The organism is Hyphomicrobium sp., from assembly GCF_047600905.1.
Taxonomy (GTDB): domain Bacteria; phylum Pseudomonadota; class Alphaproteobacteria; order Rhizobiales; family Hyphomicrobiaceae; genus Hyphomicrobium_B.
Genome location: NZ_JASGKD010000001.1, coordinates 3,419,686 through 3,477,356 on the forward strand (window position 1 = coordinate 3,419,686; position 57,671 = coordinate 3,477,356).

Sequence of the window (57,671 nt, forward strand, 5' to 3'; positions counted from 1 at the left end):
CGGAACTTGAGAAGCGCGGACAAAGCAAGGAAACCGGCACCGGCGGTTTGGTCCTCGGTCTTGTGATTACGGACGCCCTACGTAAATGCGCAAATAGCTGCGCTAGTCCGTCCGATTTTGCGGCGGCACTCGAAAAGGTGGACGTTGATACCAACGGACTGACAGGCGTGCCCATTCGTTTGACGCCGCAAGACCATTACGGAGAGAGCGCGTATCGGCTTACAAAGCTCGATAACGTCACGCGCCATTTCACCCCCGTAGGTGATTGGCTGAAGGTCGCAACTGACGGCAAAATTTCGAAATAGTCCGATGAACTTTGCGTCGTTCGCAGTCAACACACTCAGTACAACGATGGTCTATGCTTTATTTGCTATGGCCGTCGTCTTCGCTTATCGCACCGGCCGTATCCTATTTTTCTGTGTTGGCGAAATTGGCACAGTGTCGGCTTACGTAATGGCAGAGGTGTGGAGTTGGTCGGGGCAGACTGTAGCTGGATTGCCGTTCGCAGTTTTGGCCACGTTGGGAGTCGATGTTGCAGGAGGGGTGGTTCTCTTTTTCATTCTCAGCCAGGAAAAGCAGGACGATCCTTTCGTTGGAACGGCAATCACCATCGCGCTCGCCATCATCCTCGTCGGTGTGATGTCCGTCATATGGGGTAGCTCTGTCGAGCAACTCCCCCTTGTCAAAGGGTTTGTGACGATTGGAGGCGCAACGCTTCCACTTGTAGGCCTCGTCGCGATCGCTGTGGGGGCTCTGACAGTGCTGACCGTGTTGCCCCTGTTTTATTGGACGCCGATAGGTGTCGAGTTGCAGGCTGTAGCCGAAAACCGCCAACTCGCGATGCTCAACGGCATTCCTGTCGAACGGCGAATGTTGATGACGTGGATTGGGGCATGCATTCTGTGCGGCATCGGCGCCGTCCTTGCGGGTGCTGTTTCGGCGATATCGGTGGAGGGATCAGCCATTGGCTTTTCTGGCATCGTCGCCGCGATCATCGGCGGCTTAACGAGCCCGGGAGGGGCGCTTGCAGGAGCGCTCATATTGGCCACCGGCGAGAATCTAATCTCGCTGTTCTTTGACGTCCGCTACAGCACGGTCGTCCCAGTCGCATTTCTTCTCATTCTTCTAATGGTCCGTCCTTGGGGGTTGAGTTCTCGTGTTGAACGCATATTCCGGACGTGACGTGGGCAGCGAGCTATCAACGGACAGTATCGATAAGTCTGCACGACTTCGATTTGCCGGTGTCTTCGTTATCTTCGCCGCCATAGCTGCTGCGCCGTTCGCGCTTGGCAATCTCGCGCTGCATCTTGCGGTGAGCGGAGGTTTGTTGGCGCTCGCAGCGATGCCGCTTACGGTGCTCGTGGGATCAGCAGGACTGCCATCGCTTGGGACCGCTGCCTTCCTTTGCATTGGAGCGTTCACCGCCGGCATTTTGTCGAACAGCCTTGGGCTCGGGCTGCTCCCTGCCGTTGCGGTTAGTGCGGTGCTTGGGCTTCTGAGCGGCACAATAGTGGCTGCGACCACGCTTCGAGTGTCAGGTCTTTATCTCGCGGTCGGAACCTTGGCGCTTCAACGAGCCATCGGAGTTGTCGCTACGGACCTCGATTTGAAGTTGACCTATGCCGCCGGCTTCATGCTCGACGATCCGATCCTGTTTGGCATCCACATCAATTCCCTTCAACGCTGGTGGACGTTAATTGCGCCGCTGATGTGCGTGGTTTACGTCGCCTTCCGCTATCTGCAGCTAAGCCACGTTGGCCGCGAATGGGCATTGCTACGCACGCATCCGGCTGCCGCTGCAGCTTTGGGAATCTCGATTACAAAAAGCCGGATTCAGGTCTTTGCTCTGACTTCCACAATCATAGCAATAATTGGCGTGATCAGCGCCTATCATCTGAGCAATGTCCAGGCGGGAATTCTATACGCTCGAATTGGCAATCGTCTATCTGACGATTTGCGCATTGGGCAAGCCGGGAAATCTAATGGGTGCCATTATGGCTTCCTATCTGATCGTCCTGTTGCCCCAAATAATCCAATCCCTGTTGAAGTTATTTTCCATCGATGCCACCTCGCGCGCCGCGGGTTTGGAAAGTATCGCAATCGGAACCATCCTGATTTTAGCGCTCCTGCGCGTTCCCCAACGTACGCTTGCAAAACTTCGAAAGTGGAGATTGCATCGTGGCTAGTTCTGAGGAAGATTTGCTGTCGCTAAAAGACGTGAGCATCGCGTACGATAGAAAATTCGCGTTGAATAAGGTGTCGTTGAAAGTCCAACGTGGCGAGAGCCTTGCTTTGGTCGGCAGCAATGGTGCGGGCAAGACGTCCCTTCTTGGTGCTATCGCGGGATTTTTGCACAAAGGCCAAAGTATTGATGGGCAGGCACTCTTCGATGGTGACGATCTGCCATGGGGTAACATCAACAGACGGCGACGTATCGGAATTGGTCTGGTGCCGGAAAAGGATAAGGTGTTCCGGCTGCTGACGGTCGACGAGAATCTTGAAATTGGGGGGCGCGCTCGGCACAGCAGAAAGAAAGCCGATGCATTTGATTGGTTTCCCCGCTTGGCGGAACGGCGAAAGATCCAAGCAGGAAATTTATCGGGCGGTGAGCAGCAAATGTTGGCTCTTGCGATGGCGCTCCTTGCGTCACCCCAGCTCTTGTTGCTTGATGAGCCGAGTCTCGGGCTGGCTACGCCGATCGTGGAGTTCCTTTGTCAAAGCTTGGGCCGTCTGAGGCAAGAGCTTTCGCTTACAATTCTCGTCGCCGAATCTGACACGCAATGGATCCCACACTTTGCCGACCGCGTTCTTGTACTTGACCGGGGTTGGCCGATTGCAACATTCGATCGGATTGATTCCTCCAATCTCGAAACGATCCACGGCATGCTCTTGGGTTTGGTCAGCCCCTTTCCTGTGAGCGCTTGAATGTTATTGCACCGAGCCGAACAGCCCGCCATCTTCGATGTTCAAAACGTCAGCTTGTCTTTCGGCGGCATGGTCGTTCTGGATAACATCAACCTGTCGGTCCGGGAGTCGGAAGTCGTGGCGTTGATAGGTCCGAACGGTGCCGGCAAGTCAGCGTTTCTGAACTGCATTAGCGGCGTCTATCCCGTACAACGAAACGCTTGCATCACTCTTGATAGTGTGCGGCTGGATCGTCTTCCGGCGCACCGCAGGGCGCGGGCAGGAGTAAGCCGGACGTTTCAGGGATTGAATCTGATATCCAGCCATTCGGTGCTCGATAATGTTCTTCTCGGGTGGACTACTCACTTCGCGCAAAATGTGTTTGGAATGCTGGCGCAGCCGTGGGCGGCACTCAGGGCTGAAAGGCTCGCACGCGAAGAAGCATTTGAAATACTCGATTTGTGCGGTCTCAAAAAAATCTGGGGGGAGCGTTGTAGCGAACTACCGTTTGGCATTCTTCGGCGCGTCGACCTCGCGCGTGCACTAATTGGTAGGCCCAAACTTCTTCTGCTCGATGAACCGGCTTCGGGGCTGAGCCATGATGAGCGTCCTCTTATCGGTCAGATGGTCCGGTTGGCCCTCACGCGCAAAAAACTCGCGGTGCTCTGGATTGAACATGATCTGGATTTGGTATTTTCGGAGGCGCGTAGGGCCATCGTTCTGCATCATGGAGAGCAGATAGACGAAGGAAATCCAAGTGATGCCAATCAGCGTACGCGTCTGATAGAGTTCTTACAAAAGCGGGCGCCTAGGCGAACAAAAGGGAATGTGGCGATCTCTCTCGTCATCGGCGGCAAGTGCCGCCGCATCCGAACCTTAACGCAGGTCAGGCCGAAGATCCCCAGGCTTGGATGAGATGAATAGAAAGAACGGGATTGGGTGTCAGCTGAACGCGGGTGAACAGTCATGAAATCGCATCGTTCCGTGAGCATCTGACCTTTCACGGCGACGTCTGCTATCTCGGCAAAGCAGCTCTCGGCTTAGAAGCGGCCCGCAAAACCGCCCGCTTGAAATTTGTACGAAACCTGCGAGGCAACTTCTAAGTCAGTTTTGCCGAGATTGCGGACATCGGCCGTCCCCAAGAAGTGAAAGTGGACCGAGGTCTTGTGAAGGTTTGCCATGCTTCGGATAGCGGACCTAACTTTGTGGACCGCAGTCAAGCCCTGTTCCAAGCGGTCTTGAAAGCTCTGGTTCGTGGGGTTGTTGAGACGTAGGGCTTGATCCAGGATCCGCCCAAGCTGGTGCCGTAGCGCGTCCCAGCCGCTTCCAATCGGAGCAGTTCTCGTCGTTTCATGCGGCTTAAAGCAGACAAAACGAGGAACTCAAATCCAGGAAGTACAGGCACGCATTTGCGCTAATTTCTTCGGGCTCTTCGCGGCACAGTTTAGAGGAATGCCAAGCACTCCGGCGGGCGAGTGACCCCAAATTCCTTCACCCTAGAGTTAATCATCGTAAGGATCGATATTGCCGAGCTTGAAGAAATAGTGCTCGAATGCCCCCCCCAACTACGCAAGACCACCCAAAAATCAATTGTTATCCTCCACCGTACAGTTGAATTCTCGCTCGAACCTCCACGTCTGCACACGCGCTACTTCTTACAATCCAAATAAGCGCTCAGAAACGAGCGGAGCTCACGGATCGACTGAACCGGTTTGAAGTCCTTGAGGATCAGCGCTCGTGCGAATACGCCGTCGAGGTAGGTTGAGATAAAACTGGCCGTCTCATCGACATTAACTTTGCGGAATTCCCCGCTCTTAATTCCATCGGCCAAAGCCGCCCGTAGTACGTCGCGCTCGTCTTCATAGAAGCGCCGGATCGCGTCATCGATCCGCACGTTGCGCTTTGACGTCTTGGCATAGTCGATAGAGATCTTGATGAGCTTGGCTATCGTCTCATACTCTTTGATGTGGTTATCGAGCCATCCATTGATGATGGCACGTGGATCCTTCAGCCCCTGGCGAGCGATCCGGAACTGCTGGAATGCGCGCTCGACGGCGAGCGTTACCGCTTTCCGAAATAGCTCCTCCTTGCTTCCGAAGTAGTAGTAGATAAGAGCCGGATTGAAGCCCGTGGCGTCGGCAATGTCCTTTGTCGTGACCGCTGAAAATCCGCGCTCCGCAAAGAGGTCGAGAGCGGCTTCGCGAATATGGGTTTCGGCGTCCAGGGAATCGACATCAAGCTTCGGACGACCGACACGCGCACTTCGCCCACCCCTAGCCTTCTCTGCACGTCGCCGCGGCAAACGAACGGCAGCCGGCGATCTGGTTTGATTTCCCAAGCTTCTATCTCCCGAATCTCTTTGTCTTGCGGACCTTAATAGCAAATCCAGAGTGCCTGCCGGTATCCATCGCGCCTCGAATTTGTGCGGGTTGGTGGAAAGAATGTTCAAAAATTCCGCAGTTTCAGGGAAGCAACCGCTTGCGCTCCATAATTAATTAATCGTTTAATTATGATCTACGCAAGTGTCCATAGGCTTTCTCAAGTGAGGAAGCCCCCGGCCAACACGACGAGCGCTTCGATATGCGGACAGCTCTAATGAACGCTTCGACTGGTGACGTCTCGACCAAGACCGCGTTGCCGGTTGCGCCGGAGATCTCTGCGCGTGGGCGCCAATGGCAGATCCGTGGAGCGCTTAGCCGACGACAGTTTGCGCTTTACGCTGTGGCAGGCGTTTTCACTCCTATTCTTCTCTGGGCGTTCCTCAACGAGGCGGCGGTCGTCCCGAAAATTTTTCTGCCCGGGCCTCTGGACGTCGTCAAACGCTTCTGGACGTGGGTCCTCAATGAGGGGTTCACAGGCGATCTCCTCATCAGCGTCGAACGCGTGAGCATCGGATTCCTCGCGTCCCTAATCGTCGCCCTTCCGCTCGGATTGCTCGCGGGCACATTCAAACCCGCCGAAGCCTTTCTCGAACCGGCGATGGATTTCATCCGCTACATGCCTGCTGTCGCGTTCGTCCCATTGATGATGCTGTGGTGCGGCGTCGGTGAACTTTCAAAAATCTCGATCATTTTTATCGGCACCTTCTTTCAGATGGTCCTGATGTTCGCCGACGACGTCAGAAAAGTGCCGATGCAGCAGATCGAAGCCGCTCAGACGATGGGTGGGACGCGGCGCGAGATACTCTACAAGGTGATCTTTCCGTCGGCGGCGCCCGCGCTCTTAACGACGTGCCGGATCACGCTTGGTTGGGCGTGGACATACCTTGTCGTCGCAGAAATCGTCGCCGCGAATTCTGGGCTTGGATATGCCGTCCTGAAAGCTCAGCATTTCCTCCAGACAGACAAAATTTTCGCGGGCCTCATCGTCATCGGATTTCTCGGCCTCTTGCAGGACCAACTTCTCCGCGCCCTGCACCGCGTCCTCTTCCCGTATTTGAGGAGGCAATAGTCGATGACGAAGTCAATCGAGCTAAGTCGACTCTTCAAGAGCTTTGCCAACAATAAAGGCGGCACGCTCGTTCTGGACAACATATCGCTCTCGATCGCTGCGGGCGAGTTTCTGACCATCGTGGGCGCATCCGGCTGCGGAAAATCAACGCTTCTCCGGATCATTGCCGGCCTCGAAGCAGCGGACAGCGGTGTGGTTCTCGTTGGAGGCCAATCGATCGACGGTCCCGGCGTCGATCGCGCGATGGTCTTTCAGGATTACAGTTTGTTTCCGTGGCTGACCGTCAGGCAAAATGTTCTGTTCAGCCGTCGTCTCGCTGCTAACACTCACGACAATCTGGCTCTCGAGCGGGGCGCGGAGAATGAGCGAGCTCTGAGGCTTATCTCGCTCGTCGGCCTTGGTGCCGCACAAGACGCGTACCCATCACAGCTTTCCGGTGGAATGCGTCAGCGCGTTGCAATCGCCCGCGCGCTCATGTCGAAGCCATCCATCATCCTCATGGACGAACCATTCGGCGCACTCGACGCGCAAACGCGCGAAGTGATGCAGGATCTCGTCTTGAGCGTCGTCGCGCAGGAAGGCACGACGATCGTGTTCGTTACACACGACGTCGAGGAAGCGCTCTATCTCGGCTCGCGCGTCGTACTGATGTCCCCGCATCCCGGTCGCATCGACACCGTCTACGACGTGCCGTTGCCGAGGGAGCGCAACGTCATGATGCGGATCGATCCACAGTTTCTCACTCTTAAGCGGACGGTGATGGAACGCGTCCGCCAAACCGTTGGCCTGTCGCTCGACAGGTCTGTCTTGGGAAGCATCGGAGCCGAAGCATCCGCTCGGCAACATTCTTGAAGGAGTACCCATGATGCGACAGTTTTGGACTAAACTCCGGAATATCGGATTGGCTTGCGCGGTTGCGCTCGCGGGCGCCAGCTCGCTTCAACCGGGCAGCGCACACGCAGAAGAGCAGGTGACGCTCGCGACAGTCGCGTGGATCGGATACGCGCCGTTCTACATCGCCGTCGAAAAGAACCTGTTCCAGAAATACGGCGTCAAAGTCGCACTGAAGGACTTCGAGGATCCGGCCCTCATCCCAGCGGCTTTGCAAAGCGGCGGCATCCAGGGCGCCATGTACACCTACGACCAGGTGATCAATCTCACCGCAAACGGCAACGCCTTTCGCGTCGTCATGCCCATCGACTACTCGAACGGAGCCGATGCGGTCGTCGCCCTGAAGTCGATCAGTTCGATGGCCGACCTCAAAGGCAAAAAAGTCGCTTATCCCTTCGCAACCTGTGACAACCTTCTCGTTTCCTACGGACTGCAGAAAGCGGGCCTCGCGGAGCCTGACGTCGAAGGTCTCGACACAACGCCGGAAAACGTTGCGGCCGCGCTGGTCGGAGGCGCTGCCGCCGGCGCGACCTACGAACCGAATGTCAGCAAAATTCTGAAACTCGACGTCAATGGCGGATACCACACGATCTTCACCTCAGCGTCCGCACCGGGTCTCATCACCGATATCCTCTATTTCTCGACCGACTATATCAGCAAGAACCCGAAGACGGTTGACGCCGTCATCAAGGGTTACATCGACGGCATGGCCTTCATGAAGGAGCATCCCGACGAGGCCTATGCGATCGTCGCTAAGTACTTCTCGACGACGGTCGACGATGTGAAAGAGCAGGCCAAGGGCGCCTACAACATTCCGGTCTCCGAAATGGCCGGATATTTCACGCCCCATGAGGACGCAAAGTCTCTCTTCACCTCTGGAAAGCTGATTGCGGATGTCTTGATTAAGCGCGGGCAGATCAAGGCGGCTCCGAAAATCGAGGATACTTTCGACGCGGCATTCGTTAGCGCGCTCGTCGCTTCGAAGTAATCGCAGAACAGAAAACGGCGAAGCGCAATGGCTGCTTCGCCGCCAACCGGCCCCGTGACTTTGACAGACTGAGACCAATAACGGAGTAAAAACGAAAAATGGATGCCATCGTGAACAAAGGGCCGACAGAGCTCGAAAACAAGCTTGCTGGCGAGGGAGTGAAGTATTTGCTTGCAAGCTACGTCGACATGCACGGCGTCTCAAAGGGCAAGACCGTACCTATTGCGCATATGGACCGCATGATGGCGGGCTCCGAGCTTTGCACCGGCGCAGCTCTCGATGGCATCCCGCAGGATGTCAGCGACGAAGAGGTGGCGGCACATCCGGATGCCTCGTCCTGCGCTGTTCTTCCGTGGAACAAGGATGTCGCCTGGTTCGCGAGCGATCTCTGGTGCCAAGGCAAACCGTTCGAGGCTTGCAGCCGAAACATTCTGAAGCGTTCGCTGGCAAAAGCGGAAGCTCTGGGCTACGGCCTCAACCTGGGCATGGAAGCCGAGTTCTTCGTGCTTCAGGACGATCCGGTCCTGGGCATCAAGCCGCTGTCGGACCGCAAGAACCTCGAGAAGCCAGCGTATGACGTTGCCAGAACGCTCGACAACCTCGGCTGGATCGGCGAGCTCATCGATTCGATGAACAGCCTAGGCTGGGATGTCTACAGCTTCGATCACGAGGACGGCATCGGCCAGTTCGAAATCGATTTCCGCTATTTCGACGCGCTGTCGATGGCCGACAAATACGTATTTTTCCGGATGATGGCGCACGAGATCGCCCGCAAGCACGGCGGCTTCGCGACCTTCATGCCGAAGCCTTATGACGATCGCGCCGGTAGCGGCGCTCATTTCAACATGTCGCTCTTTGACAAGAAGACAGGAAAAAATTTATTCGCCGACGCATCAGATGTGCGCGGGTGCGGGCTCTCGAAACTCGGCTATCAATTCCTTGCCGGCATTCTGAAGCATCTGCCCGCAATCTGCGCCGTCGTCGCGCCGACCGTGAACAGCTACAAGCGTCTCGTTCTCAAAGGCTCGATGTCGGGATTTACGTGGGCGCCGGTCTGGGCCTGCTACGGCAACAACAACCGCACGAACACGCTGCGCATTCCGCTGGGCGGCGGTCGCGTGGAATTGCGGGCAGCCGATAGCTCGTGCAACCCGTACCTCGGTGCTGCGCTGGTGCTTGCCGCCGGTCTTGAAGGCATCACTCAAGAACTTGATCCGGGCGATCCCCACACCGAGAACATGTACCTGAAAAGCGAAGAAGAGCTCAAAAGATTGGGCGTGTTCCATCTTCCGCGCACGCTCGAAGAGGCGGTCAACGCCTTTGACGCCGACCCGCTAAGCGAGGAAATTTTTGGCTCTGCGATGAAGAAATCCTGGGTCGACTTCAAGCGGGACGAATGGTTGAGCTACATCAATCACGTCTCCGACTGGGAACGCGCGCGCTATCTCAAGTTCTATTGATGGCTCTGCGATGAAGTGGGCGGTAAGAACCTGGAGCGAATTGCCTCGCGATTTGGCGAAAGCCTGTCGCGCGGCGATACTCCCTGTCGGTGCCACCGAGCAGCACGGGCCACATCTCGGTACCGGCATGGACTTCGTCATAGCGGAAAAGCTGTGCAGCGAAGTTGCGAAGCGAACGGGCGTACCAATGCTCCCAACGCTTCCCTACGGATGCTCCCTTGGGCACAGCCGGCGGTGGCCGGGAACGATCGCCTTGCAGCCGATCACCCTTATTACGGTCGTCAAGGAAATCGGCGATTGGGCGTACCACAGCGGAGTGCGCCGACTATTCATCGTCAATAGCCACGTGACGAACGCAGCCCCGCTGCGTTGCGCGCTCGAGATGCTCCGCGCCGAGCACGACGACATGATGGTCGCGGTAATCAATACGGCGACCATCAGCGAAAGGGTGCGGACGGAGCACTTTTCCGACGCACAAGACTGGCATGCCAACGCTGCAGAGACGGCACTTATGCTGGCAGAAGCGCCGGAAATCGCCCGAAGCGATCTTATACCGACATCGGATGATCCCGATCGCACGGAGGGACTTGTCTTCGCGCATCCCGTCAACAGAACCAGCAAGAATGGCGTCACGGGAGCGCCGAGCCGTGCTCGCATCGAGGATGGTCGCGAGCTTTTCGCTTGGATGGTCGAAGACCTTTCGGCGCTCATCGAAAAGGGGAAGCTTGAGCGCCCCGCGCTCGAGCAGTCTTATTTCGATCCCGTTGAGCAATGACGAGAGAAAGCACGATTAATTTACGATGACGAAGCTGCGGTATCTCGGTTGGGAAGGTTACGCTGACGGTAATTTTGCCGACGCGCTTCGTCGCGATACGGGCTTAGAGATCGAGGGCGAAAATCATCTATCGGATGATCTCGCGAGCAGGACCGTGCAAGCGGCACCCGCTGCATGGGACATCGTCAACATCAATACGCCGTTCGTGCGCGATGTCTTGCATACGCGCGGCATCGTCCGCCCGCTTCCGGATAAATTTGAGCCGAAGATTAGGGAGCTCGTTGGTGTATTTTCGCGCTTCAAAGCCGCCGCGGAGGGCCCCAATGGAGAAATTCTCGGCATTCCCCAACGCTGTGGCCCATTCAACCTCGTCATCAATCGGAATCGCCTCTCACCTGCGCTCGCCAGGGAGCATGGTTTTAGCCTCGCGTTGAATCGGGATTTTTACCAGCGCTTCGGAATTCTCGCTTACGAGGATTTCAACGCCATGCACATCGCAATCGCGGCTGGCCTCAATCCGTTCGAGCCACTTGATGATCCGGCTATTGCAATGTTTTCCGATGCGGCTCGATCGATTTTCCGATCGGCACGAACAGTTACGCCGGATCATAATCTCTTGAACCAAGCCTTGGTCGATGGCGATATCGATTTCTACATCAGCGGCGGAACGTACACGGCATCGCCGGCACGGCTCTCCGGCAGGGTGGAAGTCCGCGCCATTACGCCGGAGAACGGGCCGATTTCGGGAAAAGGCGGCGTTGCCTTTGTCGAAATCAACGCGCTCATCAATCACGCCGCGCTGCCGTTTGAAGCCGGTGAGATTTTCCTCGACTATATCGCGAGCGAAAGCGGTGCTGTCGCTGCGTCTCTAGCGGCCGGTGCCTGTAATCCCGTCGCGCAAATGCATCGCGCCTCGGTATTCAATCGCTTCGACCGCGCTCATCTTGACGCAATGCAATGGGACGATTTCGAGGAGGATATGTCGCGCTGCGCGGATTACGCGATCATGCCCAATTATCCCGAACTTCTACAAATCGTTAAATCCTCTTCCCAATACGATTAGGTGCGCCGCCAGTCGGCTTGCCACGAAAAGCCGATCAGATCCTCCAGTTGAGGTGCATGTGGATCATGACGTTGAACCTGCCGATTTCCCTCGTTGCATCCAAGTCGGGAAGGATAATGGACCTGACCATGATGCCGTCGAGAAATGTCGAAATGAGCGCCGCGATTTGGTCAGCATCGACAACGTCACATGAACCCCTTTTGATGCCGGCTTCGATTGCCGATGTCAGAACGCTCCGTTCTGTATCGTAAAAAAGCAAGATTGCGGCATCGATGTCGTCCGACCTCGTTCCGCTGCTTCGATAATTGAGGGTCATCTTCACGAATTTTCGGATGATCTCAAATTGACGGATGTGCGTTTCAAGCCATCCCGAGATGATATCGCGGGGCGACTTCGCGTTTTCCTGCAGATCCCGAAAGTGCTGCAATGCCTGTTGGACAGTCGTCTCCACGACACTCCGAAACAGCTCCTCCTTGCTTTCAAAATAATAATACAGCATCGCCGGGTTCATCCTGGCCGCGGCCGCAATCTCTTTCGTCGACACATCGGCGTAATGGCGGCTCTCAAAGAGGTGTGCGCGTTCTAGCCTACGCTGCGGCTTTATCCCTTGTAGGCGTGTCGATCGCGATGAACCTCCAAGCCGGGCTTGCGAAATCCGAATTCCTCACGGGTCAAATTACGTGGGCAGCAGCAAGCGTCGCCTCTGACGTCCTCAAAGCCCTAACGCCGCTTCTCATTGTCTGGGCAATAGCTCGACGCGATGTGCTGCGGACCATAGCGGGCGTCGTTGTTCTGACTGTGACGGCGAGCTATTCGCTGACATCAGCGCTCTCTTACAGCCACGCGAGCAGCGAGAACGCTACAAATTCGAGGACGGCTGCGAACGACGTCTACGAACGCGCAAAGGTTGCTTACCGTGAAGCCGACGAGGCGCTGAAAGCATTAGCTCCGAGCCGGTCGGTCGATGAGCTTGACGCGAAAATTTCCGCTCTGCTAGTCGATCCACTTGCAGGGGATTGTCACACCATAGACGGGCCGGTGTCTCGGCGTGTTTGCCCGAGCGTCGCAGAGCTTCGAACCGAGCGCGCAATTGCCGTTGAGCGAGCGCGGCTTCAAGGTGAGTTAAAAGCTGCGCAGGGAAAGCTCGATCGGTTGCCCCCTCCGAAAGTCGCTGATCCTACGACCGAAGCTATCGCCGGGGTCTGGGCGCGCGTCGCAACACCTCCGTCGCCCGATACGATATCAACCTGGTTGGGATTGTCTGGCGTTCTTCTAATCGAGGTCGGAAGTATATTTGGATTGCTTGTAGCTTCCGGTGTCGACACCGCAATGGCGAAAGAAATAGAAGCCGCGGCGCCGAGCACGCCGCCGCCGACAACGATCGGGGGGCCTGAGGCTGTCGCGCCAATTATAGACGCGGCGTGTGTCGTCCATACTGAAACGCTCCCGCCGTGCGTGCCGGTAGCGGTCAAGCGGAAGCGCGGACGGCCGAGCCTTATTGCCGATGACTCCCTCGAAAAGCTTAAAGCGATTGCGCGCGACGGTAAGGTAACAGCTACTCACGCAGCAATTGCCGGTGCGCTAGGCGTGTCGAAACCAACTGCCAAAAAGCAACTCCGAAGCCTTGAAAAGAGCGGTGCCGTTCGAATGAAAACCGGGCCGCGGGGCGCGTCAATAAGATTGATGTGAAATCAACGCTTGCGACAAGTGTGGGCGCTACGTCAACGCTCGACAATTGGGCTGAGACGTAGCGCCTAATCTCTTTGCGCCCACGCCCGGATCATTTTTGCAAGAGTGTCGATTATCTCGACCGCTTGAACAAACAGCCAATACGCGAGGACAAGAGCGCCGACCGTCAATGCAACTTCTAAAACGACTTCGATCACAAAATATATGAACCGGCCCACGAAGCTGAATGCGCTGCTATATTCTAAATGGGATGCCGAGCCCCCTGAGGTTGGTTCCACTCCACTTTGATTACCGCTCGGCTCATCAAAAATACTCATTCTGACCCCCGACCAACAATGCGGGCTTCTCCCTCGGCGTCGCGTAAAATTTTCTCTCGGATTAGCCGGGGAGCGCAATGCCACTAGTTTAGCGGCTGTTTTGTGTAGCGTGATCGTGGGAAATCGCAGCATCCACACGAAAATGACTGCCCGATGCGCATCACCTCGCACAGATCACGGCCACGTAATGGCAGGCAATTCTCCGATCAATCCCGAAACGGTAGGCTGATTTCGCTCTTGTGCCTGGACTGCTGCAAGCTGTGAATAAACGTAACTCCACACCGCGTCCCGCCAAGCGATAAACGCGCTTGCTTCCGCCGCCCAATTTGGAACGGTGCTGTCTTTGTACGATGCGAGCGACACGCCGTCCGCATAGTTGTGCGATTGCGCCATAGTGTCGATGACGCCTTGAATGGCGCGGCTGTAGTCCGCTTCCGTAAGAACGGGGAGGCTCGCTAACGCGGCTTCCCTCACGACGGCGACCGCTTCGGGGGTCCAAAGTTCGGCGGCTAGCGTTTGCGCTTCGGGTGGATAGGTACTCAAATCCGTATCGGCCCATGCGCCGTTTTGAACATGGCCGGGCGTCAATACCGACCGATGAATGTTACCGTCTTCGGCCGTGTCGATAACGGCAATATTGATCGACGAACCGTCCCGCAAATATGTGTTGTTTGTCATCGTCATGCGATCCTGTAAACGCCTTCGAAGTAAATTGTTGTGCCTGCGTTTGTGTTTGCGTCGGTCACGTCTGTAACGCCAGTCGTTGTTCCGCAGCGGACCCAACACTTAGTGTCGTTCGTCGCCACCATCACGATCAGGCCGCCACCTATGGACGTGAATAACGCGCCTAATGAAGCGGGTAGCACACCAGCATCGGTGTTTGCGTCGTTGGCAGACGTGAAAGGCAGCCCCGTGATTTGCAAGCTTCCTGCGACGGTGCCTTTTGCGCTCGTCGTTATGCGGCCCTTGATAAAACAGAGTTTGCCGATGCGAACGTAATATCCGGCCTGTGTGGCGTAAGTGATGCCCGACGCGGAAGTCGAATATGTAAAAGCTGGCGTCCAGGTTCCTGACTGAAAGTCTGCTTTCTCGCTGTCCAACTCTGCGAGAGCCGATTGAACGTCTGTTGCTGCGATGTTGCCCGTGGGGCTAAACGACACCGCACCCGCCGACGTCCCGCCGACGTTCGTCCACGCAGAGCCGGTCCAGATGCGAAGCACGTTGCTTGTCGTGTTCCAATAAAGGGCGCCGACAAGCAGAGCGTTGCCGTCGTTATCGAGCGTCGGGTTGCTCGACTTTGCGCCGAGGTATCTATCGTCAAAGCTGTCGTAAGAATTTGCGGCTGCCGTAGCCGATGCGGAAGCCACTGACGCTGACGAAGCGGCGGCGTCCGCAGAGTTAGACGCGTTCGTTGCTTGGTCGGTCGCGGTGTTCGCTGCCGTCACCGCTGAAACGACCGCATCTTGGAACCCGGCTATGTTTCCCTCGTAGGCGTCCATACGTCCGTCAAGCTGCTGATCCCGCATAGCGGCACGATCTAGCGCTTTCTCCACAACGGCGGCGTTAAAACGCTGATTGAAAATCAAGTCGACGTCCTGCGAGAACGGCAGCACGCGGCGAAGTTCGATGTTCTTACCAGATGCTAGTGCGGCAAATGCCGGTTGCGGCGTCACGGTTGCATAAGTGAAATCGTTGGCGACGACGATTGTGTAGTCGACGCCGACCACACGAAGGCTTTTGGCACCCGTCGCCGACGTGAGCCACACTTGCATTTCTTCCGGCGCATCTAGTCGGTATGGAAAAGTGAGTGGAGCGGTCGTTCCGCCGCCAACAAAGGAAATGGTATTTGGATTTTCTGCTAGCATGGCGAGCCCCCGTGGCCGCTGGTTCGATTTTCAATCTGCTGCGACTGTCGTTGCTGCTACTCTGACGGCCCAACTTTCGATCGCGAAATTCCTTACTGATGAGACTTGCAGGGCAATAATCGCCTCAAAGCTTCAATGCATCCGCCCCAACATGTGTCTCTCCATTTTGCAAGACGTCTTGCTGTCGGCCGATCGTTAAATTTCGGTTCGAAGAGGCTGCCGCGTTGCAGCTTTCAAGCTGTTCGCGAATGGCAAAGCCGGATGTGCAGCCGTTTTCAGTAGACGCCACGCCTTCACCGGTGGTCCGTGTTGACGTCACGTCTACACTCGACGCGGACGTCGACGGATTGCGGGGCGGTGGTGAGGACGCTACGTCAACACTTCGTGGGGTTGCGGGCGTCGCGTCTACAATCGGTTCAAGCGAGCGGTGCCGATGACGAGGACAATAAATTTCGCCCTTTGCGGTTTTGTCGCCGCAACAGCCAAAGCCCGGCAAGAGTGGATCGCCGATCGGCCACCCACACTGTCCCGGCTCGCGATCAAGAAATGAGACGCGCACGACATCGTCAGCATAGACAACTTCGGGCGTCGGCGGCAGCGGCGAATAAAACCCCTCGCCTTTAAATCCGCGAAACGGCGTGCGGGGCGCATGACGCTTTCGTTTGTACGCTCTGATGCCTCGACGGCGGGATTTTAAATTCAGTCGCCGCGCTTTGCAGACGACCATGCTTTTCGTGACGGGCTGGCCGGCGAGCGCTGTCAACTCCCGGGCAATATCCGGCGCAGCGAGCCCTTCGCCGTCCCATTTATCGCGCAGAATTTGCTCCATAGCGGCGTTCCACATGTCTTCGGCTCCAAGCGGATAAGGCCGGGCAGACACGCGGTTGTGCGCGCTCTAAGGCGTTGCGGTCGGCCCGATTTAAATTTGGGGAACGACGAGGGCATGAGGGGCTAACCGGCTAGCGGGGCTTTGGCCTCGTCAGACGGCTAAATACCTGATTTGCTTATTTGACGTCCAGATTCTTGGGGAAGGGGCTTTGGGGCTTATCGGGCGGGTTTGGCATCACGAATTATAATTTATTTGATTTTGCGGGCTGATTTCCAACGCGTAGGCCAAAACTTGCTGCTTATTTAACATCATCCGGCATTGAATTATTTAGCGAAAAATCGCCCGTGGGGCCGCGGTCCGCCACGGACGGTTATTCGGAATTTTAAATTATCGACGAGGTGCGCACAATATTTATGCGTACCGAAATCAAAATTCGCAGGTTAAATAATCTGGACATTTTTACCTCCTTTCTGCCGCGCTTTTTTTTTGCGGTGAGGGAAATGTGCCTGCGGTAGCGTTCTCGCGCAAATCGTGTAACCGCGATCGCAAACTGTTAGGTGCAATTTAATCTTGGCGTCTGTAACCGACGCTCCGCAAAGTCTCAAACCCGAGAGCCGTGAAGGCGAGCAGTCCATGCCGCCTCGAAGCCTCGGCGCGCCATTACTGCGCCGTGGGCGCCCATTGACGGCTCAACGCTTCAGCACCGGCCGACTGTTTCACCGTTCGAGGCCGCTTCGCAACGTCGTACAGGCTTTCCACAGTATCGCTGCCGAACTGCGCGTCAGGCAGCGTGCGTGCAATAAATTTTGATCTATGAAGCAGCCTCGGGTTTTGCCGCGGGGTCATCAAATGGATTTAAGAACATACGTTTCGGAGGGCGCAATGCTCTATGCCGATTTTGCGAAAGCGGTTTCGCAGATAATAGTGGCGGCTCTCGATGAGGCCAAGCGAACGGGTGCGTTCAAATCCACGGCACCGCAAATCCAAACCCGCGCAAAGGGTGAGGCCAGCCTAGCGAAGAGGTTGCGCGAAAAGGGCCTAACTGACAGTGATGAGATCGAGCTTCACAGAAAAGATTTAGCTGGCTGCCGACTTATCTTTTACAGCAACGGCGCGTTCAATGAATTCCTCTCCACTCGCGTACTATTTGACAATTTCGAAATTGATGAGAGTACTAAATTTCATCACCCTGTCTTGGACGACGAAAACGCTTCGCAGTTTCGGAGCTATAACTTTGTTGTGCGGCTGAAGTCCGACAGAGCGGCGCTCCCGGAATACAAACGCTTCGCGGGTCTAAGATGCGAAGTTCAGGTCCAAACAATTCTAAATCATGCATGGTCAGAGGCTACCCACGATATTGGGTACAAGCGCGGCGATAGTCTTGAGTTTGGGACACAGAAACTCCGAGAAATCGACGAGCGCTTAACCGACATAATGCTAAAATATCTTGCGCCCGCAGGTCATGAGTTCGAGAAAGCTCAACAAGACTACGACAGTGTAATGAAAGGTCTAGCGATATCGGAACGCGGGCCTTTGAAAAATCTGCTTGATGCAAAAGACAATAACGAGCGTTGGAACGTACTCGATCTCATAATGGATCACTACTTGCCCAATCTCGATGCTGGCACCCCAGCAATACTTAGCGAGCTTCTAACCACCGTCGAGCAAGCCATAGCTATAAGCAGAGGCACCCCGAGGTCTACTTGGATGGTGGGCGACTTTAGTGTCGATGGCTTCGACGGTGCGCAGGTCATACGAAAAGCGGTCGAGTTGTTTGAAGACATAATGCGCGGAGACCCCGAGGCATCACTGCAACTCCTTATGAGACTGCACGGCGCCGCTGAATCGACCAAAGAGCGTGAGCTTTATCTTAAAGCGGCCGATCATCTGGCCGACATCCCTTATGATCTTTTTCAACGATACGGCGGCGCAGTTCATCTAGCGCTTATACGTCCGATGAAAGAACTTAGCGCCGATGACAGGCGAGCGCAAAGGGCTTTGATTCTTGGGGTTGGAAAAAATTTGCTAAAGCCGTCACTGACTTCAGTGAAGGGCTCGTATCGAACATTCAGTTTCGCTTCAGTGTCAATATCGCCGGGCAAAGACATCGGCGCAGCGCGTACGTCAGTTGTAGAATTGCTAAAGTTTCTCTACACCGACGCCTCGACAGATAACGAACGGCACGAAGTAATAAATGCACTCTTGCAAGTCGCAAGCCCACCGACGCAAGGCCAATATTCTGACGAACTCCTCGTTTGCATTTTGCAAGATACACTCGAAGTGCTGCGATTTTTGAAGGCCGAGATGACGGCCGCTTCGTTCGAGGTTAAGAATGAAATCGAATACAGCGCTTGGAACATTCATCGGATGTTCTGTACCGGGCCTCTTCCTCAGCTAGAAGCCATTTCTCAGCTTAGAACCGAGATATCGGAAGAGTGCCGTGCCATTCGCGATGCGCTCTCCTCCGACTCTGAATTCAATATTTTCAAGACCCTGGCGAGTTTTAATTCGGTTTATGCTGCAGATTGGGAGGACGGATCCAGGTTCTACAAGCGTTCCCAAAATATCCGTGACGGCGAAATCGAAACTTTTATGCAATCTCTCGATGGGAATGAGGACGCTTGGTGGCAGCGCTTAGAGCGATGCGCCGCACCGCAATTCTCGAACGGAATGTCGAGAACAGGCCTTCAGAAATTTTTGGTCCGGATTTGCAGTGAGAAGCCAAAGTTCATTGTCGATCGGCTGCCGGGTATTCGGGGAAACCTTGCTCGGTTTCTACCGACGATTTTGAACTCGCTAGCTGAAAGTGGGCATGAAAATTTGTGTGTGCCGATCGTTCGCGAATGGATAGAGAAGGGCGTTTATCTTGGCGAAGTTGCAAGCGCTACGCATTTTCTCCCGAGATTTTCTGCGGAAATTTTGCCTTCGCTGTATGAATCTGCGACCGCATCGGGCGACACGCGCGTAGTGAATGAAACGACGGCCGCAATTATTGCGAATTACGATCCCTCCAGCGGCGAGCACAAGGCGCTATTGCTGAAGGCCTTTAAATGGCTGGGCGACCGAGGAAACGCCGACATTGTTTATCACGTTTGGCATTTGGACGGCCTCAAGTCAGTGTGCGGAAGTTTAAGCGATGATGAGGTGCGGATAATTCTCAAATCCGTTATGCCGTTTTCACAAGCCGATCACCAACTGGAATCTTTCCTACAGCCAATCTCGGAGACGAACCCGCGGGCCGTTATAAGCTTCTTCAGCGACCGCATCGCATATTCGGAACAGACGATCGCGCCTACCGGCTATGACGCAATTCCTTTCGCGTCTCCTGACTTGTCGGAACTCCGTAACGAGGTGGATTTTTTACTCGAAACGGCTGCTGCGTTGTGGCGAGACAACCCCGCGAGAGAGACTGAGATTGGCGGCTTGATAAAATGCATACATCCCTCGATCACAGAGCCTTTGCGGTCGCCGCTGATAGAATTTGGTCGGAGTTCGGACAGAGCAAAACAGCGAGTATTTATTGGCGCACTCGAAAGGTATGAGGGCGCGCCCGAAGTGTTCGAGGTATTGAAAGAAGTCGTTGCATCCTCGTCAGAAATGGACTCCACGTTCGAGCGCGATTTGCACTACGTTCTGGACAGCTTAGGAGTAGTGAACGGTTCTTTCGGATTTGTCGAAGCTTATAACCACAAGAAGAAACTTATCGAGCCGTGGAATGACGGTCAGACACCGATGCTAGCCAAGTTCGCGAAGGGGTATATTGCGCATTTGGACCGACAGAGGGCGAGCGAACAAAACCGCGCAGAGCAGAGCGTGGCCCTTGAAAAACTGAAATGGGGGGAACCCATCGCCGACGTAAAACCGTCGAAAAAGGAAAGTGATTCGTAAGGCTGCCGTGGTCGGGCGATACGGTCACGCACCGCTTACGATGTTAAGTTGGACCAAAAAACGATTTCGGAATAAATCAAGCTCGCAAGTGAATGATTGAAAAAATGAGGCATTCTTGATCCTGTGAGTAGTTGGGAGCGATGCTTTATTGCCCCTTCAAATAATTCAGGTGTCATTCCTAACGAGCGCTTTTTTCGCGCTTTCTCTGCTTCATTCAAGTCTATGTATGTTGCAGCTAGCGAGACGAGCGGCTCTTCCTCATATGGAAAGTCAACGTCTTGGCAGCTCTTTTCGGCCCAGTCCAGGAACGCTTTGTCAGGATACTTGTGAGTGCAAAATCTTCTGCACTCGTCGGGCAGAACGTGGTGTCCGATGGCGAAAATAGGCAAAAAAACCGCAAAACAGGGAATTTTTCTGTTTGAAGAACGCAATGCAGCGTTGATATCGACGAATATTTGCTCCTGTTCCCGTAAAGTTAGATCGCACTTCTCGGCAATCGAGGCAAAAGTCGCTGACAAAACCTTTGCGCCGTTGTCGAAGTAGTCCATGCTCACTAGGACACCATCGGCTACCAAGTTGAAACGCTCCACTAGGTAGTTCGCGTAGCGCCTGAAGTCTGGCGATGGCAGCCGTATCCACCAATCAAAGAACTTCCGCAAATAGCCGTCGGCGTCGAATTCGCTCCCATAGCGCGCTTTCACGGTGCTTTTGAGCTGGGCGCGATCCGTCGCAACGACAAAAACGACGCCTTCGACGGAGAAAAAGTGTTTGATGTGTTCGAGTAATTCGATGGCGTAGCTCGGGCGGCATCGATCGAGTTCGTCAACGAAGACAACCAACCCTGGACCCCGTGAATTTTTTCGAAGCTCCGAGGCGATTTCCGCGAGGGAGGTTTTAAAACCTTCAACTGATTTTTCAGTCTCGCGTTGAGCCCGAATGCGTTTCGTCGCCAGCCCTTTAAGCGTCTCTGAGATTTGATCACCGTCTGTCCCGATTTCGTCTAGCCACTCCTTCACGCCCTCTTCTCCGAGCGCCTTTCTTGCGACAGCCTTTATCATGAGCGGTGCGGCCGCACGCGCGAGGTCTTTAACCCGCTTCTTGATCTCCGACTTGGCACCGACTCTCGTCAATTGCTGGTCTAACGCGGAAATGAAAGCAGCCATCGGATCGCCGGAAAAGTCGCTTGACCAAGCGTCCAGGTAGACGACGGTGGTGTTTGGCAGATCGTATTGTAAGCGAGTGAGCAAAAATGTTTTTCCGCTTCCGTATTCGCCATCGATACCTAGGGTGAAACTCTGGTTCGCAGATTCGATAATCTGCTTAAGGTGGGGGGCTAGCAGTTTTCTTTCGAGCTTGTCGCCAGCCCAAACGTTGTTTGGATCAACGGCTACGGCGGGCAGCTTAAGCACCAGTGGTTTTTCTGTTTTGGTTTCAGCCGACATCAGTATGCCACCGTCGATTGTGCGTTTGCGGACGAACGCTACTAGGTCACGAAACATAATCCCTAGACAAATTTTTTGAAATTTTAGTCCGCCACCATGCGCGAAAGACGCGCGAACGCATTCGGCCCCCCGCCCCCGTCACGCGCGGAAAAGCTGGTTGTGGATGAAACTGAATCTATTCCGCCAGAAATGCCCCAGCCGTGTCGACGAACGACCGGACTAGCTTGGTATTCGATTGCGGGTGCAGGGCGTGGTGGAGGGCGAGTACCGTCGACGGTCTGCGTCCATGCGCCTCGGAATGTTCCCGGCCATTATCCGGTGTGCATGCGGTCGGGCGGCGGGCGCTGCCCTTATCATCCAACGGGAACGATCGCCGCAAAGCCTCAACACTCAGCGGCCGTTGCGCCGTCTCGGCGCCGCATGCGGTCCGCCGTAACGCCGCTCTTTATCCCGATCGACACAGGCGATGAGCGCAGGCTGATCAGTCCCGAATTTTCTTCGGCGCTGTTGCTAATTGGTTGCTAGCGGAAAACGACCACTTGCCAGAAATGAGCTAAGTCATTGATTTAGCTGGCGCGCCGGGAAGGATTCGAACCCACGACCCCCAAATTCGTAGTCTGGTGCTCTATCCAACTGAGCTACCGGCGCTTTTTTCGTTGCGGTCAGGCCGAAAGGCCATCCGGCGGCGTGGCCGGGCGACGAAGGCACCCTCTCTAGTGGGTCGCGGTGCGAAGCGCAAGACCCCCTCTTACACGCGGCCGGAGACGTCTCGCCGCGCTTCGAACGGTGGGCGACGACACCCCTGCCGCTTCGGAACAACCTCAATCGACGGGACGGTCGGGAAGTTCGATGCGGAAATCGGCGCCTTTGGTGCTATCGACGAGGGTCAAGGTGCCGCCGTGGGCCTGCACAAGTTCCGCGGCGATGACGAGGCCGAGGCCGGTGCCGCCCTTTTTTGTCGAAGCCTGAAACGCCTTGAAGAGGTTCTCGCGCGCTTTTTTCGGAACTCCGGCGCCATTGTCCATCACGTCGATGACGACCTTGCGGCCTTCACGATGCGCCGCGACGCGGACCTCGCCGTCGGTCTTGCCGTCGATGCTCTCGATCGCCTGAACGGCATTGCGGATGAGGTTGGAGAGGGCACGAAAGAGATGCTCGTGATCGGCGTCGACGAGAAGTGCCGGGTCGACATCGGCAACGAACATAACGGAGCCTTCGCGCGGTAGTCCCTGGCTGTCGGCCACCTCGTCGATGAGGGGCTTCAGCAGCATCAGTTCGCGTCGCGGTGCAGCTTCGGAAACGCCGCCGAACTGCAATGACGAATTGCAGAATTGAATGGCGCGATCGAGCGAGGCGATGAGCTTGGGGACGAAGCGCTGGACGGTCGGATCGGGGATGGCGACAAGGCGATCGGAGATCAGCTGGGCATTCGCGAGCATGTTGCGGAGATCGTGATTGATCTTGGAGACGGCCATGCCGAGTTGTGCGAGGCGATTTTTCTGAGCGAGCGAGTTCGAGAGCTGGCGCTGCATGCTGGCGAGTTCGCGCTCGGCGACGCCGATTTCATCGCGGCGGCCGGTGTCAGGCATAATGCGGCTTTGATCTTCGGGGTTCTCGGCGAAGTGCAGCATGTTGGTGGTGATCTGGGTCAACGGTTTCACGAACAGCCGGCTCAGCGCGAAATAAACAACGGCGGCCGTCAGCAGCGAAAGAATGATCGACAGCCAAAGGATGTTCATGCCGTAACGGATCATGGCGGCTTTCAGCGGCTCTTCCGGGATGACGATCTCGATCAGGCTGTTGTTGTCGGGACCGCTATGACCGATGACGCGAATTGTGCGATTGCTCGACAGAAGAGTCGTGACGGCATCCTTGGCCTGCTCGAAGCGCGTCGACAGGCTATCCCAGAAGGACGTCGGCTCGGGCGGAAGATAGTAGACGTAATCAATGGTGAGATCGCCGTCGGGCGGGAACACCAGGCGGCGTTCGCCGGCACTTCTGGATGCAATGGCCTTGACCTGTGCCGTGCGCAGAAGATCGGCGCGGAGAGCGGAGGGGATCTGGCCGCCCGGGAACGCGTCGGACGTCAGCGCCGCAAGCTGCGCTCCCGTCAAGCGTTCCTGCAGCCAAGTCACGCGATAGCTTGAAATCGACGGCAGGAAGATGAGTGCTTCGGCAACGAGGACGAAGATCGCCGTCAGCAGGATGAGTTTGACCGGCAGACCGCGGTTGGCCCAAAAGCGGGCAACGGCACGCCACGGCGCCCGGATGATGGAGACCATTCCCGTGGCGTTCTTGTTATCGTTATCGTTGCCGTTGAAAATCGCGCGCTGCACTGGACTGAGCATCTCCTCGGCGGAGATCATTAACCGAGCTTTGCGAGCAACGCGATGACTTTGCGCAAAACGGGGTTACTCGGGAGTGTTGCAAAGTAACGGATCGCGGCCCTTTTGTTGATCTCGGAAAATGTCGGATAGGGCGAGACCCATTGCGTCATCGCCTTGACGTTGAGGCGGTGGGAAATGGCCAGCGACCACATCTGGATCAGTTCGCCTGCTTCGGCGCCGACGATGGCAGCACCGAGGATACGGCCGCGCTTGGTCGTGACGACCTTGATATGTCCTTCGATCTTGCGTTCGATCTGCGCGCGATCATTCTCATGATAAGGCCAGCGCAGCACTTTGATGTGGCTGTAGGCAGCTTGCGCTTCCGTTTCGCTGAGGCCGACGCTCGCCAGCGCGGGTTCCGTAAAGATCACGCGTGGGACTGCGGCGCCTGCCGATCTGGCCGGGATACGGAAGAGCGAGCGGCGCAGCACGACGTCGGCCTGCTCCGCCGCAGCGTGGGCAAAGCGCGGACCACCCGCGGCGTCGCCGATGGCATAGACGCGCTTGTTGGTGGTCTTCAGGGCGGCATTAACTTTGATGATGTTGCCGGTGATTTTCACCCCGGCGGAGTCCAAGCCGAGGTCGGCGACATTGGCCTTGCGTCCGGCGGCGATAAGGATGGTGGTGCCTTCGAGGGTTTCGGCGCCAGCTATACCTTCGACATCGACGGCGATCTTGCCGATGGTGCCGGAGACTCGCTTGATGCGGGTGTTTTCGCGAAACACGATGCCTTCGGCAGCAAGCTGCGCGAGCACGACAACCGCAAGCTCGGGATCTTCATCTGCGAGAGCGCGGCCGGCGTCGATGATGGTGACCTTGGAGCCGAGGCGACGATGTGCTTGCGCAAGCTCGAGCGCGGTCGCGCCGCCGCCGATCACGATCAGATGTGCGATCGGTTTGTCGTTGTCGAAGATCGTCTCGTTGGTGAAGTAGGGAATGTCGGCAAGTCCGGGGATCGGCGGAATGATCGGCGATGAGCCGGTCGCGATCACGAAGCGGCGCGCGGAGATGCGATATTCGCCGGCGACGACAGTTGTCGGGTTTAGAAATTTGGCGGCCGCCGAAATCACTTGAATGCCCATGCCGCCGAAACGCTCGACCGTTGCATTGGGCGCGATACGAGCTATCACGCCCGCCATGTAGCGGTTGACTGCAGCATGATTGATCTGCGGTTCAACGCTCTCAATGCCGAAAGGCGATGCGGTGCGCATGTCCTGGGCGCGACGGGCTGCTGCGAGGAGCGCATTGGCGGGCACGCTGCCGTAATTGAGGCCGTCGCCTCCCATCTTGTGTTTTTCGATGAGGACGACGCGCTGGCCGAAAGCGGCTGCGGTGGTCGCGAGCGCAATGCCGCCGGAGCCTGCGCCGATGACGCAGAAGTCGGCGTCTAGTGTCTGCGGCGCTGGGGCCGGGCCGGCCATATCCTTGGGCATGCAAAATATCCGGAAATCGCGAACCGTTCGGATTAGATTAATGATGGCGCGGCGACTTTTCACTCCGCAGATCGGTCCTATCCCCTGCTGGAAAGGGATCGAGAGCGCATGTGATGCGGTTGCCGGCCCGGTTTTGACTGGATTCGGCGCCAGCGGCTCGTTGACTTGCCCTCGGGGGCCCACTATAAGGGCGCGAATTCCGGATACATGCGCAATCGGCTGGGGTTTTCGCCCAGGCGATGTGTTTTTGTAACACACGGAAAAATCAATGTAATTTGGCCGCCTTGCCGTCAACGGTTGGTGGCTTCAAGAGACCTGGACGGAGACTTCCGTGAAGCGCACATATCAACCGAGCCGCCTTGTTCGCAAGCGCCGCCACGGATTTCGCAAACGCATGCTGACGGCTGGTGGTCAGAAGGTTTTGGCGCGCCGTCGCGCGAAGGGTCGCAAGCGTCTTTCGGCCTAATCGGGTCTAACGCCTAGGCCCCGCTGTCCGCTTTGTGCGGCTCTGGAGGCTGTCATTCCTATTTTGCCCACTCTCAAGGCGCGATCCGAGTTTCTTGCTGTCCGTGGCGGCCGGCGGCAATCGACGCCGGCATTTCTGATCGAAATGCGCGAACGGCCCGCTGCAGCAGCGGTGCGCCGAGGCTCTCCGAGCGACGGGGGGCCGCGTTTTGGCTTCACAATCACAAAGAAAATCGGAAACGCCGTCACGCGGAATCGGATCCGGCGGCGCCTCAAAGAGGCATTCGCGGCCGAAACCCGGGATGCAAAGCTCGGCTCGTGCGACTATGTCATTGTCGCGCGGCAGGCGGCGCTCGAACGGCCGTTCGAGCTGCTTCGCCGCGACATTCATCGGGCGCTCGCCGCCTTGCAGGGCGGTTCGCCACCGCGGGCCGACAGAAAAGGGTCAGCGTGACCGGGTGTCCCCTTCCCTTTATCGCCAGTTTTCTCCATCCCTTCCGGGCAATAACAGGCCCCAAAAAGCCGACTTCGACTCGAGGATTTGATGAGCTCTCCTAGCGATCCAAAAGACCAGAATAACCTGATCATCGCCGTGGTGCTGTCGATCCTGGTGCTGATGGGCTGGCAATATTTCTTTGCCGCTCCGCAGATCAAGCAGCAGCAGGCCCGGCAGGAGTTCAACAAGCAACTCGACGCGCAGAACACCGGCAAGGCAACTTCCGAAAGTCCGCCGAACGTTGCAAACGCGCCGATCGCGACGCCGTCGGCTGCTGTGCCTGCAGCCGGTCAGCAGATTTCGACCGAGCCGCCGAAGTCGCGCGAAGAAATTCTGAAGATGACGCCGCGGGTCACGATCGACACGCCATCGCTCGAGGGTTCGATCGACCTCAAGACGGGACGCATCGACGATCTCATTTTAAGAAAATATCGGGAGACGGTCGATCCGAACAGCCCGATGGTGACGCTGCTGTCGCCGGCGGGATCGTTCGATCCCTATTTCGCGGAATTCGGTTGGGTGCCGCAGGTCGGTTCATCGATCAAGGTTCCCGACCGCGATACGGTCTGGCAGGTCGAAGGCGGCGCGAAGCTGACGCCCGAGACGCCGGTCACGCTCAATTGGGACAACGGCCAGGGCGTGATCTTCCATCGCACGATTTCGATCGACGACGACTACATGTTCAAGATCGTCGACGAGGTCGAGAACAAGACCAGCGGCGAGATCTCGCTGCTTCCTTACGCGCGCGTTCATCGCAGCGGGCATCCGCCATCGCACGTTTATTCAGTTTTGCATGAAGGTCTGGTCGGCGTTTCCGGCGATCACGGCCTGGTGGAAGATACCTACGCCGCGGCCGTCAAGGCGGGCGTGCCGAAGACGTTCGAGAATGTGGTCGGCGGCTGGCTCGGCATCACCGACAAATACTGGGCGACCGCTCTCGTTCCGAACCAGACGGCGCCTTATCGCGCGATGTATTCGGCGCTGCCTGCGCGCGATCCATCGGGCAGGGATGCGTTTCAGACCGATTATCTGCTCGGCGCGCTCGCCATTCCCGCGGGCGAACGCAAGGGCGTCGAAGGACATCTTTTTGCAGGCGCCAAGCAGGCGTCTTTGATCGACGGCTACGAGAAGGCGCTCAACATTCTGCGCTTCGACCGTCTGATCGACTGGGGCTGGTTCTACTTCATCACGCGCCCGCTGTTCCGCTTGATGGAGCTGATCAATGGCGTCGTGCACAACTTCGGCATCACCATTCTCATTCTGACCGTGATCGTGAAAGCGGCATTCTATCCGCTCGCGAACAAGCAGTACGAGAGCATGGCGCGCATGAAGAAGATGCAGCCGGAGATGGCGCGCATCAAAGAGCAGTACAAAGACGACCCACAGCGCCAGCAGAAGGAGATCTTCGAGCTTTACCGCAAAGAGAAGATCAATCCGCTGGCAGGCTGCTGGCCGATCCTGCTGCAAATCCCGGTGTTCTTCGCGCTCTATAAGGTGCTGTTCGTCACCATCGACATGCGTCACGCGCCGTTCTTCGGATGGATTCACGACCTGTCGGCGCCCGATCCGACGTCGATCTTCAACCTGTTCGGCTTGCTGCCGTTCCAGGCGCCGGACGTCTTTGGAATTCACCTCGGCGTCTGGCCGCTGATCATGGGCATGACGATGTGGATCCAGATGCAACTCAATCCGCCGCAGCCGGATCCGATCCAGCAGCAGATCTTTCAGTGGATGCCGGTGATGTTCACGTTCCTGCTCGGGAGCTTCCCGGCCGGCCTCGTGATCTATTGGGCATGGAGCAACACGCTCTCGATCTGCCAGCAGCTTTGGATCAACAAGAAGAACGGGGCCGAGATCCATCTTTTCGGCAATCTCAAGCGCGCGTTTGCGCCGCTGTTCCGATTATTCGGTGCGAGCGGCGGTTCCGAGAAATAGGCTTGGCCAAAGGCCCGGGTGAATTCCCGGGCTTTTGCATTGGATCGATCCATGGCGGATGAGGACATCTTTTCGGCCGACGCGATCGAGAAAGGCCGGCGGCTTTTTACGCGTGCCTGGACTTTTTCGCGCGGTACGCCCGATCTCGATCATCTTCCGCCCGATGACAGGCCCGAGATCGCATTCGCGGGGCGGTCGAACGTCGGCAAGTCGAGCCTGATCAATGCTCTGGTTGGGCAGCTGAGGCTGGCGCGCGCGTCGAACACACCGGGGCGGACGCAAGAACTCAATTTCTTCACCGACCCCAACGACGAACTCTATCTCGTCGACATGCCGGGCTACGGCTTTGCGGAAGCGCCGAAGGACAAAGTCGCGGCGTGGAACAAAGTGTTGCGCACGTATCTTGCCGGACGGCGGACGCTGCTGCGCGTTTTTCTGCTGATCGACGCGCGCCATGGGCTGAAACCGGTCGACGATGAAATCATGGCGCTACTCGACGGCGCGGCGGTGTCCTATCAGGTCGTGCTGACCAAGGTCGACAAGATCAGCAAGACCGATCTGGAAAAGGTCAGCGAAAACACGCGCAAGGTGCTCGCGAAGCATCCGGCGGCATTTCCGCAAATCCTGCTGACGTCGTCGGAGAAGGCATTGGGTTTCGAAGACCTGCGCGCGACCATCGCACAGCTTCTCGAGGCGCACGGCAGCTGACGCTAATGCCCGAACTTTTGCAGTAGCGTTTTTGCGATCGTCATGCCGGATTCGCCGAAGGTCGCGAGTGCGCCGCCGACGACGGCGGCAATCGTCCAGCCGATCAGGCGCATGATGGCGCGGCCGAGGTTGGCGCGAACCTTTACTTCCACGATCTGGTCGGGAAGCGCCGTTTCTGCGGCTACGCCATCAGCTCCGATGGTTCGCGCCGAAACGATGATCTGCAGATCGGACCAGCCGCGCGATTGCGGCGTGATCAGGAAGCGCCAGCTGGCGAAATCATCGCTTGAATAGCCGAGGTTGCTTTCGATCCATTGCGTTTCGGGCGAAGCGGACTCGATGAAGAAGCCGCCGTCGGGGGCGCGCAGGCGGACCGACATCGCACGCGTTATGGCGATCGGGTGCTGCCAAACCTGTCCGCCGCCGTCCATGCCTTCGGTCATCGATTTGATCGAGGCTTTGGCGATGCGGACCTCGGCACGCACGGTCTTGCCGACGCGCATCGCGCGCGGAATATTTTCGGCAAGCTGACCGGCTTCGACGTTTACCGACTTGGCGCGTTTGGGCGCTCGCCGCTGAAGCTGCGGTTGTGGCGGTTGCTGCTGGGTGGCGGGCGCGTTGACGGGCGCGCCGGGGCGGAAGCTCGGGTCCTGGCCGAGGTTGGGGCGTGGGGCCTGAATGCCTGCCGATGAAGGCGCGGCGATCGGGCCGGGCACAGAAAGGCTCGGGCCATGCGGTCCGAATTGCGGTTGCGCGCCCGGTGGAGGCGAAGGGGACGCAGGCGAAGGGCCTGTCTGCCGAGGCTGTACGCTCGCGGGACCGCCAAGTCCCGGCGCGGGCGGGATCGGGGGCGGCTGAATGCGTGACGGCTGCGGGCGCGGCGGCAGATCGAACATCTCGCGCGGAGGCGCTGGCGGAGGAGGAGCCGCATTCGCTCCCGTGCTCGGGCCGGAGGGGTGTGGTGCTCCCGGGAACGGCAGCGGGTAAGCGCCGGGATCCGGCCGCGCGCCGCCGGGCGGAGCGTACTGCGCCGGGCGCGGTGGCAACGGTAGCGTCGGCTCCTGAGGGAAGGCCGTTCGTTCCGGAGCCGGCGATGGATGCGGTACGATGGGCGATCTCGGTTCGGCCGGTGCCGAGGGAGCCGGATACGGCTGCTGCGCGCTGGGTTCCGCTACCGGCGCCGCTGGTCGTGGCGGTTCGCTTCGCGGCGGCTCGGTTTTGGGCGCGGGTGATGGTTCGACCGGCGCATGTTCGGGCGGAGCCGCACTTGGAAGAGCTGCATCATTATTCGACCCACCGCGAGAGATGTCGGCGTCGAAGGGAATTTGCGGAAACGATGGGTCCGGGACATGTGCCTCGGGCATCGGCACATGAGGCGGCGGGGCCGCAGGCATCGGCGGTTCCGGCGGTACCGGCCGCGGCATGTCCTTCATGATCTCGCGCAGCGATGGGGCGGAGCGGGACTGGACGCGCTCGCGGGCCCGCGCCAGGACTTCGTCGGCGACTGGAGGCTGCGGTTGCGGTGCCTCACGGGGCGGTGCGAGCGCCGCCTGCAAGGCGCGAATGGCATTCTCGAACGTCAATCCGTGGGCTTCGAGGATCTGGGCCGCGACGCTGCGGGCGTCTCCGACGATGGCGGCAAGCACGATGGCGCCATTGATGTCGCGACGGCGGCTTCCTCTCGCGGCGGCGGCCGCTGCCTCAAGGATACGCCGGACTTCGACCGATACGCCGAGGGAATCTCCGACTGCGGGCATCGGCCCGGCATTTTGCGTCAGGCGGGCGATGACGTCGTCTTTGATCCGCTCGCGGTTGATATGGCTGGCGTCGAGGACAGCCAGCGCGTCGGGATCGTCGCAGAGGGCGGCGAGCAAATGCTCGAGCGTGACCTCGCCGGCGCCGGTCTCGCCCGCAAGCTCGGCGCCGCGCGCGAGCGTCGCCGCGAGCTCCGACGACATCGGGATCTGCGCAATCTCTGGTGCCGTCACGCCCACGACATCTCCTGAAACGAAGGCCAAGACGGGCAGGACTGGCCAGGACTTATTTATTACAGCGTGGCGAAAACACAGCCGTATGGCAAGGTTATAGCAGCGAGTCGGCCGTTGGCAGGGCGAGAATGGTTTTCGTCCCCAGACGCCGGGCGTTTGCCTGCGTCAGGACCGCCCCGAAGGGCTCCCGGCCGGGGAAATCCGTTGAGGCCCGCTGCCGAGAAGCTATAAGACCGCGACAAGCTGCCCGGCGCCCCGCCGGGGCGACCCATATTGGTGATAAGGGGAAACTCGTGACGTCAGCGAAAAGCCTGTCTGAAAAAGCCGCAGTGACTCAGCCCTCCGCCCCGGCCGAGGCGCCGCTGACCGCGCACCAGCAGGCGCGCATCCTGGCGGAGGCTATTCCTCACCTTATCGATTATGACGAAAAGACCGTCGTCATCAAATTCGGCGGCAACGCCATGGGCGACGATGCGCTGTTCAAGGCGTTCGCCCAGGATATCGTCTATCTGAAGCAATCGGGCATCAATCCGATCGTGGTTCACGGTGGCGGGCCGCAGATCGGCAGCATGCTGCAGAAGCTCGCCATCAAGTCGGACTTCGTGCATGGCCTGCGCGTCACCGATAAGCCGACGGTCGAAGTGGTCGAGATGGTGCTTTCCGGAAAGATCAACAAGGAGATCGTGTCGGCGATCAACCAGCAGGGCGGCAAGGCAGTCGGCATCTCGGGCAAGGACGCCAACCTGATGATCGCGAAGAAGATCACGGAAATGCCGGACCCGCAGTCGAACATCATGAAGAATGTCGACATCGGGTATGTCGGCGATCCGCTGGAGATCAATCCGCACATCGTCGAGGTGATTTCGAAGTCCGATCTCATTCCCGTCATTGCGCCGGTTGCGATCAGCCGCGAAGGCGAGACGCTCAACGTCAACGCCGATACATTTGCTTCGGCGCTGGCGGCGCGCATGCAAGCCAAGCGCCTGCTGCTGCTGACCGACGTCAGCGGCGTCCTGGATGAAAACAAGACCCTCGTTCCGAGCCTTTCGATCGACGAAGCGCGGGCGATGATCAAGAGCGGCGCCATCTCGGGCGGCATGATCCCGAAGATCGAGGGCTGCATCGAGGTCGTCGAAGCGGGCGTCGAGGGCGTCGTCGTGATCGACGGGCGGGTGCCGCACTGCGTGCTGCTCGAACTCTTCACCGAGCACGGCGTCGGCACGCTGGTGAAGCGCGCCGAACGCAAGAAGGGCAAGGCCTGATGGCGGAAATCGCGGGAGCGACGGACGTGCCGCGCACGACTGCCGCCCGGCGTGGCTTCGATCATATCGAAGCGTGGATATTCGATCTCGACAATACGCTTTATCCGGCGTCCTGCGATCTCTTCGCGCAAGTCGATCGGCGCATGAGCGGCTATATCGCCAAGACGCTCGGGGTTCCGCGGGAACACGCGCGGCACTTGCAAAAAGCCTATTACCGGCAATTCGGCACCACGCTTGCGGGGTTGATGAAGGTGCACAAGCTGCCGCCGGGGCCGTTTCTCGAATACGTTCACGACATCGACATTTCGGTGGTGCCGGAGCTGCCGGATCTGGCAGCGGCGATCGCGGCGCTGCCGGGGCGGCGGCTGATCTTCACCAACGGTTCGCGGCGGCACGCGGAGAACGTAGCGCGCAAGCTCGGCGTGCTGCATCTTTTCGAAGACATCTGCGATATCGCCGCGCTCGACTACGTGCCGAAGCCCGATCCGCAAGCCTTCGACAAGATGCTGGAGCTGCATGGCTTACCGGCGGCAAGAGCGGCGATGTTCGAAGATATGCCGCACAATCTCGAACCGGCATCGACGCTCGGAATGACGACCGTGCTCGTCCATTCCGATTACATCGATCATCCGGCGCAGCTCAAGGTCCGCGAATGGCGGGAATTACCGGAGCACATCCACTATCTCACGCGCGATTTGACGGGATTTCTCTCGACGGAAGTGACGGCGAAGTCGTCACAGTCCCTCTGACGTCATCCCGGCGAAGGCCGGGATGACGGCGGGTTTGGCTTACCCGCGCCCGATGAACGGCATCGTCGTTGCCATCAGCGTCATCGACTGAACGTTGGCGTCGAGCGGCAAGTTGGCGATGTAGAGGACCGCGTCCGCCACGTGGGAGACATCGAAGCGCGGTTCGACCATGCTCGTGCCGTTGGCTTGCAGAATGCCGCTGCCCATTTTCGCCGTCAGGTCGGTCGCGGCGTTGCCGATGTCGATCTGGGAACAGGCGATGTTGTCGGCGCGGCCGTCGAGCGACAGCGATTTGGTCAGGCCAGTGATGGCGTGTTTCGTCGCCGTGTATGCGACCGAAAAGGGTCTCGGCACCTGAGCAGAGATCGAGCCGTTGTTGATGATGCGGCCACCCTTGGGGGTTTGCGCTTTCATCATGCACACGGCTTCGCGGGCGCACAGAAAGCATCCTGTCAGATTGACGTCGACGACGCGCTGCCACTCGGCAAGCGAAAGCTCGTCGATCGGCACGCCCTGGGTAAACGTGCCAGCATTGTTGAAAAGAAGATCGAGGCGGCCGAACGCTTCGCCCGTTGATTTGAAAGCGGCCGTGACCGCCGATTCGTCCGCGACATTGGCGGGGGCGACAAGGAATTTTCCGCCTTCGGGCGACCCGGCGCTGGCGGTTTTTTGCAACTCTTCGGCGCGCCGGCCGACGAGCGTGACGTCGAAGCCATTGGCCTGAAGTTTCAATGCCACTGCGCGTCCGATACCGGAACCCGCACCCGTCACCAGCGCGACGCGCTTCGTTTGAACCATGTTTCAATTCCGCATCGGTTTTTCCGTGGAAAGGCTGCATATCGTGGAACGTCCGAACACGCCAGTTTCTGCCGTCATTTGCGCGTGGTAGAAGGGCCGATCGGAGCGGCGCATTCGGGGGTTCGCGGCCATGACCGAAGCAGGTTTGGGATCGGGAGCAAATGCCGGGACGGCGGCCGCGCGATTCTGCTCGAATTGCGGGACGGCGCTGGAGGGGAAATTCTGCATCGCTTGCGGGGCCCCGGCGGCAGAGGTGTCGCCTTCGCCGCAGCGCGTCTCGGAAGGTTGGGGCGGACTGACCTCGGAGTTTATGAATTCACGCGGGCGAAACGGCGTGCTGGCGGTCGCGCTGTCGTTTCTGCGCCATCCGATCGATACGATCATCCGCTTGACCGACGATCCGAGCTATCGGGGGCAGTGGGGTTTCCTGACGGCAACGGTCGGCACGCAGTTGACGCTGACATTCGTCATCCTGCCGCGCCTTTATGCGATCCTGCTCAATTTACAGAGTACGGCCGATAGTTCCGAGGTCGTGCGCAACGAGATCGTGCAGTACGTCGGCATGGCGATCCTGACGCCGATCCAATACTATATTTGCCGTGCGCTCGGAACGCAGCGGCGGTCGCCGATGTCTTACGTCAAGCTGTGCGTGCTGAGCGTCAGCTATGGGGCGCTGCTTTGGATCAGCGTTTCTCTGATCTTTTTCGCGGTGACGATCGGTCTTCTCAAAAACCAGATCTTTTTCGACTTCCAAGCGTTGTGGGAATCGCTGTCGGTTTTGGCGCTGCTCGGAATTTTAATTTTCGTGACCGCGGCTCACAAGCGGTTCTGGGGGATGTCGTGGCCGATCGCAATCGGCGTCACGCTTTTCATTGCGGCGATGTCGTGGTTCGTCGTTTACCCGGGCCTCGGCGCGCTCATTACGCACGGCGGTGTCGCGGGGGTTATGAGCAGCTTGACGGGCGGCTGAAGACTTATCGGGTCGGAACCGGCTTCTCGCCGCGATAATCGTAGAAGCCGCGCTTGGTTTTGCGGCCGAGCCAGCCGGCCTCAACGTATTTCACCAGAAGCGGACACGGGCGGTATTTCGAATCCGAAAGCCCTTCGTAAAGCACCTGCATGACGCTCAGACAGGTATCGAGGCCGATGAAATCGGCGAGTTCGAGCGGTCCCATCGGATGGTGGGCGCCGAGCTTCATCGCCTTGTCGATGGCTTCGACGGTGCCGACGCCTTCATAAAGCGTGTAGACGGCCTCGTTGATCATCGGCAGCAGGATGCGATTGACGATGAAGGCCGGGAAGTCCTCCGATACCGCCGTCGTCTTGCCGAGGCTTTCGACGAACACCTTCGCGGTCGAGAAAGTCTCATCTTCGGTGGCAATGCCGCGGATCAATTCGACAAGCTCCATGACCGGCACCGGGTTCATGAAGTGCATGCCGATGAAATCTTCCGGTCGATCGGTGTTCGACGCGAGCCGCGTGATCGAGATTGACGACGTATTGGATGCGAGCAGCGCGGTCGGTTTCAGGTGCGGACAAAGCGCGGAGAAGATTTTGTTCTTCAGCGCTTCGTCTTCGGTCGCCGCCTCAATGACGAGATCGCAGTCCCCGAATGCTTCCATCGTCGGCGCGAACGTGATGCGCTCGAGCGCCTGGTCGCGCTTTTCCTCGGTGATGACGCCTTTTGAGACCTGGCGCGCCAGGTTCTTGGTGACGGCTTCGATGCCCTTGTCGAAGGATTCCTTTTTCAGGTCGTTGAGGGCCACCGAGTAACCCGAAAGCGCGGCGACGTGGGCGATGCCGCTGCCCATCTGGCCGGCGCCTATGACACCGACTTTGCTGATCGTCCGGGCAGGCTGGACGCCGACCTTGCCTTTTTCCATCAGCCTTTGAGCTTGCGACATGAAAGCGTGTCCTCGCGGGTCAGGTGTTTGTCAGCGTCCGGCTTTCTGCAGTTCGGCATCGAGCTCGGGCAGCGCCTGGAAGAGATCTGCGACGAGCCCATAGTCGGCAACCTGAAAGATCGGCGCGTCGCCATCCTTGTTGATCGCGACGATGACCTTCGAATCCTTCATGCCGGCGAGATGCTGAATGGCACCCGAAATGCCGACGGCGATATAGAGGTCAGGGGCGACGACCTTGCCAGTCTGGCCGACCTGCCAATCGTTCGGCACGAAGCCGGCATCGACGGCGGCACGGGATGCGCCCATCGCGGCGCCAAGCTTGTCGGCGACAGGCTCTATGTATTTGGTGAAGTTTTCGCCGTTGCCCATGCCCCGGCCGCCGGAAATGATGATTTTTGCGGACGTCAGCTCAGGCCGATCGGACTTCGACAGCTCGGCCTTTTCGAACGTCGAGATTCCAACTGCGGCGGGAGCCGAAATCGTTTCGACGGCGGCGGAGCCGCCTTCCGGCGCGGCGGCAAACGCCGCAGTCCGCGCGGTGATGACCTTCGTCGCTTCGGGCGACTGAACCGTTTGGATGGCGTTGCCGGCGTAGATCGGCCGCTCGAACGTGTCGGGCGAGATGACCTTGGTGATGTCGGAGATCTGCATCACGTCGAGCTTGGCGGCGACACGCGGCAGCACGTTCTTGCCGTAGGCGGTCGCGGCGGCGACGATTGCCGAATAATCCTTCGCAATCGACAGGATGAGAGCCGCCACTTCTTCGGCGAGGCCGTTGGCCAGCTGAGGGGCGTCCGCGACGAGAACCTTGGAGACGCCGGCAAGCTTGGCTGCGGACTCGGCGGCGCTACCAACGTCGGAGCCAGCAACCAGGATGTGAACGTCTCCGCCAAGGTCCTTCGCCGCGGAAAGGGCTTTTGCAGTGGCGGGTGCGAGGCTAGCGCCGTTGAGGTCGGCGAGGAGAAGTGTCGTCATTAAAGAACTCCCGCTTCGCTTTTCAGCTTCTCGACCAGCTCTGCAACGCTGCCGACCTTGACGCCTGCTTTGCGCGTCGCCGGTTCGGCGGTCTTCAAAACTTTGAGCCGGGGGGCGATATCGACGCCAAGGTCTTCCGGCTTCTTGACATCAAGCGGCTTCTTCTTGGCCTTCATGATGTTCGGCAACGAGGGATAGCGCGGTTCGTTCAAGCGCAGGTCGGTCGTCACGATGGCCGGTAGCTTGAGCTTGATGGTTTCGAGGCCGCCGTCGACCTCGCGCGTGACCGACAGCGATCCAGATTCGGGGACAACCTTTGACGCGAATGTGCCCTGCGGCCAATCGAGCAGGCTTGCGAGCATCTGACCGGTCTGATTGCTGTCGTCATCGATGGCCTGCTTGCCGAGGATGACAAGTTCGGGTTTTTCGGCTTCGACGACCGCCTTCAAGAGTTTGGCAACGGCAAGCGGCTCGACGATGGCGCCTTCGGGCACCTCGATCAGGATGGCGCGGTCGGCGCCGATGGCGAGGGCGGTGCGCAGCGTTTCCTGAGATTTGGCCGATCCGACCGATACGACGACGACCTCTTGGGCGCCGCTCTTTTCCTTGAGGCGCACGGCCTCTTCGACGGCAATTTCATCGAACGGATTCATCGACATCTTGACGTTTGCCAGGTCGATTCCGGAGCCGTCCGGCTTGACGCGAATTTTAACGTTGTAATCAACGACGCGCTTTACCGGCACAACAATCTTCATGCCTTTCGCCAGAGTTCTGGCGCTCCCCTGTTTGTTGTTTCCCGCGCTTCGGACGAACGCGGGTTTCTTTGCAGTGCAACTTCGCGCGCCCGGGCCGGGCGGCATGCGCCCATGCCGTTTTGATTTCGGCATAAAACGCGCAATTTTTGCAACTGCGAAGAGCGAAAGCTACGGGTGGGTTTTGTTCGAGTCAATCGTCGCGTGCGTCGCGGTGGGGGTGAAAACGAGCATTCCCGGTTAAGTCTTTCGCCTAACCGACCCGGCACGTCTCTCGGGATATTGCCGGAGTTGGCCTCAGGGTTCCGGGGCGAGCATCGGCCGCGGCGATCAGCGATTTTTACCGGGCACCCACAGGATATCGCCTTTGCCGCGGCCGTTGACGTAACGGCTTGCGACAAACAGGAAATCGGACAGGCGGTTAATGTATTTGAGAGCCGGCGGACTGACCGTTTCGCCGGGCTCGTTCGACAGCTCGACCATCAGCCGCTCGGCGCGGCGGGATACCGTCCTGGCGATGTGCAGGGCCGCCCCTGTGGGGGTGCCGCCGGGAAGAATAAAGGATCGCAGGGGATCGAGTTCCGCATTCATCAGATCGATCTCGGATTCGAGCCGGGACACCTGCGCGTCGGCGATGCGCAGCGGTTCGTAGGGCAATTTTTGCCCCTTATCCGGGACGCAGAGGTCGGCGCCGAGATCAAACAAGTCATTCTGGACGCGAAGAAGCATGGCATCGACGTCCGGATCGCTTCCGGCCAAGTGGGTGCGGGCGACGCCAACGGCGGCGTTGGTTTCATCGACCGTGCCGTAGGCCGCAATCCGCGACGAGGTCTTGGATACGCGCTCGCCGGTTCCGAGCGCGGTCGTGCCGGCGTCTCCGGTCTTGGTGTAGATGCGGTTCAGTACGACCATGTCTCTGGACCTGGATTTATCTCATTCAGCCTAAATGGCGTGGCCGAGGCTGTTTTGGAGCCGCGCTGCCCACGTCGGCCATTAGTGGGTCACAATGACGTAGGCAAGAATAATGAGAATCGCGACGAATTGGAGCCCGACGCGCCAACGCATCAATTTTTGGCTGAGGTTGGGGCTGGTGCCCTTCATCATGTTCCACAGGCCCCACAGCAGAACGAAGAGCACGGCGAAAACAGCAACAGTCGTGGCATGATAGAGAAACGTTTGCATCGGGGTGTTCCGGGGCCAAATCGATTGTTTTGCTTAAGCCTTTCAGGGGGGCACCGCAATTGTGATGTCGCAACGGCCGATAAAACCCTCCGAGGGCGAACCATTACGCATTTGAAATTTGCTCTCCGCTCGAAATCCCTTAATTTTTTCGACGCATCATTCGCAGATCCGGTTTCGAGGCGGGCGGCATCCGTTCTTTCCGGCGTCATGCGCCCATCGGCTTGAGGCTTCGTGTCAGAGAACAAACCCGCCTTGCGCTTTCTGCGTTCCCGCTCCGGCGATGCCGGCGGATGCATGCGCTTCGCAGGTATCCTGGCGCTGTCGATTGCCTTCAGTCCGACGCTGGCCGTCGCCGAGGATGCGGTGCCGACCGATGCCGATTTCGGCCAAGCGCATTCTGCAAGAGAAGAAGCACGAACTCGACGTCAATGCCGCCAAGGAGCTGACGATCCAGTCGGACGTGGCGCAGCTCGACGCCGAGCGCGAGCGTTTGAACGAACGCTTGATCGACACGGCCGGCCTCATTCAGCGCAGCGAAGGTCAGATGACGGCGATCGAAGGCCGTTTGTCGGAACTCGAAGAGCAAGACCGCATCGTGCGCGGATCGCTGGCGCAACGGCATGGCGAGATCGCGACGCTTCTGAGCGCCTTGCAGCGTATGGGCCGCAATCCGCCGCCCGTTCTCGTGACGCGACGCGAAGATGCTCTTAAGATGGTTCGCAGCGCCATGCTGCTGGCGTCGGCGTTTCCCGATCTCAGGGATCAGGCGCTCGCTCTGGGCACGCAGCTTAGCGATCTGCAGCGCGTCATGAGCAATATCCGCACCGAGGGTGCTCGGCTGCAGGCGGAGACCGACCGGCTCAATGAAGCGCGGACCCGGCTCGCCAGTCTGATGGAAGCGAAAAAGCTTTCGCTTCAGGATCGCCAATCGCAGCTGGTGGCGGTGCAGGAAGAGTCCCGCAAGATCATGACGGGCGCAAAGAACCTCTCGGATTTGATCGGAAAGCTCGACGCGGCCGTAACGGAGAAGACCGGGCTTGGCGCTTACGACGACGAGCTGAAGAAGCGGCACGAGGCCGAGGGCATCAAAGCCGCGTCGGCGGCTCAAGCTTCGGGGCCGCAGACGATTTCGCCTCCGCCGCTTGAAGATACTGCGTCCAAGGTCGCCACTGCGGCAAGCAGTGGAAATCAACAGGCCGCCAACGCGCCGCCGCCCTCCGCTCCGGCTCCAAAAGCGGCGCCTGCCGCCGCTCCGGCAACGAACGTGGCTGCAGCGGAGGCGGGATCACCTCCGGCACCGACCTCGATCGGTGGACAAAAGGTTGCGATGGTGGAACTCGAGCCTGCCGGCGCGTCGCTCGTGCCGGGAAGTCCGGGCCGTATCAAGCCTGCCATTCCATTTTCCGACGCACGCGGCAAACTGCCGTTACCGGCACAGGGCCGGCGCGCTCTGGCATTCGGCGAACGGACGCAATTTGGCGGGCAATCCAAGGGAATCGTCGTAGAGACGCGCTATTCCGCCCAAGTTACGGCACCATGTGATGGCTGGGTGGTGTACGCTGGAGAATTCCGCAGCTATGGCCAACTCTTGATCATTAATGCCGGCGACGGCTATCATGTTCTGCTCGCGGGGCTATCCCAGATCGATGTCCAGCCCGGACAGTTCGTCCTGACCGCCGAGCCTGTCGGTACAATGAGTGGTGGACAAAAGAATTCATCGTCCGCGGCACCAGTAAGCGGACCGGTATTATACGTTGAATTTCGTAAAGATGGACGTCCTATCGATCCCGATCCCTGGTGGGCATCAGGTCAGCAGAAGGTACAAGGCTAATGCGCAAGACAGACTATGCATTCTGGACATTCCTGCTGATGACGGGTTTGGCCGGGGCGACAACGCTCCTCAACGTCACCCAGACCTATTCAGCGACGTCGTCGCAGAATTCCGAGCTTTATAAGCAGCTCGATCTGTTCGGCGACGTGCTCGAACGCGTGCGGTCGGATTATGTCGACAAGCCCGACGATACGGCGCTGATCGAATCGGCGATCAACGGCATGCTGTCGTCGCTCGATCCGCATTCGTCCTACATGAGCCCAAAGAACTTCCGCGACATGCAGGTGCAGACGCGCGGCGAGTTCGGCGGACTTGGCATCGAAGTCACGATGGAGAACGGCGTCATCAAGGTCGTCTCGCCGATCGACGATACGCCTGCGGCGAAGGCCGGACTGCAAGCCAATGACCTCATCACGCATCTCGACAACGAAGCGATCTCCGGGCTGACACTCGAACAGGCGGTCGAAAAGATGCGCGGTCCGGTCAATACGCCGATCACGCTGACGGTCGTGCGCAAGGGCAAGGACGAGCCGTTCGACGTCAAGGTCGTGCGTGACGTGATCCGCATCAACCCGGTGAAGTTCAGCACGCAGGGCGATGTCGGGTACGTCAAGATTTCGACGTTCAACGAGCAGACGCACGCCAATCTGGTGAAGGCGATTGAAAGCCTCGACAAGCAGATCGGCCCGAATATGAAGGGCGTTATCATCGATCTTCGCAACAATCCCGGCGGTCTTCTCGATCAGGCAATCGCGGTTTCCGACGACTTCCTCGAGCAGGGTGCGATCGTTCTGACCAAGGGCCGGAACAACGAAGAGACGCAGCGGGCGAACGCCCGGCCGGGCGATATCTCGGACGGCAAGAAGATCGTCGTGCTGATCAACGGCGGATCGGCTTCGGCGTCCGAAATCGTGGCGGGCGCACTGCAGGATCATAAGCGCGCCACCGTCATCGGCACGCGTTCGTTCGGCAAGGGCTCGGTGCAGACGATCATCCCGCTCGGCGCCAACGGAGCCATCCGTTTGACGACCGCTCGCTACTACACGCCGTCGAACCGTTCGATCCAGGCCAAGGGCATCGATCCGGATATCAACGTCGCGGAAGCGGTGCCGGACGATCTGAAGGACAAGATCGCAGCCGAGAAGCCGCGCGGTGAAGCGAGCCTTCGCGGTCACCTCAAGAACCCGGATGGCACGGACCAGACCAAGGATGACGACCTTGGTGAACCGTCGGGCTCGCCTTCGTTCGTGAACAAGGACGTCGATAAGGATACGCAGTTGCAGTACGCGATCTCGTTCCTCGACGGCAAGGCGAAGGGTCCGGAGACGTCGAGCGCGACGCCGCCGGATGCGCCGGCAGCCAAGCCTTCGACCGACGGCGGTGACAAGAAGGTGCCGGTCCCGTCTTCGGACGACGACAAGAAGGTGACGCCGAACTGAGGCGGAAGCCTTAGATGTTCCAGTCGTTTTATTGAATGGAGGGCGCCCTTATCGGCGCCCTTCGTGCTATCGACGAGCCGCGATCAACAGCCGAGACTTTGCCGATGACCAAGCCATCGAAATCGAGCGTCCACGCCAGCGATCTGCCGTATCGGCCGTGCGTCGGCCAGATGGTCATCAACGCGGACGGGCTTGTCTGGGTCGGACGCCGGGCCGATCTTCCGGGCGACGCAGAGGGACGCGGGACCTGGTGGCAAATGCCCCAAGGCGGAATCGATCCGGGCGAAGATCCAGCCGTCGCGGCGCGGAGGGAGCTTTTCGAAGAGACGGCGATGGTGTCGGTGGAACAGGTCGCCGCGCTCTCGGACTGGGTTACCTACGATCTTCCGGCCGAATTGATCGGCGTGGCCTGGGGCGGGCGCTATCGCGGCCAGAAGCAGATGTGGTTTGCCTACCGGTTCACGGGCGCTGAAAGCGAAATCAACATCACCCCAGCGGCCGCGGGGCTGCATGCCGAATTCGCGGAGTGGCGCTGGGTTCGGGCCGGCGAGCTTCTCGATCTGATCGTGCCGTTCAAGCGCGACGTGTACCGGCACGTGCTCGACGAATTCGCACCGCTGGCTCGTCCTTTCGGCGGATAGCACAGCGGCCGGTGCTGCTTTTTGAGCCGCATCCTGCCTCAAAATAGCTCTTGAGGTGGTTCTGACTGTATATATGACAGTCTAATGTCATATGGATGCTACGAATTTCTGTAGACTAGCGAATCAGGGGCGACCCTGATCGGAATGCCATAACGGATCAACTGACGGATGACGTTGCTGACCACTGCATCGAGCCTGTCGCCCGGCGGGCTGCCGTTTCGAATCTGCGTCGGCATCATGCTGCTCAATCGGGATGGTTTGGTCTGGGTCGGCCGCAGACGTCCGAAGTGGGCCGGCGAGGGCCAAGATCATATCTGGCAGATGCCTCAGGGCGGGATTGAGAAATTCGAAGCGCCACGAATTGCAGCGCTGCGGGAGCTCAGGGAAGAGACGGGCGCCACGCACGTCGAGGTGCTCGCCGAACATCCCGAGTGGTTGAGCTACGAGCTTCCTTCGCACTTGCTCGGCGTGGCGCTCAAGGGGCGCTATCGCGGCCAGCGGCAGAAGTGGTTTGCGATGCGCTTCCTCGGGGACGACAGCGACATCGACATTTCGGCCAAAGGCGAGACCAAGGCCGAGTTCGACACCTGGCGCTGGGCACCGATCGAGACGGTGCCAAATCTGATCGTGCCTTTCAAACGCGGGATATACGATCGCGTGACGTCCGACTTCGCCTATCTGGCGCGGCCCCAGCCAAAGTGACAGGCAGTCACGTCCGTTTCAACGCCGACTGGGACGGACGCCGGTATAGGGGCTTCCGAACCGGCCGTAAGTCGCTGCCGGATTGCTATAGTTGGGCACGCGGCCGGGGTACATCGGCGTTGGCGTAGCTACGTTTCCGGATACACCGTTAGGCTGGCCTGAATTGCTCGACGGGGTGCGGATGATTGATTCCGTTCCGCCCTGAGGCTGCGGGCTGACGCTCTGCTGCGCCCAGACCGGCGCCGCGCTCGCAAGCAACGCCGCCATCGCCGTCAATATGTGTTTTTGCATCTTAATGCTCCGGCTGATCGGCCGCGAGACCGCCTAGCTATGAGGCACATAAGTATTTCGCTTGGCGCCACAAGAAGGGTCGCCGGCCGCCCCGGGTCGCTTCAACTGCCTTAGCGTGCGACGCCGCACGTCAGCGAACGAGAAAAAGCGCACATGTCGCCAAGGCCACCACGACGACGCACATTACCGTCAGCAGGAACGGCGAACTGGCGGGTGGTTTCGGGCGGTCGTCGGAAGGGTCAGGAATTCGGCTCATTGATTCTGTCGGATTCGAAATGGAATTAAATTGAGTAGGGTAGAAACTTTACGCGAAGTTTCAGTAATTTGTGCGCAAAGTGCTCTGCTAGTTGAGGATTCCTTAAAATTCGCGGGCTTGTTAAACGAATCCGCAAGAGGCCAATCAGTATCATTCAAATAACGTATGAGAGTGACCGATCCGTTTGAAAAAGTGGACTTTTTCTCGTACTTTGATGGCAGAAAAACGCGCAAAGCCTGAGGAGCATCAGACATGCAGGGTCATCGCAGATTCCAGTGCGGTCGCCTGCTGATTGTGCTGGTCGGATTGGGGATTGCCTTGTACGGGCGTATCGCAATTGCAGATTCCGTTCCCGAAAGCATCCGTATTCAAGAGCAGGCTGAAAAAGCCTACGAAACCGCGCCGGTTGTTCCGATCGAACGGGGCAATGCGCATCACCGGGAGCAGATGAAAGACGACGGCACGGATGGCTCCGGTTACGACGGTTATGTGCCGCAGGCCGCGCCGCCTCCACCGGCCGACGAACGGCGCGACGATAAGGCCAAATAAGCGAAAGAGACGGCCACCGAACGGCGCCTCTACAACGCATGGCCATTGGGCCAAGAGCTTAAAATCCCGAATATCTGCTGAACGCGGCTTAAACGGCACTGTGCTTATCATGCCTACTGTCGACCTAGTGGGAGGGTTTGCGTTGTCTCCGGCCGCACAGCAAAAGCGCCGACGCGTTCTGGTGGAGGTTTCGCCTTCGCTCAGCGAACGATTGCGGCTGTTTGTGCATAGGCTGAGACACCCCCGCGACGGCTGGCTGATGAGACGGCATCTCGAGGGTCGGAAACAGGCGAGCGAAATTCCTCCGCGGGCCTGACGCGACACACGATCGCGGCCGGGCGTTCCAGCCGCGACATCCGAATTGATGGCTTTCCCGTCTGAGAGGCCTTGGCAAAGGCCACAGGATCAAGGCAAAAGCTTTGAAGGCCTGAATTCTGCGTCATTCGCACATTGGACAATTTGCCCAATGCCCTCGCGCGGTGTCAGGGGACAAGAAGCTACCATTGCGGCTCGCGGACCGTTTTGCGCGCGAAGCCAGGGCACGGTTCAAGGAGCATGAGCGGCCTATGAGTGGAGCCTCCGCCACATACGAGCAGGATAGCGGGCACGGACACGTAAGCCCCGGCGAAATCGCCGTCGGCGTTATCATCGGCCGGACATCAGAATTCTTCGATTTCTTCGTTTATGCGATCGCGTCGGTGATCGTTTTTCCGAAGCTCGTCTTTCCGTATCTCGATCCGCTGACGGGCACGCTCTATTCGTTCGCGATCTTTGCGCTGGCATTCATTGCCCGGCCGATCGGCACAGTGCTTTTCATGGCGCTCGATCGCAATTACGGGCGGAGCGTCAAGCTGACGATTACGCTGTTCCTGCTCGGGACCTGCACCGTCGCCATCGCGTTCCTGCCGGGATACGAGTCGATCGGGGTGGCGTCGGCGGTTCTGCTTTCGATTTTTCGTATCGGCCAGGGCTTGGCGCTTGGCGGCGAGTGGGACGGGTTGCCGTCGCTGCTCGCGATGAACGCGCCGGAAAGCCGAAAGGGCTGGTATGCGATGATTCCGCAGCTCGGTGCGCCGCTCGGCTTGATCGTGGCGGCGGCGCTGTTCGCGTTCTTCGCGTCGAACCTGTCGAGCGAAGACTTCCTCGACTGGGGCTGGCGCTATCCGTTCTTCGTCGCCTTCGCAATCAACGTGGTGGCGCTGTTCGCCCGATTGCGTATGGTCGATACGCCCGAATACATCGAACACTTCGAGCAGCAGGACCTAGAGCCCAAGCCGATCGGCGAGACGCTGAAGCACGAGGGTGTTCACGTCATCATCGGAGCGTTCGCGCCGCTTGCGAGCTTCGCGCTGTTCCACATGGTGACGGTGTTCCCGCTGTCGTGGGTGTTTCTCTACACGCAACAGAGCCCGTCGCGCTTTCTCGTCATCGAAATCATCGGCGCGTTCGTGGGGCTGATCGCTATCGTTCTGTCGGGATACGTCGCGGATCGCGTCGGGCGCAGAAATCTGCTGCTGGCGACGGCCGGCGCGATCGCGGTCTTCAGCGGATTTGCGCCTCAGCTTCTGAATGGCGGCGACATCGGCGAAATCGTGTTCATGGTGATCGGCTTCATCCTTCTCGGACTGTCGTTTGGTCAGGCGTCGGGCGTGGTCGCGTCGAGCTTTGCGAAGATCTATCGCTATACCGCCTCGGCGCTGACGACAGATTTGGCGTGGCTGGTCGGCGCCGGATTCGCGCCGTTCGTGGCGCTCTGGCTGTCGAGCAACCTCGGTCTGATGGCCGCCGGCGGATATCTTCTGTCCGGTGCCGTCTGTACCCTTCTGGCGCTGGCGCTCAGCCATCAGTTTGAATCGAGCGATCGCTGACGGCGGACTTCGATTTCGGAATAAGAAAATGCCCGGCTCGCCGCCGGGCATTTTTGTTTGTCCTTGGTTTGCGCGCCCGTTCGTTCAGGCGAGGCCGAGCTTCTGAGCCAAGCCGATGCGCTGCAATTTGCCGGTCGCGCCCTTGGGGATTTCGGGCAGCAACAGGATCTTGCGTGGCACTTTGTAGTGGGCGAGGTGCTCGTTGGCGAAATCGCGGAGTTCGCGCTCGGTCGCCTGCTGGCCTTCACGCAGGACGACGGCGGCGGCAACGTCCTCGCCGAGCTTGTCGTGCGGGATGGCGAACGTCACGACCTGAAGCACGGCCGGGTGATCCATCAAGACTTCGTCGACTTCGCGCGGCGAAACCTTCTCACCGCCGCGGTTGATGATTTCCTTCAAGCGGCCGGTGATCGTGATGTAGCCGTCGGTGTCGATGGTGCCTTGATCGCCGGTGCGGAACCAGCCGTTGGTGAAGGCTTCGCCATTGGCCTTTTCATTGTTCTCATAGCCGGCGGTGACGTTCGGGCCGCGAATGACGATTTCGCCGACGTCGCCGGTCGAGAGCATGTTCCCCTCGGTATCCATGATCGCGACTTCAGGTCCAGCAGCGATGCCGACAGTGCCTGGCTTTCTTGTTGCGCCGATCGGGTTCGACGCCATCTGGTGAGCGGCTTCCGTCATACCGTAGGCTTCGACGACCGGCGCGGCGAACACGGATTCGAGTTCGGCCAGGACCTGCGGCGGCAGCGATGAGGACGACGAACGGATGAAGCGCAGCTTATGGCGCGCGATGATTTCGCGATTGTGGTCGGCGCGGCTCAGGATCGCCTGATGCATGGTTGGGACGCCGGTGTACCAGGTCGGTGCGGCCTCATCCATGGCGTGGAAAAATTTGAGGGCGTTGAAACCGGAAGTGCAAAAGATCGAGCCACCGCGCGACAGCGGCGCGAGCACGCCCGCTATCAAACCGTGGATATGAAAGAGCGGCATGATATTGAGCGCCCGGTCATCGGCCGAGAGCTTCAGGGCGGCGGCGATGTTGCCCGCCGATGCGGCGACGTTGCGATGGCTCAACGGCACGATCTTCGGGCGCGATGTCGTGCCTGAGGTGTGTAGAATGAGGGCGATGTCGTCGCTTGTTGCCGGGCCTCCGTGGGCGGGCTTTGCGCCTGTGGTTTCAGCGGAGAGAGTGAAGGAGCCTGCGCGGCCGGCGGAATCGAGCTTTAAGGTAATAAGCGTTATGCCGCGATTTTTCGCGACTTCGATGGCGGGCGACGTGCTGCCTTCCTCGACCACCAACGCCTTCGTGTTGATGTCGGACATGTAGAAGTCGAACTCGTCGGCGCGGTAGCCGGGATTGAGCGGCGCAGCGGTTGACGCTGATGCGACTGCCACGAAAGCTGTCGCCATTTCGGGTCCGTTGGGAAGCACGATCGCGACACGGTCGCCGCGGCCAATGCCCAACTCGTTCAGGCGGTCGATCGTGCGCGTCACGAGGCTGCGAAAGGCGCCATAGGTCAGCGGTTCGAGGCCGGATGCGCGGATCGCGGGTGCCGTGTCGGCGCCAGCCTGCAGAAGATCGAGAAGCGTCGTGCTTGTTGCCATTGTCGTCATGTTCTCCGTGCCCGCGGCCCCTGAAGGTGTCGTCAGGCCTTTTCAATTCGCAGCCGGCCGTGATCGTGCGCCAGCGTCGCAGCCAGCAGTTTGACGAGGGCGTAGACCGTTTCGATCTGCGGCGTCGGGACGTTCGCAACCTGCCCAAGCTCGATGACCGAGCCGATCAGCGCGTCGGCTTCGATCGCGCGCCCCGCCTCGACGTCCTGCAGCATCGAGGTCTTGTGTGGGCCGACAGCCTCGGCACCGGCAATGCGTTTTTCGAGGGGAATGCGGAAGCGGACGCCGAGCGCCTCGCCGACGGCCTGGGCCTCGCGCATCATGCGCGCGGCGGCGTCGCGGGTCGGGTGAAACTTGCAGATGTCTTCCAGCGTCGCATGCGTCAGGGCGCTGATCGGATTAAAGCTCAGGTTGCCCCAAAGCTTGGTCCAGATCTCGGTGCGGATATCGGAGACAACCGGGGCCTTGAAGCCAGCTTTCTGCAAAGCTTCGGACACGCGGGTGACGCGTTCGGTTTTGGAGTTATCGATTTCGGCTATCGAGAAGCGGTTGCCCTCGATGTGCTTGATGACGCCGGGTTCGGTGATTTCGGCGGCCGGATAAACCACGCTGCCGAGCACGCGGTCGGCGGGAAGATTGTCGGCGATCGTGCCGCCGGGATCGACGCTTTCGAGCCGGCGATTCTCATGCGGACCGCTGATGCCCATGAAGTACCACCACGGGATGCCGTTTTGTGCGGTCAGCACAGCCGTGTCGGGGCCGTACATCGCGGGCAAGTCGCGGACGACGGCTGCGACCTGATGCGCCTTCATGCCGAGGATAACGAGGTCCTGCTTCGAAACTTCGGCGATCTTGTCGGTTGCGGCAATGCGAGAGACGCTTTCGCGCCCGTCCTCTTCGATCAGCTTCAGACCGTTGGCGCGAATGGCCGCGAGATGCGGACCGCGGGCGACGACGGTCACGTCTTCGCCGGACTGCGCCAAACGGGCGGCCAACAGGCCGCCGATACCGCCCGCGCCGACGACGCAAATTTTCATCGACCGCTTTCCTCGATTTCGTATCGCGATGCAGCAAGAATCCGTGAAAGCAGACGCTTGCAAGCTGCGCTTGTCGAACGTGGTTTTTCACGTTTTATGTTGGAGCGCTTTTAGTGCGAAACAAAAAGAAATTACAAGCCTGAGGGGATGCCAAGGATGACCATTGAGGCGGAGACGCATGTTCCGGCTTCAAGCCATGCGGCACAGTTGACCGGCCGGTGGCTGCAGCTTGCACTCGGTGTTCTATGCATGACGATGATCGCCAACCTGCAATACGGTTGGACGCTTTTCGTCAATCCTATCGCGACAAAGTTCGGGTGGGAGCTGGCCGCGATCCAATGGGCATTCACCATCTTCGTGCTGTCGGAGACGTGGCTGATCCCGATCGAAGGCTATCTCGAAGACCGCTTCGGTCCGCGGCCGCTGGTCGCGTTCGGCGGCACCATGGTCGCGATCGCGTGGGTGGTGAACTCCTACGCCACTTCACTGACGACGCTTTACATTGCGCAGGCAATCGGTGGCATCGGAGCGGGCGCGGTTTACGGAACCTGCGTCGGCAACGCGCTCAAATGGTTTCCGGATCGTCGCGGGCTCGCGGCCGGGTTGACGGCGGCGGGCTTCGGCATGGGATCGGCGCTCACCATCATTCCGATTTCGAAGGTGATCGCGGGGGAAGGATATGAAGCTGCGTTCCTCTATTTCGGGCTTCTGCAAGGCGTGGTGATCGTCCTTGCTTCTTTCCTACTGAAGACGCCGTCGAAAGAGCAAATCGCCGCGCGGACGACGCTTGTTTCCTCAAAGCGTTCGATCGGGCCGACCGAGATGCTGAAGACGCCGGTGTTCTGGATCATGTACCTGATGTTCGTGATGATGGCGGCGGGCGGTCTGATGGCAACCGCGCAGCTCGCACCGATCGCGAAGGATTTCAAGGTCGCGGATATTCCTGTGTCGCTCGCCGGGATCACGCTGCCGGCGCTGACATTCGCGCTGTCTCTGGACCGGATTCTCAACGGTGTGACGCGACCGTTCTTCGGCTGGGTGTCGGACAAGATCGGGCGGGAACTCACGATGTTCATCGCTTTCGGCATTGAAGGCGTCGGCCTATTGGCGCTGGGACACCTTGGTCATGACCCCATCCTGTTCGTGCTATTGACGGGCCTCGTGTTCTTCGCGTGGGGCGAGATCTACAGTCTGTTCCCGGCGACGTGCGGCGACACGTTCGGCTCGAAGTTCGCGACGACGAACGCAGGTCTGCTTTACACGGCAAAGGGCACAGCAGCCCTGCTCGTGCCGTTTTCGAGCGTGCTGACGAAGGCGACGGGAAGCTGGCATGCCGTGTTCTACACGGCGGCGGCGATGAATATTCTCGCCGCTGTGCTGGCGATCGCGGTGTTGAAGCCGCTGCGCCAGCGCATGGCGGCGCAGCCCTAAAGGCGTGATCAGATCGTTCGCGACGGGCGGCTCAGGCCTTTGAACAGAAGCGCGATGGCGAGGCCCGCCGCGAAGCCTCCGACGTGCGCCATATAGGCGACGCCGCCGGTATCGGCCGTCTGGGTATCGGCGATCGAGCCGACGCCGCTGAAAAGCTGCAGCACGAACCAGAAGCCGATGACGATGAGTGCGGGCATCGACGTGACCATGCGGCCGACGAGTACGTCAACGCGGGCCTGCGGAAACAGAAGGATATAAGCGCCGAGCACGCCGGCGATTGCGCCGGAGGCCCCAAGGTTCGGAATACCAGAGCCTTCATTGAAGAAGTACTGCACGAACGTCGCCGCTATGCCGGCAACGAGATAGAAGATCAGGAATTTGACGTGCCCGAAGCTCTCTTCGACGTTATCGCCGAAGATGTAGAGATAGAGCATGTTGCCGAAGAGGTGCATCCAGCCGCCGTGCATGAACATGGCGGTGAAAATTGTCGGCCAGGATGATGCCGGATCTTGCGTGAAGCGGCTCGGGATGAACGACCACTTCTGAATGAAGGCGTCGCCGCCGTTCATTTCGATAAAAAAGAAAAGGACGTTGGCGATGATGAGTGCCGTCGTGACGATAGGCGTGATGCGCACTTGCGAGTTGTCGTCGCCGATCGGAAACATCGCACCCTTCCCCCTCTATCTTTTCACGTCGCTGAGGTCATTCAGACCGCTTTCGCTTTTCTTGCCGACATCAGGTAGTTGACGTCGGTATCCGGGTTTCGCGACCAGACGTCCTGCAGCGGATTATACGTGATGCCTTCGAAACGAACATCATCCAGGCCTGCTGCTTTGGCGTAGCCTGAGAGTTCGTCGGGCGTGATGAAGCGCTCCCACTGATGCGTGCCGCGCGGCAGCCAGCCGAGCACGTACTCGGCACCGACGATAGCAAGTGCCCATGCCTTAAGCGTGCGATTGAGGGTGGAGAAGATCGCGATGCCGCCCGGCGCGACGAGGCTTGCGCATTCGGCAACGAACTTCGCGGGGTCCGGCACGTGCTCTACAACTTCGAGGCAGGCAACGATGTCGAACGTGCGTCCTTCCGCGACCAGATCCTCGACACGCGCGGCGCGATAGCCGATCGTGAGGTTCTGGCCTTCGGCGTGGGTCTTGGCGATGGCGATATTTTTTTCAGACGGGTCGATGGCCGTGACGGTGGCGCCCATGCGCGCGAGCGGTTCGGATACGAGGCCGCCACCGCAGCCGATATCGACGGCCGTCAGACCGGACAGGGGACGCAGCGCCTTCGGGTCGCGGCCGAACTGCGCGACGGCGGCGTCGCGGATGAAGGACAGCCGCGGCGGACCGATTTGATGCAGGGGGCGAAACTTGCCCCTCGGGTTCCACCACTCGGACGCCAGCCGCGAAAAGCGCTCGACCTCTTCGGTATCGAGCGTGCGTTCGCCGGCGCCGACTTGTTGCGTTGCGGTCATTCTTTTCTCCGTCGTCGGCCCTACACGTCAACCCGGCGCTCATCTTGTCAAGCGATTGTCCGTTAAGCGTCGATTTTCGGCTGTTGCGGGGGGGCGCGTGAGCCGCTAAGAAGCGCCGGACTCAATCCAAATCTTAATGTTCGCAGGGCTCAGGACCGGGGCCGAGCGGGCTTGCATAGGCACAGAAAGCGCTTCGAGAATGGCGACCGTAGTCATGAAATTTGGCGGCACGTCGGTCGCCAACATCGAGCGCATCCAGAACGTTGCCCGGCACGTGAAGCGCGAAGTCGACGCCGGCAACAAGGTCGCGGTCGTGGTGTCGGCGATGGCAGGGGTAACCAATCAGCTGGTCGCCTGGGTGAAGGAGGCTTCGCCCCTTTACGATGCGCGCGAGTATGACGCAGTCGTCGCCACGGGTGAGCAGGTGACCGCCGGTCTGCTGGCGATCACGCTGCAGGCCATGGGCCTCAGGGCGCGTTCGTGGACGGGGTGGCAGATCCCGGTGAAAACCGACGCCGCTCATGGCGCAGCGCGAATCCTCGACATTCCCGGAGCCGAGATCAAAAAGCGGATCGAGGGCGGCGAGATCGCCGTCGTCACCGGCTTTCAGGGCATCGAGCCGATCGAAAACCGCATTGCGACTCTCGGCCGTGGGGGCTCGGACACAAGCGCGGTTGCGATTGCGATCGCGCTCGAAGCCGATGTCTGCGACATCTATACCGACGTCGACGGCGTCTACACGACCGACCCTCGGATCGTGCCGAAGGCGAAACGGTTGGCCAAGATTTCCTATGAAGAGATGCTCGAGATGGCGTCGCTTGGATCGAAGGTCCTGCAGACGCGCTCGGTCGAGCTGGCGATGGTCTACAAAGTCAAAACTCGGGTTCTGTCGAGCTTTGTCGCGCCGGATGCCATGAAGCCTTTCAAAGCCGACGACATCGAGAATATCGGCACCATCGTATGCGACGAGGATGAGATCGTGGAACAGCAGGTCGTAAGCGGCATCGCCTATGCGAAGGACGAAGCGAAGGTGACGCTTCTCAATGTCGACGACAAGCCGGGCATCGCGGCGCGGATCTTCGGACCGCTGGCGGACGCCAACATCAACGTCGACATGATCGTGCAGAACGTCACGGCCGACGGCAAGCACACCGACATGACCTTCACGGTCCAAGCGGCCGAGCTTCCGCGCACGCTCGATGTGCTGAAAAAGGCGAAGTCCGAGATCGGGCATGTCGACGTCAAAAGCTCGGCCGACGTCGTGAAGATTTCGGTGATCGGCGTCGGCATGCGCAGCCATGCCGGTGTTGCGGCGCAAATGTTCAAGACGCTGTCGGAAAAAGGCATCAACATTCACGCGATTTCGACGTCGGAAATCAAGGTCAGCGTGTTGATCGATGCGGCCTATGCCGAACTTGCGGTGCGCGCGCTTCATTCAGCCTATGGGCTCGACAACGACTAGAGACGGCGGCGCTCTTACCAGCCCCGTCTCTTTGTGACTAAAGTGCGAACTGCCGGTGGTGCTACCGGCAAGGACGATGGGCAGAGAAAGATGGTGCGGCGCGAAGATCCAAGACCCTTACCGAGCGAGACCTCGCTCCGGGTCATCATGCGCCATCTGCGCGAGATCATGGCCGACGACGGCGAGGGGCAGGATAAGCTCGATCGCATCGTCCGGCAGATTTCCGGCGTCATGGTCGCCGAAGTCTGCTCGATCTATCTGAAGCGGCAGGATGGGTCGCTGGAATTGTTCGCGTCGGAAGGCCTCAATCCGAGCGCGGTGCACTCGACACGGCTCAAGCGCGGCGAAGGCCTTGTCGGGCGAGCGGCGGAACTTGGCGTGACGGTCAACGAGCCGGAAGCATCGAGCCATCCGGCGTTCTCGTATCGGCCGGAGACGGGCGAAGAAATCTATCATTCGCTGCTGGCGGTGCCGATCGCGCGGTCGGGGCAGGTGCTCGGCGTGCTCGTCATTCAAAACCGGACGCCGCGCGAATATTCCGACGAGGACGTCGAAGTGATGCAGGCGACCGCGATGGTAATCGCGGAAAACCTGGTCTCGGGCGCGGTTGCGGGAACGGTAGCGGCGATCGAAGCGTCGCGCTCGCAGCCGCTGCTGATCGAAGGCGAGCCGCTTTCGGACGGCATCGCGCTCGGGCATGTGGTGCTGCACGAGCCGAGGATCGTCGTCACGCAGCTGATGGCCGAAAATCCGGCGCTCGAACTGGAGCGGCTGTCGCTGGCGCTCGAAAAGCTTCAGGCCAACATCGACGAGATGTTCGATCACGAGCATCTTTCGAACATCGGCGAACACAGGGACGTGCTCGAAGCCTACCGGATGTTCGCGCACGACAAGGGTTGGCACCGGCGCCTTCGCGAAGCGGTCGAAGGCGGTTTGACGGCCGAAGCCGCGGTCGAGCGTGTACAGAACGCGATGCGGACGCGCATGCTGCGCCAGCACGACACCTATTGGCGCGAGCGTCAGCGCGATCTCGACGATCTCTCGGATCGGCTGCTGCGCGTGCTTGCCGGACGGCTAAAGAGTTCCGAGGACGACGGCGGGTTGCCGCCCGACACGATCCTGGTGGCGCGGACGATGGGGCCGGCGGAACTGCTCGATTACGACCGCTCGCGGCTTCGCGGTCTTGTGGTCGAGGATGGGTCGAGCCAGAGCCATGTTGCCGTTGTCGCCAAGGCGCTCGGTATCGCGGCGATCGGGCAGGCGGCCGGCATCGTCGATCGGGTTTCGGCAGGAGATGCCGCTATCGTCGATGCGGTGACGGGTGAGGTTCATCTTCGTCCGACCGGTGAGCTGATCTCGGCCTATTCCGACAAGGTGCGTTTTCGAGCGCGGCGGCAAAAGCGCTATCAGTCGTTGCGCGACCGGCCGGCGATCACGAAGGACGGCGTCAAGATCGCGCTGATGATGAATGCGGGCCTCTTGGTCGACCTGCCGCATCTCGAAGAGTCGGGCGCCGACGGCATCGGGCTTTATCGCACCGAATTGCAGTTCATGCTGTCGGAGGCGTTCCCGCGCCTCGACCGGCAGACGCAGCTCTACAAGTCCGTCATCGATGAGGCTCGCGGCAGGCCGGTCGTGTTCCGCACCCTCGATATCGGCGGCGACAAGGTTCTCCCCTACCTTCGCCAGCCGAAGGAAGAAAATCCGGCGATGGGCTGGCGCGCGATCCGCATGGCGCTCGACCGCCCCGAGCTTTTCCGGCTGCAGATGCGGGCGCTGCTCAAGGCTGCGGCCGGGCGCGAGCTTCGCGTCATGATCCCGATGGTTTCGGCAGCCTACGAGCTTGGTGCAATCAGGGCGCTGATCGAGCGGGAAAAGGCATTTTTGACCGAGCATGGGCATCCGCTGCCCTTCAACGTTCTCGTCGGCGCGATGTTCGAGGTTCCGGCGCTGCTGTTTGAACTCGATGGGTTTCTGTCGCGGGTCGATTTCGTGTCGGTCGGTTCGAACGACCTGATGCAGTTCCTGTTCGCCGCCGACCGGACGAATGCGCGTGTTGCGAGCCGTTTCGATGTTCTGGCGCCGGCGCCGCTCAGAGCGCTGAAAACGCTGATCGAGGCGGCCAATGCCCGGGACGTGCCGGTGACGCTGTGCGGCGAGATGGCGGGCAGCCCGCTCGAAGCCATGACGCTGATCGCGCTCGGCTTCCGGTCGCTGTCGATGGCGCCGGCCTCGATCGGTCCGATCAAGTCGATGGTGCTGTCGCTCGACTCCGCGAAGGTGAAGTCGTTCGTCGACAATCTTTTGAAAGAGGGTGCGAAAGACGTGCGCATGTCCTTGGAGCAGTTCGCAGAAAAAGAGCACGTCGCCATCGATGGTTAACGAGTGGCGGGCGTTCAGAACGGAGCCTTTGACAAACAACGATTTTTAGCCAACAGTATGCTTAACGTTGGGGGCCGGCGCGTGTTGCCGGTTTAGAGGGTATAAGTCGAGGCGTTGGGCGGAACGTTTCGGTTGGAAGTCATGGGCACGAGCGGCAGGGCCATAGCCGCTCCGGTTTGCCGGTGCCGGTGGCATCGGGCCAAGCTCAGGCGGAAAGCCGAGCGCTGATTGCGCAGTTTTTCATCGATTTGAGGCAGGCATTGCGGCTCACCGTGCCGCAGGCGGCGCATTATCTGTCGGTGCGGGCGGAAGTCATCGAAGCGCTCGAGACGGGGCAGGTTGAATACCTGCCGGAATGGGCGGAAATCTCGGCAATCATCATGACCTATACGGCCATGGCGGGCGTCAACGGGCGACCGGTGCTCAATGCCATCGGCACGCTTTTCACGCAGCTTTCGGTGCGGGCAGCGCCACCGCGGCGGCCTGTCCAGCGGCCATCGATGCCGCCGTCGCAATTGGCATACAACCCCGTGCCTCACAATTCCGGTCGGCCGCAGGCATATCCGGCGCAGCCCTATCCAGTCGTGGCTCAGGCCCAGCGAGCCCTGCCGCCGGCGAGACTGCCGCGGCCTGTCGAATTTGCCGAAACGGAGACCGATATCGCGCGCTCGGGGCTCGCGGTTTCGAGCCGGAACCTGCTCAAGGCGGGTTCGGTCATAGCCAGCGGCGCGCGGCGGCTGCCGCAACAGGCCCTCAATCAGGTGCGCCAGCGGCCGCAACGGGCGCTTTATGCCCTTTCGCTGCCGCTCGGGCTGCTGGTCGTCACGATGCATTCGTCGATACTGGCGACGGTTTCCGAGCCGTTCGGCAAGGCCGTGCAGTGGGTCAGCTCCTACGTTCAGGAGCATTACGGGCCCGTGCGCGACGGCATGCGCTACATTGAAGTCGACGATCCCAGAACGCGGCGGGCGGATAAATTGCAGATCACCGGCGGTTCGTATTAGATACGGCCGTCTGAGGCGCCGCGAAGCTTACGTAGCGCTCTCGCCGCCTTCCCGGCCGCCTGGCTCGCGGCCCGCCATTCAAGCCCATCGGACACATGTCAGCACTACCGCGCGATAAACTCGACCGCCTTTCCGAACGGTTCCTGGCCATCCAGGACCTCATGAATCATGGCGTGCCGCAGGCCGAATTCGTCAAGCTGTCGAAGGAATTTTCCGAACTCAGCCCTGTCGTGGCGCAGATCAACGCGCTGCGCAAAGCCGAAGCGGAAAGTGCTGATCTCGAACAGATGATCCGCGACCCGGGTGCGGACAAGGAAATGGTCGATCTCGCCTACGCCGAGCGCGCGTCGTTGGCCGAGCGGATCGAGGACCTGCAGCAGCAGCTCCGCATCGCGCTCCTGCCGAAGGACGCGGCGGACGAGAAAAGCGCGATCCTGGAAGTCCGCGCCGGGACAGGCGGAGACGAAGCGGCGCTGTTTGCAGCCGATCTTTTCCGCATGTACACGCGCTATGCCGATCTCAGGGGCTGGAAGACCGAGATCATCTCGGCATCCGAAAACGATCTTGGCGGCTACAAGGAAATCATCGCGTCGATCACGGGCTCGGGCGTATTCGCGCGGCTGAAGTTCGAGTCGGGCGTGCACCGGGTGCAGCGCGTTCCGGCGACGGAAGCGAGCGGGCGGATACATACGTCTGCCGCCACCGTTGCCGTGCTTCCGGAAGCCGAAGACATCGATATCGACATCAAGCCCGAGGATATCCGCATCGACACGATGCGTGCCGGCGGCGCGGGCGGTCAGCACGTCAACAAGACGGACAGCGCGGTGCGGATGACGCATTTGCCGACTGGAATCGTCGTCGTGTCGGCGGAAAAATCGCAGCATCAGAACCGACGCCTCGCCATGGCGGTGCTGAAGTCGCGCATTTATGAATTGGAACGGGAAAGGGCCGCGACGGAGCGGTCCGACGCGCGAAAATCGCAGGTCGGATCGGGCGATCGCTCGCAGCGCATCCGGACGTACAACTTCCCGCAGGGCCGCGTGACGGACCATCGCATCAATCTCACCCTCTACAATCTCGAAGAGGTTCTCGCGG

51 protein-coding genes and 1 tRNA gene (2 of these 52 only partly in view) are annotated in these 57,671 nt (G+C 59.2%); 31 read left to right on the top strand and 21 right to left on the bottom strand.

Features of this window, described 5'->3' with window-relative positions; genetic code table 11:
- The 5 genes in view from QM780_RS16430 to QM780_RS16450 are tightly spaced (at most 4 nt apart) and all read left to right on the top strand, a layout consistent with a single transcriptional unit that may run on beyond the window.
- Window positions 1-305, top strand: the end of a protein-coding gene (locus QM780_RS16430; protein WP_415071512.1) for an ABC transporter substrate-binding protein. The gene continues 916 nt to the left of window position 1, outside the view; the window shows 305 of its 1,221 coding nt (coding positions 917-1,221); the start codon falls outside the window, past its left edge; its stop codon occupies window positions 303-305.
- 4 nt (window positions 306-309) lie between these two features.
- A complete protein-coding gene (locus tag QM780_RS16435; protein ID WP_415071513.1) occupies window positions 310-1,182 on the top strand; it encodes a branched-chain amino acid ABC transporter permease in 873 nt (290 codons plus the stop codon).
- The gene (locus QM780_RS16440) at window positions 1,157-2,212 is read left to right on the top strand and encodes a branched-chain amino acid ABC transporter permease (protein ID WP_415071514.1); all 1,056 of its coding nucleotides are present in this window, start codon (window positions 1,157-1,159) and stop codon (window positions 2,210-2,212) included. Before QM780_RS16435 ends, QM780_RS16440 begins: the two co-directional genes overlap by 26 nt.
- Entirely contained in the window at window positions 2,179-2,925 is a 747-nt protein-coding gene (locus QM780_RS16445; protein WP_415071515.1) for an ATP-binding cassette domain-containing protein, read from the top strand. Before QM780_RS16440 ends, QM780_RS16445 begins: the two co-directional genes overlap by 34 nt.
- The gene (locus tag QM780_RS16450) at window positions 2,926-3,819 is read left to right on the top strand and encodes an ABC transporter ATP-binding protein (protein ID WP_415071516.1); all 894 of its coding nucleotides are present in this window, start codon (window positions 2,926-2,928) and stop codon (window positions 3,817-3,819) included.
- Window positions 3,820-4,552: 733 nt separating this feature from the next.
- On the opposite strand, the gene QM780_RS16455 is transcribed toward QM780_RS16450, so the two are convergent.
- Entirely contained in the window at window positions 4,553-5,242 is a 690-nt protein-coding gene (locus QM780_RS16455) for a TetR/AcrR family transcriptional regulator (RefSeq protein WP_415071517.1), read from the bottom strand.
- 257 nt (window positions 5,243-5,499) lie between these two features.
- On the opposite strand from QM780_RS16455, the gene QM780_RS16460 reads away from it, so the two are divergent.
- The 6 genes from QM780_RS16460 to QM780_RS16485 all read left to right on the top strand — a co-directional run bounded on the left by QM780_RS16460 (window position 5,500) and on the right by QM780_RS16485 (window position 11,531).
- A complete protein-coding gene (locus tag QM780_RS16460; protein ID WP_415071518.1) occupies window positions 5,500-6,354 on the top strand; it encodes an ABC transporter permease in 855 nt (284 codons plus the stop codon).
- Window positions 6,355-6,357: 3 nt separating this feature from the next.
- A complete protein-coding gene (locus QM780_RS16465; protein ID WP_415071519.1) occupies window positions 6,358-7,206 on the top strand; it encodes an ABC transporter ATP-binding protein in 849 nt (282 codons plus the stop codon).
- A 10-nt stretch (window positions 7,207-7,216) separates the two neighbouring features.
- Window positions 7,217-8,233, top strand: a complete 1,017-nt coding sequence (locus QM780_RS16470; protein ID WP_415071520.1) for an ABC transporter substrate-binding protein — start codon at window positions 7,217-7,219, stop codon at window positions 8,231-8,233.
- A gap of 98 nt (window positions 8,234-8,331) precedes the next feature.
- The gene (gene glnT / locus QM780_RS16475) at window positions 8,332-9,693 is read left to right on the top strand and encodes a type III glutamate--ammonia ligase (RefSeq protein WP_415071521.1); all 1,362 of its coding nucleotides are present in this window, start codon (window positions 8,332-8,334) and stop codon (window positions 9,691-9,693) included.
- 10 nt (window positions 9,694-9,703) lie between these two features.
- Entirely contained in the window at window positions 9,704-10,468 is a 765-nt protein-coding gene (locus QM780_RS16480; RefSeq protein ID WP_415071522.1) for a creatininase family protein, read from the top strand.
- A 25-nt stretch (window positions 10,469-10,493) separates the two neighbouring features.
- Complete coding sequence (locus QM780_RS16485) at window positions 10,494-11,531, top strand: hypothetical protein (RefSeq protein ID WP_415071523.1); 1,038 nt, start codon at window positions 10,494-10,496, stop codon at window positions 11,529-11,531.
- Between the two features lie 34 nt (window positions 11,532-11,565).
- On the opposite strand, the gene QM780_RS16490 is transcribed toward QM780_RS16485, so the two are convergent.
- Window positions 11,566-12,192, bottom strand: coding sequence for a TetR/AcrR family transcriptional regulator (locus QM780_RS16490; protein WP_415072069.1), 627 nt, complete (start codon window positions 12,190-12,192; stop codon window positions 11,566-11,568).
- Here QM780_RS16490 and QM780_RS16495 point away from each other — a divergent pair.
- On the top strand, window positions 12,159-13,220 hold the full coding sequence (locus QM780_RS16495; RefSeq protein WP_415071524.1) for a winged helix-turn-helix domain-containing protein: 1,062 nt from the start codon (window positions 12,159-12,161) through the stop codon (window positions 13,218-13,220). The two genes, QM780_RS16490 and QM780_RS16495, sit on opposite strands and share 34 nt — an antisense overlap.
- 65 nt (window positions 13,221-13,285) lie before the next feature.
- On the opposite strand, the gene QM780_RS16500 is transcribed toward QM780_RS16495, so the two are convergent.
- The 4 genes from QM780_RS16500 to QM780_RS16515 form a co-directional block, all read right to left on the bottom strand.
- Entirely contained in the window at window positions 13,286-13,537 is a 252-nt protein-coding gene (locus QM780_RS16500) for a hypothetical protein (RefSeq protein WP_415071525.1), read from the bottom strand.
- Window positions 13,538-13,711: 174 nt separating this feature from the next.
- A complete protein-coding gene (locus tag QM780_RS16505; protein WP_415071526.1) occupies window positions 13,712-14,215 on the bottom strand; it encodes a hypothetical protein in 504 nt (167 codons plus the stop codon).
- Window positions 14,216-14,217: 2 nt separating this feature from the next.
- A complete protein-coding gene (locus QM780_RS16510) occupies window positions 14,218-15,309 on the bottom strand; it encodes a hypothetical protein (RefSeq protein WP_415071527.1) in 1,092 nt (363 codons plus the stop codon).
- A 217-nt stretch (window positions 15,310-15,526) separates the two neighbouring features.
- A complete protein-coding gene (locus QM780_RS16515; protein WP_415071528.1) occupies window positions 15,527-16,246 on the bottom strand; it encodes a GcrA family cell cycle regulator in 720 nt (239 codons plus the stop codon).
- Between the two features lie 867 nt (window positions 16,247-17,113).
- Here QM780_RS16515 and QM780_RS16520 point away from each other — a divergent pair.
- Window positions 17,114-20,119 carry a hypothetical protein gene (locus tag QM780_RS16520; protein ID WP_415071529.1) on the top strand — a complete coding sequence of 1,002 codons (3,006 nt, stop codon included), beginning with the start codon at window positions 17,114-17,116 and terminating at the stop codon, window positions 20,117-20,119.
- 35 nt (window positions 20,120-20,154) lie between these two features.
- Here QM780_RS16520 and QM780_RS16525 read toward each other — a convergent pair whose 3' ends face one another.
- The 4 genes from QM780_RS16525 to QM780_RS16540 all read right to left on the bottom strand — a co-directional run bounded on the left by QM780_RS16525 (window position 20,155) and on the right by QM780_RS16540 (window position 25,381).
- Window positions 20,155-21,561, bottom strand: coding sequence for a P-loop NTPase fold protein (locus QM780_RS16525; protein WP_415071530.1), 1,407 nt, complete (start codon window positions 21,559-21,561; stop codon window positions 20,155-20,157).
- A gap of 571 nt (window positions 21,562-22,132) precedes the next feature.
- Window positions 22,133-22,209, bottom strand: a tRNA-Arg gene (locus tag QM780_RS16530).
- 173 nt (window positions 22,210-22,382) lie between these two features.
- A complete protein-coding gene (locus QM780_RS16535; RefSeq protein ID WP_415071531.1) occupies window positions 22,383-23,927 on the bottom strand; it encodes a sensor histidine kinase in 1,545 nt (514 codons plus the stop codon).
- A complete protein-coding gene (locus QM780_RS16540) occupies window positions 23,927-25,381 on the bottom strand; it encodes a dihydrolipoyl dehydrogenase family protein (RefSeq protein WP_415071532.1) in 1,455 nt (484 codons plus the stop codon). Before QM780_RS16540 ends, QM780_RS16535 begins: the two co-directional genes overlap by 1 nt.
- Window positions 25,382-25,712: 331 nt before the next feature.
- Between QM780_RS16540 and rpmH the strand changes: the two genes are divergently transcribed.
- The 4 genes from rpmH (at window position 25,713) to yihA (ending at window position 28,985) form a co-directional block, all read left to right on the top strand.
- Window positions 25,713-25,847, top strand: coding sequence for a 50S ribosomal protein L34 (gene rpmH / locus QM780_RS16545; protein WP_024275086.1), 135 nt, complete (start codon window positions 25,713-25,715; stop codon window positions 25,845-25,847).
- Between the two features lie 63 nt (window positions 25,848-25,910).
- Window positions 25,911-26,300 carry a ribonuclease P protein component gene (gene rnpA, locus QM780_RS16550; protein ID WP_415071533.1) on the top strand — a complete coding sequence of 130 codons (390 nt, stop codon included), beginning with the start codon at window positions 25,911-25,913 and terminating at the stop codon, window positions 26,298-26,300.
- 90 nt (window positions 26,301-26,390) lie between these two features.
- Window positions 26,391-28,277, top strand: a complete 1,887-nt coding sequence (gene yidC / locus QM780_RS16555) for a membrane protein insertase YidC (protein ID WP_415071534.1) — start codon at window positions 26,391-26,393, stop codon at window positions 28,275-28,277.
- 51 nt (window positions 28,278-28,328) lie between these two features.
- Window positions 28,329-28,985, top strand: a complete 657-nt coding sequence (gene yihA, locus QM780_RS16560) for a ribosome biogenesis GTP-binding protein YihA/YsxC (RefSeq protein WP_415071535.1) — start codon at window positions 28,329-28,331, stop codon at window positions 28,983-28,985.
- A 2-nt stretch (window positions 28,986-28,987) separates the two neighbouring features.
- On the opposite strand, the gene QM780_RS16565 is transcribed toward yihA, so the two are convergent.
- Window positions 28,988-30,973, bottom strand: a complete 1,986-nt coding sequence (locus tag QM780_RS16565) for a Clp protease N-terminal domain-containing protein (RefSeq protein WP_415071536.1) — start codon at window positions 30,971-30,973, stop codon at window positions 28,988-28,990.
- A gap of 293 nt (window positions 30,974-31,266) precedes the next feature.
- On the opposite strand from QM780_RS16565, the gene argB reads away from it, so the two are divergent.
- On the top strand, window positions 31,267-32,235 hold the full coding sequence (gene argB / locus QM780_RS16570) for an acetylglutamate kinase (protein ID WP_415071537.1): 969 nt from the start codon (window positions 31,267-31,269) through the stop codon (window positions 32,233-32,235).
- Entirely contained in the window at window positions 32,235-32,984 is a 750-nt protein-coding gene (locus QM780_RS16575) for a pyrimidine 5'-nucleotidase (RefSeq protein WP_415071538.1), read from the top strand. Before argB ends, QM780_RS16575 begins: the two co-directional genes overlap by 1 nt.
- Window positions 32,985-33,023: 39 nt before the next feature.
- On the opposite strand, the gene QM780_RS16580 is transcribed toward QM780_RS16575, so the two are convergent.
- Window positions 33,024-33,782 (bottom strand): SDR family oxidoreductase, encoded by a 759-nt coding sequence (locus tag QM780_RS16580; RefSeq protein ID WP_415071539.1) that lies wholly within the window; start codon window positions 33,780-33,782, stop codon window positions 33,024-33,026.
- 130 nt (window positions 33,783-33,912) lie between these two features.
- Between QM780_RS16580 and QM780_RS16585 the strand changes: the two genes are divergently transcribed.
- Window positions 33,913-34,752: a zinc ribbon domain-containing protein gene (locus tag QM780_RS16585; protein WP_415071540.1), complete on the top strand. Its 840-nt coding sequence runs from the start codon at window positions 33,913-33,915 to the stop codon at window positions 34,750-34,752.
- 4 nt (window positions 34,753-34,756) lie between these two features.
- Here the strand turns inward: QM780_RS16585 and QM780_RS16590 are convergent, their stop codons facing one another.
- The 5 genes from QM780_RS16590 to QM780_RS16610 form a co-directional block, all read right to left on the bottom strand.
- Window positions 34,757-35,686 carry a 3-hydroxybutyryl-CoA dehydrogenase gene (locus QM780_RS16590; RefSeq protein WP_415071541.1) on the bottom strand — a complete coding sequence of 310 codons (930 nt, stop codon included), beginning with the start codon at window positions 35,684-35,686 and terminating at the stop codon, window positions 34,757-34,759.
- 30 nt (window positions 35,687-35,716) lie between these two features.
- Window positions 35,717-36,661: an electron transfer flavoprotein subunit alpha/FixB family protein gene (locus QM780_RS16595; protein WP_415071542.1), complete on the bottom strand. Its 945-nt coding sequence runs from the start codon at window positions 36,659-36,661 to the stop codon at window positions 35,717-35,719.
- Window positions 36,661-37,416 (bottom strand): electron transfer flavoprotein subunit beta/FixA family protein, encoded by a 756-nt coding sequence (locus tag QM780_RS16600; RefSeq protein ID WP_415071543.1) that lies wholly within the window; start codon window positions 37,414-37,416, stop codon window positions 36,661-36,663. The genes QM780_RS16595 and QM780_RS16600 overlap by 1 nt, the downstream gene beginning before the upstream one ends.
- Before the next feature lie 327 nt (window positions 37,417-37,743).
- Entirely contained in the window at window positions 37,744-38,325 is a 582-nt protein-coding gene (locus tag QM780_RS16605) for a cob(I)yrinic acid a,c-diamide adenosyltransferase (RefSeq protein ID WP_415071544.1), read from the bottom strand.
- Between the two features lie 81 nt (window positions 38,326-38,406).
- On the bottom strand, window positions 38,407-38,595 hold the full coding sequence (locus QM780_RS16610) for a twin transmembrane helix small protein (protein ID WP_415071545.1): 189 nt from the start codon (window positions 38,593-38,595) through the stop codon (window positions 38,407-38,409).
- Between the two features lie 373 nt (window positions 38,596-38,968).
- On the opposite strand from QM780_RS16610, the gene QM780_RS16615 reads away from it, so the two are divergent.
- The 6 genes from QM780_RS16615 to QM780_RS16640 all read left to right on the top strand — a co-directional run bounded on the left by QM780_RS16615 (window position 38,969) and on the right by QM780_RS16640 (window position 46,172).
- A complete protein-coding gene (locus QM780_RS16615; protein ID WP_415071546.1) occupies window positions 38,969-40,426 on the top strand; it encodes a murein hydrolase activator EnvC family protein in 1,458 nt (485 codons plus the stop codon).
- Complete coding sequence (locus QM780_RS16620; RefSeq protein WP_415071547.1) at window positions 40,426-41,865, top strand: S41 family peptidase; 1,440 nt, start codon at window positions 40,426-40,428, stop codon at window positions 41,863-41,865. The genes QM780_RS16615 and QM780_RS16620 overlap by 1 nt, the downstream gene beginning before the upstream one ends.
- 104 nt (window positions 41,866-41,969) lie before the next feature.
- Window positions 41,970-42,506 carry an RNA pyrophosphohydrolase gene (locus QM780_RS16625; RefSeq protein WP_415071548.1) on the top strand — a complete coding sequence of 179 codons (537 nt, stop codon included), beginning with the start codon at window positions 41,970-41,972 and terminating at the stop codon, window positions 42,504-42,506.
- Between the two features lie 168 nt (window positions 42,507-42,674).
- Window positions 42,675-43,208: an RNA pyrophosphohydrolase gene (locus tag QM780_RS16630; RefSeq protein WP_415071549.1), complete on the top strand. Its 534-nt coding sequence runs from the start codon at window positions 42,675-42,677 to the stop codon at window positions 43,206-43,208.
- A gap of 799 nt (window positions 43,209-44,007) precedes the next feature.
- Entirely contained in the window at window positions 44,008-44,304 is a 297-nt protein-coding gene (locus QM780_RS16635; protein WP_415071550.1) for a hypothetical protein, read from the top strand.
- Between the two features lie 566 nt (window positions 44,305-44,870).
- The gene (locus QM780_RS16640) at window positions 44,871-46,172 is read left to right on the top strand and encodes an MFS transporter (RefSeq protein WP_415071551.1); all 1,302 of its coding nucleotides are present in this window, start codon (window positions 44,871-44,873) and stop codon (window positions 46,170-46,172) included.
- Between the two features lie 84 nt (window positions 46,173-46,256).
- Here the strand turns inward: QM780_RS16640 and QM780_RS16645 are convergent, their stop codons facing one another.
- Window positions 46,257-47,786, bottom strand: coding sequence for an acyl--CoA ligase (locus QM780_RS16645; RefSeq protein ID WP_415071552.1), 1,530 nt, complete (start codon window positions 47,784-47,786; stop codon window positions 46,257-46,259).
- A 32-nt stretch (window positions 47,787-47,818) separates the two neighbouring features.
- Window positions 47,819-48,823, bottom strand: a complete 1,005-nt coding sequence (locus QM780_RS16650; protein WP_415071553.1) for a ketopantoate reductase family protein — start codon at window positions 48,821-48,823, stop codon at window positions 47,819-47,821.
- A gap of 156 nt (window positions 48,824-48,979) precedes the next feature.
- Here QM780_RS16650 and oxlT point away from each other — a divergent pair, with 156 nt between their 5' ends.
- Entirely contained in the window at window positions 48,980-50,254 is a 1,275-nt protein-coding gene (gene oxlT / locus QM780_RS16655; protein ID WP_415071554.1) for an oxalate/formate MFS antiporter, read from the top strand.
- A gap of 8 nt (window positions 50,255-50,262) precedes the next feature.
- Here oxlT and QM780_RS16660 read toward each other — a convergent pair whose 3' ends face one another.
- The gene (locus QM780_RS16660; RefSeq protein ID WP_415071555.1) at window positions 50,263-50,919 is read right to left on the bottom strand and encodes a rhomboid family intramembrane serine protease; all 657 of its coding nucleotides are present in this window, start codon (window positions 50,917-50,919) and stop codon (window positions 50,263-50,265) included.
- A gap of 41 nt (window positions 50,920-50,960) precedes the next feature.
- The gene (gene ubiG, locus QM780_RS16665; protein ID WP_415071556.1) at window positions 50,961-51,728 is read right to left on the bottom strand and encodes a bifunctional 2-polyprenyl-6-hydroxyphenol methylase/3-demethylubiquinol 3-O-methyltransferase UbiG; all 768 of its coding nucleotides are present in this window, start codon (window positions 51,726-51,728) and stop codon (window positions 50,961-50,963) included.
- Window positions 51,729-51,927: 199 nt separating this feature from the next.
- On the opposite strand from ubiG, the gene QM780_RS16670 reads away from it, so the two are divergent.
- From QM780_RS16670 to prfA, 4 genes are all read left to right on the top strand, one after another.
- On the top strand, window positions 51,928-53,190 hold the full coding sequence (locus QM780_RS16670) for an aspartate kinase (protein WP_415071557.1): 1,263 nt from the start codon (window positions 51,928-51,930) through the stop codon (window positions 53,188-53,190).
- A gap of 90 nt (window positions 53,191-53,280) precedes the next feature.
- On the top strand, window positions 53,281-55,572 hold the full coding sequence (gene ptsP, locus QM780_RS16675; RefSeq protein ID WP_415072070.1) for a phosphoenolpyruvate--protein phosphotransferase: 2,292 nt from the start codon (window positions 53,281-53,283) through the stop codon (window positions 55,570-55,572).
- A 182-nt stretch (window positions 55,573-55,754) separates the two neighbouring features.
- Window positions 55,755-56,576, top strand: a complete 822-nt coding sequence (locus QM780_RS16680; RefSeq protein WP_415071558.1) for a helix-turn-helix domain-containing protein — start codon at window positions 55,755-55,757, stop codon at window positions 56,574-56,576.
- A gap of 95 nt (window positions 56,577-56,671) precedes the next feature.
- On the top strand, window positions 56,672-57,671 hold the 5' portion of the coding sequence (gene prfA / locus QM780_RS16685) for a peptide chain release factor 1 (RefSeq protein WP_415071559.1). 80 nt of this gene lie beyond the right edge of the window; the window shows 1,000 of its 1,080 coding nt (coding positions 1-1,000); its start codon is at window positions 56,672-56,674; its stop codon lies beyond the right edge, outside the window.

Coding starts and splice junctions, on each gene's coding strand:
- QM780_RS16660 (WP_415071555.1), bottom strand. CDS start 50,919: ATGTTTCCGATCGGCGACGACAACTCGCAAGTGCGCATCACGCCTATC.
- QM780_RS16595 (WP_415071542.1), bottom strand. CDS start 36,661: ATGACGACACTTCTCCTCGCCGACCTCAACGGCGCTAGCCTCGCACCC.
- QM780_RS16620 (WP_415071547.1), top strand. CDS start 40,426: ATGCGCAAGACAGACTATGCATTCTGGACATTCCTGCTGATGACGGGT.
- QM780_RS16645 (WP_415071552.1), bottom strand. CDS start 47,786: ATGACGACAATGGCAACAAGCACGACGCTTCTCGATCTTCTGCAGGCT.
- QM780_RS16535 (WP_415071531.1), bottom strand. CDS start 23,927: ATGATCTCCGCCGAGGAGATGCTCAGTCCAGTGCAGCGCGCGATTTTC.
- QM780_RS16510 (WP_415071527.1), bottom strand. CDS start 15,309: ATGCAAGTGTGGCTCACGTCGGCGACGGGTGCCAAAAGCCTTCGTGTG.
- QM780_RS16480 (WP_415071522.1), top strand. CDS start 9,704: ATGAAGTGGGCGGTAAGAACCTGGAGCGAATTGCCTCGCGATTTGGCG.
- QM780_RS16520 (WP_415071529.1), top strand. CDS start 17,114: ATGCTCTATGCCGATTTTGCGAAAGCGGTTTCGCAGATAATAGTGGCG.
- QM780_RS16450 (WP_415071516.1), top strand. CDS start 2,926: ATGTTATTGCACCGAGCCGAACAGCCCGCCATCTTCGATGTTCAAAAC.
- QM780_RS16470 (WP_415071520.1), top strand. CDS start 7,217: ATGATGCGACAGTTTTGGACTAAACTCCGGAATATCGGATTGGCTTGC.
- QM780_RS16670 (WP_415071557.1), top strand. CDS start 51,928: ATGGCGACCGTAGTCATGAAATTTGGCGGCACGTCGGTCGCCAACATC.
- QM780_RS16585 (WP_415071540.1), top strand. CDS start 33,913: ATGACCGAAGCAGGTTTGGGATCGGGAGCAAATGCCGGGACGGCGGCC.
- QM780_RS16525 (WP_415071530.1), bottom strand. CDS start 21,561: ATGTCGGCTGAAACCAAAACAGAAAAACCACTGGTGCTTAAGCTGCCC.
- QM780_RS16575 (WP_415071538.1), top strand. CDS start 32,235: ATGGCGGAAATCGCGGGAGCGACGGACGTGCCGCGCACGACTGCCGCC.
- QM780_RS16460 (WP_415071518.1), top strand. CDS start 5,500: ATGAACGCTTCGACTGGTGACGTCTCGACCAAGACCGCGTTGCCGGTT.
- ubiG (WP_415071556.1), bottom strand. CDS start 51,728: ATGACCGCAACGCAACAAGTCGGCGCCGGCGAACGCACGCTCGATACC.
- QM780_RS16515 (WP_415071528.1), bottom strand. CDS start 16,246: ATGTGGAACGCCGCTATGGAGCAAATTCTGCGCGATAAATGGGACGGC.
- QM780_RS16505 (WP_415071526.1), bottom strand. CDS start 14,215: ATGACAAACAACACATATTTGCGGGACGGTTCGTCGATCAATATTGCC.
- QM780_RS16540 (WP_415071532.1), bottom strand. CDS start 25,381: ATGCCCAAGGATATGGCCGGCCCGGCCCCAGCGCCGCAGACACTAGAC.
- QM780_RS16600 (WP_415071543.1), bottom strand. CDS start 37,416: ATGAAGATTGTTGTGCCGGTAAAGCGCGTCGTTGATTACAACGTTAAA.
- yihA (WP_415071535.1), top strand. CDS start 28,329: ATGGCGGATGAGGACATCTTTTCGGCCGACGCGATCGAGAAAGGCCGG.
- QM780_RS16650 (WP_415071553.1), bottom strand. CDS start 48,823: ATGAAAATTTGCGTCGTCGGCGCGGGCGGTATCGGCGGCCTGTTGGCC.
- QM780_RS16590 (WP_415071541.1), bottom strand. CDS start 35,686: ATGTCGCAAGCTCAAAGGCTGATGGAAAAAGGCAAGGTCGGCGTCCAG.
- QM780_RS16495 (WP_415071524.1), top strand. CDS start 12,159: ATGAACCTCCAAGCCGGGCTTGCGAAATCCGAATTCCTCACGGGTCAA.
- oxlT (WP_415071554.1), top strand. CDS start 48,980: ATGACCATTGAGGCGGAGACGCATGTTCCGGCTTCAAGCCATGCGGCA.
- QM780_RS16435 (WP_415071513.1), top strand. CDS start 310: ATGAACTTTGCGTCGTTCGCAGTCAACACACTCAGTACAACGATGGTC.
- QM780_RS16580 (WP_415071539.1), bottom strand. CDS start 33,782: ATGGTTCAAACGAAGCGCGTCGCGCTGGTGACGGGTGCGGGTTCCGGT.
- ptsP (WP_415072070.1), top strand. CDS start 53,281: ATGGTGCGGCGCGAAGATCCAAGACCCTTACCGAGCGAGACCTCGCTC.
- QM780_RS16625 (WP_415071548.1), top strand. CDS start 41,970: ATGACCAAGCCATCGAAATCGAGCGTCCACGCCAGCGATCTGCCGTAT.
- QM780_RS16630 (WP_415071549.1), top strand. CDS start 42,675: ATGACGTTGCTGACCACTGCATCGAGCCTGTCGCCCGGCGGGCTGCCG.
- glnT (WP_415071521.1), top strand. CDS start 8,332: ATGGATGCCATCGTGAACAAAGGGCCGACAGAGCTCGAAAACAAGCTT.
- yidC (WP_415071534.1), top strand. CDS start 26,391: ATGAGCTCTCCTAGCGATCCAAAAGACCAGAATAACCTGATCATCGCC.
- QM780_RS16605 (WP_415071544.1), bottom strand. CDS start 38,325: ATGGTCGTACTGAACCGCATCTACACCAAGACCGGAGACGCCGGCACG.
- QM780_RS16465 (WP_415071519.1), top strand. CDS start 6,358: ATGACGAAGTCAATCGAGCTAAGTCGACTCTTCAAGAGCTTTGCCAAC.
- QM780_RS16615 (WP_415071546.1), top strand. CDS start 38,969: ATGCCGATTTCGGCCAAGCGCATTCTGCAAGAGAAGAAGCACGAACTC.
- QM780_RS16635 (WP_415071550.1), top strand. CDS start 44,008: ATGCAGGGTCATCGCAGATTCCAGTGCGGTCGCCTGCTGATTGTGCTG.
- QM780_RS16485 (WP_415071523.1), top strand. CDS start 10,494: ATGACGAAGCTGCGGTATCTCGGTTGGGAAGGTTACGCTGACGGTAAT.
- QM780_RS16610 (WP_415071545.1), bottom strand. CDS start 38,595: ATGCAAACGTTTCTCTATCATGCCACGACTGTTGCTGTTTTCGCCGTG.
- QM780_RS16640 (WP_415071551.1), top strand. CDS start 44,871: ATGAGTGGAGCCTCCGCCACATACGAGCAGGATAGCGGGCACGGACAC.
- QM780_RS16500 (WP_415071525.1), bottom strand. CDS start 13,537: ATGAGTATTTTTGATGAGCCGAGCGGTAATCAAAGTGGAGTGGAACCA.